The 57,347-nt window shown below is 71.0% G+C and carries 49 protein-coding genes and 2 pseudogenes (1 of these 51 running past the window's edge); 38 read left to right on the top strand and 13 right to left on the bottom strand.

Going from position 1 to position 57,347, the window contains the following annotated elements:
* Positions 1 to 74: 74 nt before the first annotated feature.
* Positions 75 to 1,109 (bottom strand): acyl-CoA dehydrogenase family protein, encoded by a 1,035-nt coding sequence (locus CRP39_RS09175; protein ID WP_097206068.1) that lies wholly within the window; start codon positions 1,107 to 1,109, stop codon positions 75 to 77.
* A gap of 6 nt (positions 1,110 to 1,115) precedes the next feature.
* Positions 1,116 to 2,339 carry an acyl-CoA dehydrogenase family protein gene (locus tag CRP39_RS09170; protein WP_097206067.1) on the bottom strand — a complete coding sequence of 408 codons (1,224 nt, stop codon included), beginning with the start codon at positions 2,337 to 2,339 and terminating at the stop codon, positions 1,116 to 1,118.
* A 237-nt stretch (positions 2,340 to 2,576) separates the two neighbouring features.
* On the opposite strand from CRP39_RS09170, the gene CRP39_RS09165 reads away from it, so the two are divergent.
* From CRP39_RS09165 to CRP39_RS09105, 13 genes are all read left to right on the top strand, one after another.
* Positions 2,577 to 3,980: an aldehyde dehydrogenase family protein gene (locus tag CRP39_RS09165; protein ID WP_097206066.1), complete on the top strand. Its 1,404-nt coding sequence runs from the start codon at positions 2,577 to 2,579 to the stop codon at positions 3,978 to 3,980.
* Positions 3,977 to 5,128, top strand: coding sequence for an acyl-CoA dehydrogenase family protein (locus CRP39_RS09160; RefSeq protein ID WP_097206065.1), 1,152 nt, complete (start codon positions 3,977 to 3,979; stop codon positions 5,126 to 5,128). Before CRP39_RS09165 ends, CRP39_RS09160 begins: the two co-directional genes overlap by 4 nt.
* Positions 5,125 to 5,928, top strand: coding sequence for an amidohydrolase family protein (locus CRP39_RS09155; RefSeq protein ID WP_097206064.1), 804 nt, complete (start codon positions 5,125 to 5,127; stop codon positions 5,926 to 5,928). Before CRP39_RS09160 ends, CRP39_RS09155 begins: the two co-directional genes overlap by 4 nt.
* Positions 5,929 to 6,049: 121 nt before the next feature.
* Positions 6,050 to 6,835, top strand: coding sequence for a crotonase/enoyl-CoA hydratase family protein (locus tag CRP39_RS09150; protein ID WP_097206063.1), 786 nt, complete (start codon positions 6,050 to 6,052; stop codon positions 6,833 to 6,835).
* 107 nt (positions 6,836 to 6,942) lie between these two features.
* A complete protein-coding gene (locus tag CRP39_RS09145; protein ID WP_097206062.1) occupies positions 6,943 to 7,698 on the top strand; it encodes an SDR family NAD(P)-dependent oxidoreductase in 756 nt (251 codons plus the stop codon).
* 120 nt (positions 7,699 to 7,818) lie between these two features.
* Positions 7,819 to 8,949, top strand: a complete 1,131-nt coding sequence (locus tag CRP39_RS09140) for a thiolase family protein (protein WP_097206061.1) — start codon at positions 7,819 to 7,821, stop codon at positions 8,947 to 8,949.
* Positions 8,950 to 8,998: 49 nt separating this feature from the next.
* Positions 8,999 to 9,763 (top strand): SDR family NAD(P)-dependent oxidoreductase, encoded by a 765-nt coding sequence (locus tag CRP39_RS09135; protein ID WP_097206060.1) that lies wholly within the window; start codon positions 8,999 to 9,001, stop codon positions 9,761 to 9,763.
* A 7-nt stretch (positions 9,764 to 9,770) separates the two neighbouring features.
* The gene (locus CRP39_RS09130; protein ID WP_097206059.1) at positions 9,771 to 10,553 is read left to right on the top strand and encodes an enoyl-CoA hydratase/isomerase family protein; all 783 of its coding nucleotides are present in this window, start codon (positions 9,771 to 9,773) and stop codon (positions 10,551 to 10,553) included.
* Between the two features lie 16 nt (positions 10,554 to 10,569).
* Positions 10,570 to 11,379 carry an enoyl-CoA hydratase/isomerase family protein gene (locus CRP39_RS09125; protein WP_097206058.1) on the top strand — a complete coding sequence of 270 codons (810 nt, stop codon included), beginning with the start codon at positions 10,570 to 10,572 and terminating at the stop codon, positions 11,377 to 11,379.
* Positions 11,380 to 11,389: 10 nt separating this feature from the next.
* Positions 11,390 to 12,541, top strand: coding sequence for an acyl-CoA dehydrogenase family protein (locus tag CRP39_RS09120; RefSeq protein WP_097206057.1), 1,152 nt, complete (start codon positions 11,390 to 11,392; stop codon positions 12,539 to 12,541).
* Positions 12,538 to 13,611 (top strand): acyl-CoA dehydrogenase family protein, encoded by a 1,074-nt coding sequence (locus CRP39_RS09115; protein WP_097206056.1) that lies wholly within the window; start codon positions 12,538 to 12,540, stop codon positions 13,609 to 13,611. Before CRP39_RS09120 ends, CRP39_RS09115 begins: the two co-directional genes overlap by 4 nt.
* Positions 13,515 to 14,423, top strand: a complete 909-nt coding sequence (locus tag CRP39_RS09110; RefSeq protein ID WP_342744232.1) for an NADPH-dependent F420 reductase — start codon at positions 13,515 to 13,517, stop codon at positions 14,421 to 14,423. Before CRP39_RS09115 ends, CRP39_RS09110 begins: the two co-directional genes overlap by 97 nt.
* 130 nt (positions 14,424 to 14,553) lie before the next feature.
* Positions 14,554 to 15,453: a DMT family transporter gene (locus CRP39_RS09105; RefSeq protein ID WP_097206054.1), complete on the top strand. Its 900-nt coding sequence runs from the start codon at positions 14,554 to 14,556 to the stop codon at positions 15,451 to 15,453.
* A gap of 60 nt (positions 15,454 to 15,513) precedes the next feature.
* On the opposite strand, the gene CRP39_RS09100 is transcribed toward CRP39_RS09105, so the two are convergent.
* From CRP39_RS09100 to CRP39_RS09090, 3 genes are all read right to left on the bottom strand, one after another.
* Positions 15,514 to 16,623, bottom strand: a complete 1,110-nt coding sequence (locus tag CRP39_RS09100) for a CaiB/BaiF CoA transferase family protein (protein WP_097206053.1) — start codon at positions 16,621 to 16,623, stop codon at positions 15,514 to 15,516.
* A gap of 80 nt (positions 16,624 to 16,703) precedes the next feature.
* Positions 16,704 to 17,405 carry a TetR/AcrR family transcriptional regulator gene (locus CRP39_RS09095; RefSeq protein ID WP_097206052.1) on the bottom strand — a complete coding sequence of 234 codons (702 nt, stop codon included), beginning with the start codon at positions 17,403 to 17,405 and terminating at the stop codon, positions 16,704 to 16,706.
* 22 nt (positions 17,406 to 17,427) lie between these two features.
* Positions 17,428 to 18,639, bottom strand: a complete 1,212-nt coding sequence (locus tag CRP39_RS09090; protein ID WP_097206051.1) for an acyl-CoA dehydrogenase family protein — start codon at positions 18,637 to 18,639, stop codon at positions 17,428 to 17,430.
* A 405-nt stretch (positions 18,640 to 19,044) separates the two neighbouring features.
* On the opposite strand from CRP39_RS09090, the gene CRP39_RS09085 reads away from it, so the two are divergent.
* The 7 genes from CRP39_RS09085 to CRP39_RS09055 all read left to right on the top strand — a co-directional run bounded on the left by CRP39_RS09085 (position 19,045) and on the right by CRP39_RS09055 (position 28,345).
* Positions 19,045 to 20,121 (top strand): LLM class flavin-dependent oxidoreductase, encoded by a 1,077-nt coding sequence (locus CRP39_RS09085; RefSeq protein WP_097206050.1) that lies wholly within the window; start codon positions 19,045 to 19,047, stop codon positions 20,119 to 20,121.
* A 397-nt stretch (positions 20,122 to 20,518) separates the two neighbouring features.
* Positions 20,519 to 21,607 carry a zinc-binding dehydrogenase gene (locus CRP39_RS09080; protein WP_216359666.1) on the top strand — a complete coding sequence of 363 codons (1,089 nt, stop codon included), beginning with the start codon at positions 20,519 to 20,521 and terminating at the stop codon, positions 21,605 to 21,607.
* 104 nt (positions 21,608 to 21,711) lie between these two features.
* The gene (locus CRP39_RS09075; protein ID WP_097206048.1) at positions 21,712 to 23,184 is read left to right on the top strand and encodes an aldehyde dehydrogenase family protein; all 1,473 of its coding nucleotides are present in this window, start codon (positions 21,712 to 21,714) and stop codon (positions 23,182 to 23,184) included.
* A gap of 30 nt (positions 23,185 to 23,214) precedes the next feature.
* Positions 23,215 to 24,729: a sugar ABC transporter ATP-binding protein gene (locus tag CRP39_RS09070; protein WP_097206047.1), complete on the top strand. Its 1,515-nt coding sequence runs from the start codon at positions 23,215 to 23,217 to the stop codon at positions 24,727 to 24,729.
* A 26-nt stretch (positions 24,730 to 24,755) separates the two neighbouring features.
* Positions 24,756 to 25,811, top strand: coding sequence for an ABC transporter permease (locus tag CRP39_RS09065; RefSeq protein ID WP_097206041.1), 1,056 nt, complete (start codon positions 24,756 to 24,758; stop codon positions 25,809 to 25,811).
* A gap of 67 nt (positions 25,812 to 25,878) precedes the next feature.
* On the top strand, positions 25,879 to 27,030 hold the full coding sequence (locus CRP39_RS09060) for a sugar ABC transporter substrate-binding protein (protein ID WP_097206045.1): 1,152 nt from the start codon (positions 25,879 to 25,881) through the stop codon (positions 27,028 to 27,030).
* Positions 27,031 to 27,220: 190 nt separating this feature from the next.
* On the top strand, positions 27,221 to 28,345 hold the full coding sequence (locus tag CRP39_RS09055) for an NDMA-dependent alcohol dehydrogenase (protein WP_097206044.1): 1,125 nt from the start codon (positions 27,221 to 27,223) through the stop codon (positions 28,343 to 28,345).
* Positions 28,346 to 29,121: 776 nt separating this feature from the next.
* Here the strand turns inward: CRP39_RS09055 and CRP39_RS09050 are convergent.
* Positions 29,122 to 30,579 carry an aldehyde dehydrogenase gene (locus CRP39_RS09050; protein WP_097206043.1) on the bottom strand — a complete coding sequence of 486 codons (1,458 nt, stop codon included), beginning with the start codon at positions 30,577 to 30,579 and terminating at the stop codon, positions 29,122 to 29,124.
* Between the two features lie 788 nt (positions 30,580 to 31,367).
* On the opposite strand from CRP39_RS09050, the gene CRP39_RS09040 reads away from it, so the two are divergent.
* The 9 genes from CRP39_RS09040 (at position 31,368) to CRP39_RS08995 (ending at position 41,443) form a co-directional block, all read left to right on the top strand.
* Positions 31,368 to 32,423, top strand: coding sequence for an ABC transporter permease (locus CRP39_RS09040; RefSeq protein WP_097206041.1), 1,056 nt, complete (start codon positions 31,368 to 31,370; stop codon positions 32,421 to 32,423).
* A gap of 340 nt (positions 32,424 to 32,763) precedes the next feature.
* Entirely contained in the window at positions 32,764 to 33,906 is a 1,143-nt protein-coding gene (locus CRP39_RS09035; protein WP_097206040.1) for a sugar ABC transporter substrate-binding protein, read from the top strand.
* Positions 33,907 to 33,979: 73 nt separating this feature from the next.
* The gene (locus CRP39_RS09030) at positions 33,980 to 34,537 is read left to right on the top strand and encodes a nuclear transport factor 2 family protein (protein WP_097206039.1); all 558 of its coding nucleotides are present in this window, start codon (positions 33,980 to 33,982) and stop codon (positions 34,535 to 34,537) included.
* A gap of 136 nt (positions 34,538 to 34,673) precedes the next feature.
* Positions 34,674 to 34,859, top strand: a complete 186-nt coding sequence (locus CRP39_RS09025) for a hypothetical protein (protein WP_097206038.1) — start codon at positions 34,674 to 34,676, stop codon at positions 34,857 to 34,859.
* Complete coding sequence (npdG, locus tag CRP39_RS09020) at positions 34,856 to 35,539, top strand: NADPH-dependent F420 reductase (RefSeq protein ID WP_097206037.1); 684 nt, start codon at positions 34,856 to 34,858, stop codon at positions 35,537 to 35,539. Before CRP39_RS09025 ends, npdG begins: the two co-directional genes overlap by 4 nt.
* 67 nt (positions 35,540 to 35,606) lie before the next feature.
* Positions 35,607 to 36,959 (top strand): helix-turn-helix domain-containing protein, encoded by a 1,353-nt coding sequence (locus CRP39_RS09015; protein WP_172442357.1) that lies wholly within the window; start codon positions 35,607 to 35,609, stop codon positions 36,957 to 36,959.
* The gene (locus CRP39_RS09010) at positions 36,959 to 38,497 is read left to right on the top strand and encodes a Re/Si-specific NAD(P)(+) transhydrogenase subunit alpha (RefSeq protein ID WP_221201372.1); all 1,539 of its coding nucleotides are present in this window, start codon (positions 36,959 to 36,961) and stop codon (positions 38,495 to 38,497) included. The genes CRP39_RS09015 and CRP39_RS09010 overlap by 1 nt, the downstream gene beginning before the upstream one ends.
* Entirely contained in the window at positions 38,494 to 39,942 is a 1,449-nt protein-coding gene (gene pntB / locus CRP39_RS09005; RefSeq protein ID WP_097206034.1) for a Re/Si-specific NAD(P)(+) transhydrogenase subunit beta, read from the top strand. The genes CRP39_RS09010 and pntB overlap by 4 nt, the downstream gene beginning before the upstream one ends.
* Before the next feature lie 550 nt (positions 39,943 to 40,492).
* On the top strand, positions 40,493 to 41,443 hold the full coding sequence (locus CRP39_RS08995) for an HpcH/HpaI aldolase/citrate lyase family protein (RefSeq protein WP_097206032.1): 951 nt from the start codon (positions 40,493 to 40,495) through the stop codon (positions 41,441 to 41,443).
* A 332-nt stretch (positions 41,444 to 41,775) separates the two neighbouring features.
* Here CRP39_RS08995 and CRP39_RS08990 read toward each other — a convergent pair whose 3' ends face one another.
* On the bottom strand, positions 41,776 to 41,973 hold the full coding sequence (locus CRP39_RS08990) for a hypothetical protein (protein ID WP_097206031.1): 198 nt from the start codon (positions 41,971 to 41,973) through the stop codon (positions 41,776 to 41,778).
* Between the two features lie 224 nt (positions 41,974 to 42,197).
* On the opposite strand from CRP39_RS08990, the pseudogene CRP39_RS08985 reads away from it, so the two are divergent.
* The 3 genes and pseudogenes from CRP39_RS08985 to CRP39_RS08975 all read left to right on the top strand — a co-directional run.
* Positions 42,198 to 42,556, top strand: a pseudogene (locus CRP39_RS08985) (hypothetical protein); the annotation flags it as partial.
* A gap of 439 nt (positions 42,557 to 42,995) precedes the next feature.
* On the top strand, positions 42,996 to 44,189 hold the full coding sequence (locus CRP39_RS26360) for an SMP-30/gluconolactonase/LRE family protein (RefSeq protein WP_172442355.1): 1,194 nt from the start codon (positions 42,996 to 42,998) through the stop codon (positions 44,187 to 44,189).
* 346 nt (positions 44,190 to 44,535) lie between these two features.
* Positions 44,536 to 45,324 carry a crotonase/enoyl-CoA hydratase family protein gene (locus CRP39_RS08975; protein WP_097206029.1) on the top strand — a complete coding sequence of 263 codons (789 nt, stop codon included), beginning with the start codon at positions 44,536 to 44,538 and terminating at the stop codon, positions 45,322 to 45,324.
* 97 nt (positions 45,325 to 45,421) lie between these two features.
* Here CRP39_RS08975 and CRP39_RS28455 read toward each other — a convergent pair.
* Positions 45,422 to 46,434 (bottom strand): annotated as a pseudogene (locus CRP39_RS28455) (PDR/VanB family oxidoreductase); the annotation flags it as partial.
* 58 nt (positions 46,435 to 46,492) lie between these two features.
* Here CRP39_RS28455 and CRP39_RS27990 point away from each other — a divergent pair.
* From CRP39_RS27990 to CRP39_RS08960, 3 genes are all read left to right on the top strand, one after another.
* Positions 46,493 to 46,621, top strand: coding sequence for a hypothetical protein (locus CRP39_RS27990; RefSeq protein ID WP_260180393.1), 129 nt, complete (start codon positions 46,493 to 46,495; stop codon positions 46,619 to 46,621).
* Between the two features lie 223 nt (positions 46,622 to 46,844).
* Entirely contained in the window at positions 46,845 to 47,030 is a 186-nt protein-coding gene (locus CRP39_RS08965) for a cytochrome P450 (protein ID WP_342744231.1), read from the top strand.
* A gap of 55 nt (positions 47,031 to 47,085) precedes the next feature.
* Positions 47,086 to 47,877: an IclR family transcriptional regulator gene (locus tag CRP39_RS08960; protein WP_245853715.1), complete on the top strand. Its 792-nt coding sequence runs from the start codon at positions 47,086 to 47,088 to the stop codon at positions 47,875 to 47,877.
* 169 nt (positions 47,878 to 48,046) lie between these two features.
* Here CRP39_RS08960 and ligD read toward each other — a convergent pair whose 3' ends face one another.
* From ligD to CRP39_RS08945, 3 genes are all read right to left on the bottom strand, one after another.
* Complete coding sequence (gene ligD / locus CRP39_RS08955) at positions 48,047 to 49,114, bottom strand: non-homologous end-joining DNA ligase (RefSeq protein ID WP_097206028.1); 1,068 nt, start codon at positions 49,112 to 49,114, stop codon at positions 48,047 to 48,049.
* Between the two features lie 55 nt (positions 49,115 to 49,169).
* On the bottom strand, positions 49,170 to 50,726 hold the full coding sequence (locus tag CRP39_RS08950; RefSeq protein ID WP_097206027.1) for an alpha/beta hydrolase: 1,557 nt from the start codon (positions 50,724 to 50,726) through the stop codon (positions 49,170 to 49,172).
* Positions 50,727 to 50,997: 271 nt separating this feature from the next.
* Positions 50,998 to 52,071, bottom strand: coding sequence for an ATP-dependent DNA ligase (locus CRP39_RS08945; protein ID WP_097206026.1), 1,074 nt, complete (start codon positions 52,069 to 52,071; stop codon positions 50,998 to 51,000).
* Between the two features lie 235 nt (positions 52,072 to 52,306).
* On the opposite strand from CRP39_RS08945, the gene CRP39_RS08940 reads away from it, so the two are divergent.
* Positions 52,307 to 52,543 (top strand): type II toxin-antitoxin system Phd/YefM family antitoxin, encoded by a 237-nt coding sequence (locus tag CRP39_RS08940; RefSeq protein ID WP_097206025.1) that lies wholly within the window; start codon positions 52,307 to 52,309, stop codon positions 52,541 to 52,543.
* The gene (locus CRP39_RS08935) at positions 52,540 to 52,941 is read left to right on the top strand and encodes a type II toxin-antitoxin system VapC family toxin (protein WP_097206024.1); all 402 of its coding nucleotides are present in this window, start codon (positions 52,540 to 52,542) and stop codon (positions 52,939 to 52,941) included. Before CRP39_RS08940 ends, CRP39_RS08935 begins: the two co-directional genes overlap by 4 nt.
* Here the strand turns inward: CRP39_RS08935 and CRP39_RS08930 are convergent.
* Both CRP39_RS08930 and treZ read right to left on the bottom strand, forming a co-directional pair.
* Positions 52,896 to 53,645 carry a dihydrofolate reductase family protein gene (locus tag CRP39_RS08930; RefSeq protein WP_097206023.1) on the bottom strand — a complete coding sequence of 250 codons (750 nt, stop codon included), beginning with the start codon at positions 53,643 to 53,645 and terminating at the stop codon, positions 52,896 to 52,898. The genes CRP39_RS08935 and CRP39_RS08930 overlap by 46 nt on opposite strands.
* A 1-nt stretch (position 53,646) precedes the next feature.
* On the bottom strand, positions 53,647 to 55,422 hold the full coding sequence (gene treZ, locus CRP39_RS08925; RefSeq protein WP_097206299.1) for a malto-oligosyltrehalose trehalohydrolase: 1,776 nt from the start codon (positions 55,420 to 55,422) through the stop codon (positions 53,647 to 53,649).
* Positions 55,423 to 55,572: 150 nt separating this feature from the next.
* Between treZ and CRP39_RS08920 the strand changes: the two genes are divergently transcribed.
* Positions 55,573 to 57,347, top strand: partial view of a hypothetical protein gene (locus CRP39_RS08920; RefSeq protein ID WP_097206022.1) — the 5' portion only. The gene runs 805 nt beyond the window's last position; 1,775 of the gene's 2,580 nt are visible here — the first part of the coding sequence; the start codon lies at positions 55,573 to 55,575; its stop codon lies beyond the right edge, outside the window.

Raw genomic sequence — 57,347 nt, 5'->3', positions numbered from 1 at the left:
AGGGGGACCTCGAGGTGGTGCATCGGCCGCGGGCGGCCTCGCCGGACCGCTCCGCGGCCGGTCCGGACCTCAGCTCACACAGGGACGACCTCGGTGGTCCCGGTCTCACCGCTGACCGCCCGGGTGGCGGCCGAGATGCTCTGCAGAGCCACGGCAGCAAGGTGCTCGCTCTCGTCACCCAGCAGGAGGCGGTCGACCTTCGCGCGGCGCCAGTACAGGTGCGCGTCGTGCTCCCAGGTGAACCCGATGCCGCCGAGCACGTGGATGAGCGTCTCGCACGCCGTCTCGAAGGTGGTGGCGCAGTAGGCCTTGGCCGCCGACGCCGCGAGGGGGAGCTGCTCGGGCGCGTGGTCGGCCGCCCACGCTGCCCACCACACGAGCGACCGCAGCTGGTTCACCGCCACCCAGTCGTCCACGAGCCGGTGCTTGACGGCCTGGTACGCGCCGATCGGTCGACCGAACGTCTCCCGGCTCCGTGCGTGCTCGATGCCGAGCTCGACGACGCGGTCCGCGGCCCCGAGGCCCTCCGCCGCGAGGACGACGCACGCCACCTGCCTGGCCCGCTCCCAGCGCTCCCGGGCGTCCCGGCAGACGACTTCCGACGAGGTCAGTTCGACGAAGCCGAGCCCGCGGGTTGCGTCGATGGGCTCGCCGGGGGAGACCCGCCCCTCGCCGAGAAGGAGGTCCTCGCCGTCGAGAGCGAGGAAGTGGGTCGCGCTGAGGGCGTCCATCGACGGGCTGGAGCCCGCGGGAGAGCCGTCCACGACCGCGATGACGGTGCGTCCCTCGCTGACGTCGCGCAACCGGCCCTCGTCGCCCTCGAGCAGCACCGCGACCCGGGCCGCGGTTGCGAGGGAGGGCCCGGCCAGCTGCCGTCCGGCCTGCTCTGCGACGAGCGCCATGTTCAGCAGCTCGGCACCGACGCCGCCGGCGATCTCCGGGATGGTCAAGGAGGAGAACCCGAGCTCGGCGAGCACGCGGGGACCCGGGGCAGGATCGCCTGCTTCGTCCAGGAGCCTGCGGGCCGTCCCGGGCCCGGCCTGCTCGGAGAAGAAGTCGCGCGCGTGCTCGGCGAAGTTCCGCTGCTCCTCGTCGATGTCGAAGTTCACGGTCGTCTACCTGCTCTCGGAAGGAGGCGTCGGGCGGGGGGCCACGCGAGCGGAGTCCGGCGGGAGGCCCAACACCCGCTCACCGAGGATGTTGCGGAGGATCTCGTCCGCGCCGCCGGCCAGCGCGATCCCTGGCGTGGAGGCCTGAGACGTCGCCCAGCGCCAGTCGCCCTCCACCGAGCGGGCCAGCACGGCTTCATCGCCGAGCAGTCGTTGGCCGAGGTCCGCGGTGGCGTGCGCGACCCGGACGGCCGTCAGCTTGCCGGCGCTGGCCTCCGGTCCGGGGCGACCGCCCCTCTCCACGCTGGTCTGGAGGCGGTACCCGGTGTACCGCGCGGCGAGCGACTCGACCAGGACGCGACCGAGAGCCTCGATGGTCAGCCTGCGCCGGTCGTCGCTCAGCTGGGGGAGCCGGCTCGCCGCGTGTGCGACGAGGGCGTCGCTGCGGACCCCGAGCTCGCCGCCGCCACCTCCGACGGCCATCCGTTCGCTCATCAGCGTCGTCAGGGCCACACGCCACCCGTCGTCGACGTCGCCCAGACGTTCGGAATCGTCGATCACGACGTCGTCGAGGAAGACCTCGTTGAAACTCTGGTGACCGTTCATCTGGCGCAGCGGTCGGACGGTGACCCCGGGGGATTCCATGTCGACGACGAACATCGTCAGGCCGCGGTGCTTCTGAGCCTCGGGGTTGGTGCGGGCCAGGAGGATGCCGTAGCGGGAGTGCTGGGCGAGGGTCGTCCACACCTTCTGCCCCTGGATGTGCCAGCCGTCGTCGTGGCGCACGGCCTTCGTCCGCAGGGCGGCCAGGTCGCTGCCGCTGCCGGGCTCGCTGAACAGCTGGCACCACAGGTCATCGGCGCGCAGCAGCCGGCGGATGTAGCGCTGCTTCTGGTCCTCGCTGCCGTGCCCGAGGACTGTGGGCCCGCACATGCCGAGTCCCACGTGGCCGATGGGGCCGGCGACGCGCGCTCGGTGCAGCTCCTCGTTGACGACGGCCTGCTGCGCGTTCGTGCCGCCGCCGCCGCCGTAGTCCTTGGGCCATGTGAGCCCGATCAGGCCGGCGTCGAACAGGATCGCCTGCGTGCGTCGGAGGCCCTCGACCCGGTCCGTCCCCGGCTCCTCCAGGTAGGCGCCGTCGCCGTGCGCGAGCTCGCTGTCGTGGTCGACGAGGAACTGGCGCACCGCGTCGCGTAGACGGGCCTGATCCGGGGTGTCGTCGAAGTCCATCCGTCATCTCTCTTCGGGGGACGCAGCCGGGGTGCGCCGCGGGGTCGTCGTGTCTGCCGCAGCCACCGCTGATCGGCGTCGCCTTGCGGACCCCGGCGAGTAGCTCCTGCAGACAGTCCTACCCGTCCGGACCGCCGGAGGGAAGAGGAAACTTGTTGGTTGACAAAAAACCTACGACGGGCATGCTGAGCCCATGCGGCGCGGTGCGTGGGACGCCGTCGGGTCGAAGGAGACTCTGTGAAGACGTATGGCCATTGGATCGACGGCGCGGAGCATGCTCCGGCGTCGGGCGAGCACATCCCGTCGACGTCTCCATGGACGGGTGCCACGGTCGCGGAGATCCCCTCGGGGGACTCCGCGGACGTCGCAGCCGCCGTCACGTCGGCCTCGGCCGCCCTCGCGGCGTGGCGGGCGCTCAAGCCGGGAGTACGTGGACGCTTGCTGGCCGATCTCGCCGACGGCATCCGTGCCGAGCGCCAGCTGCTGGCCGACCTCGAGGGCGCCGAGGCGGGCAAACCCGCAGCGCAGTCCCTTCGCGAGGTGGATGCCGCCGCGAGCTACTTCGACTTCTACGCCGGGCTCTCCAACATCCCGTCCGGCGAGGTGATCGATCTCGGCCCGGGCATGCACGGCTACACGACACACGAGCCGTATGGCGTGATCGGCGTGATCACGCCGTGGAACGCGCCGCTCAACCAGGCCGCCCGCGCCGTGGCTCCCGCCCTCCTGGCGGGGAACGTCGTGGTCGTCAAGCCGTCGGAGTTCACGTCGGCGACCACGCTCGAGCTGGCCCGCATCGCCACCGTCGCCGGTCTCCCGGCCGGCGTGCTGAACGTCGTGACGGGCACGGGCGTAGGAGCGGGACAGCCGCTCGTGGAGCACCGCGACGTGCGCAAGCTGGCCTTCACCGGCTCGCTGCGAGCCGGCCGGCAGATCGGCCGCGTCGCGGCGGACCGCGTGCTGCCGCTCACCCTCGAGCTCGGGGGCAAGTCGGCCAACATCGTCTTCGCCGACGCCGACCTGCCGGAGGCTGCGGCCGGGTCGGTGCGCGCCTTCACGGCCAATGCCGGCCAGGTCTGCAGCGCCGGCACCCGCCTGCTGGTCGCCGACGAGATCCACGACGAGTTCGTCCAGCTCCTGCTCGAACGGGTCAAGAGCGTCCAGCCCGGTGAGTCGTACGGCCAGCTGACCACCGAGGACCAGTTCACCAAGGTGCAGTCCTACTTCGAGGTCGCTCGCCAGGACGGCGCGACCCTGGCGGCCGGCGGAGCCGCGACGGGGGAGGGCTGGCTGGTCGAGCCCACCGTCTACACCGACGTCACGAACTCGATGACGATCGCCCGCGAGGAGATCTTCGGGCCGGTGCTCGCCGTGCTCCGGTTCAGCACCGAGGACGAGGCCATCGCCATCGCCAACGACTCCGAGTTCGGCCTCGCCGCCGGCATCTGGACAAGCGACGTCGCCCGTGCCCACCGGGTCGCGGCTCGACTCGAAGCAGGACAGGTCTACGTCAACGAGTGGCTGACGGGCTTGGTCGAGGGTCCCTTCGGCGGCAACAAGAACAGTGGTTACGGCCGCGAGAAGGGCATGGAGGCCCTGCGCCACTACACCCAGACGAAGTTCGTCGCGGTGAAGCTGTGAGCGGCCCGTTCCACGCGCTCGATGCCGAACACGTACTGCTGCGGGACCGCGCGCGGAACCTGGCCGAGCTGTGCCTGCCGCACGCGGAGCGCGCGGACGAGAGCGATTCCGTCGACTCCGACGTGCTGCAGCTCCTGAAGGAGAGCGGCCTGGCGGCGGTGCAGGTCCCGGCTGCGTACGGCGGCCACTTCGAGAACCCCGACTCGCTGGCCGTCACCGTGGTGCGCGAGCAGCTCGCGGCGTCCTCCAGCCACCTGGACTCCCTCTTCGCGATGCAGGGGATCGGCAGCTACGCGATCTCGGTCGGTGGCTCGGACGAGATCAAGGAGCACTGGCTCCCGCGCGTGGCCGCGATGGACGCGATCGCCGCACTGGCACTGACGGAGCCCGACGTCGGCTCCGATCTCAAGGCACTCACCACCACGATCGCGGCCGACGGTGACGAGGTGGTGGTGACCGGCACGAAGAGCTTCATCACCAACGGGGGCGACGCGAGCTACTACTGCGTGCTCGGCAAGGAGGAGGGCGACGGGGTGGGGTACTCCCTGGTCCTCGTGCCCGCTGACACCCCGGGGGTCACCACCAGCCGTCCCTACCAGATCATGGCTCCACACGTGCTCGGTGACATCGAGTTCGACGGAGTCCGGGTGCCGGTGTCACACCGCCTGGGAGCGCCCACCAAGGGCTTCGGTCTGGTGCTCGCCACGCTGGCCACGTTCCGGGTCTCCGTGGCCGGTGCCGCCATCGGTACGGCGCAGGCGGCGCTCGACGACGCTCTCGCGCACACCACCGGACGCGACCTGTTCGGCACCTCGTTGGCGCGGTTGGGCCCGGTTCCTCAGCTGCTGGCGATGTCGTGGACCGAGATCGAGATGGCCCGCAGCTTCGCCTACCAGGTCGCCCGCGCAGCCGCGGCCGACCCGCTGGGGAGCCTGCACCTGTCGTCGATGGCCAAGATCGGCGCGACCGAGATCGCCGGCCGCGTGGTCGACCGCAGCGTCCAGGTCATGGGCCGGTTCGGACTGGTCCGCGGTTCCCGGATCGAGCGGCTGTACCGGGCGGCACGCCCGATGCGCGTGTACGAGGGCGCGACCGAGGTGTTGCTCGATGGGCTGTCCAAGCAGCTGATCAAGGGGCACGGACGATGATCATCGACGCGCACTGCCACGTGTGGCCGGACGAGATCGCCCGCAAGGTGCTCGCCGACCGTCCCGTCGGACTCGACCCGGTCCACGACGGCACCCTGGACGGTCTGCGGCGCACGATGGACACCGCCGGCATCGACATGGCGATGACGCTCGCGGTGGCGAACGTCGGTCGGACCGTGCGGCGGACCAACGAGTTCATCGGCCGGGTCGACCGGTCGCGGTTCGTGCCGTTCGGCACCGTCCACCCCGACCTGTCGGTGGAGGACAACCTCGCGGCCCTGCGGGACAACGGCGTCGTCGGCGTGAAACTGCACCCGCTGTTCCAGTCGGTGGCCTTCGCGGACGCCCGGACGCGGGAGATCCTGGCCGCGCTGGCCGAGAACGACATCCCGGTCATCGCGCACGTCGGCTCCGGGGGCGACGCGGACCAGAACGAGCGGGGCGCGCCGAAGAGCCTCGCCGCGATGATCGCGGCGACCCCGGGCCTGCGGCTCATCGCGGCGCACTACGGCGGCTACCAGGTCCTCGACGAGGCCGAGCGGTGGTCGGTCGGGACCGACGTCCATCTCGAGACGTCGTGGCCACCCAGCATGGGGACCCTCCCTCCCGACCGGGTCATGAGCATCATCCGCCGCCACGGAGCCGACCGCGTCGTCTTCGGCTCGGACTGGCCGATGACCGACCCCGCCACCGAGATCGCGGCAGTGAAGGCCCTCGGTCTGACCTCCGAGGAGGAGCGCGGGGTGCTCGGCGACAACCTCGCGCGGCTGCTGCGCATCGAGCCGCCCGCGACCGCGTGAGGCCACCGCCGGGCTGCCCTTCGTCCCGTCGCCACGCCCTACGGAAGCCCGTGAAACGCCCCCATGTGAACGGCACGAGCATCGGCCTCGACGCCGCTCGACGACTCGCCAGGAGCTGACCGTGACCACCTCCGACGCCACCCACGAGCAGCCGCTGCTGGTCTCGGACCACGACGGCGTGCGCACCCTCACGCTCAACCGCCCGGCCGCGCGCAACGCGGTCAACCTGGCGCTCGCCACGGCGATCGACGCGGCGCTTACCGAGTTCGACGAGCGCCGCGACCTCAGCGTCGCGGTCCTGGCGGCGAACGGGACCACGTTCTGCGCCGGCATGGACCTCAAGGCGTTCCTGCGCGGGGAGCGACCGATCACGCCGCGACGCGGGTTCGCGGGCATCGTGCAGGAGCCCCCGCGCAAACCGATCATCGCGGCGGTCGACGGCCCCGCCGTGGCGGGGGGCTTCGAGATCGTCCTGGCCTGCGACATGATCGTCGCCGCGGAGAACGCGTTCTTCGCGCTCCCCGAGGTCAAGCGCGGTCTCGTCGCCGCCGGTGGCGGGTTGCTGCGACTGCCCGGGCGGCTGCCCTACCACCTGGCCATGGAACTGGCGCTGACCGGCAAGACGATCTCCGCGGTCGACGCCGAGCGCCTGGGCCTGGTCAACAAGCTGGTGGCGCCGGGCACCGCGGTGGCCGCGGCGACGGAGCTCGCCGCCGAGGTCGCTGCCTGTGGGCCGCTGGCCGTCGCGGCGACGAAGCAGATCCTGCAGGACAGCCCAGGCTGGCCCGCGGGGGAGGCGTTCGCGCGCCAGTCCGAGTTGACCGAGCCCGTGCGGTCGTCCGCGGACGCCGTCGAGGGCGCGCGTGCCTTCACCGAGAAGCGTCCGCCGGCGTGGACAGGCTCGTGAGTTGTGACAGGCGCCCGGCCCGTCCGGCGGGCGTCGACCGCATCCGAGCACGGTGACCGAGTGCCGACCCGGCGCCGACGGCGCTCTGGATCTGTGAGGGAGAGACCATGGACTTGGGCCTGACCGGCTGCGGGGTCATCGTGACCGGCGCGAGCAAGGGACTGGGACGAGCAGCAGCGCGCGCGTTGGCCGCCGAGGGTGCGAACGTGCTCGCCGTCGCCCGGACGGCTGCCAGTCTCGACGAGCTGGCCGCGGAGAACGCCGCCGGCACGATCCACCCCCACGTGTGCGACATGCGCGACCGTGAGCAGGTGCGAGCCCTCGCGGCCGTGGCGGTGGAGCGACTCGGGCGCCTCGACGTGGTGGTGAACAACGCAGGCATCGCACCTGCCGCCGACTTCCTCGAGATGGACATGTCCCTCTTCGACGAGGTCATGGAGGTCAACGTCGCGTCCATCGCGGTGCTCTCCCAGGCCGCCGCTCGTCACTTCGTCGCAACCGGCGAGGGTGGCCGCATCATCAACGTGGTGTCGATCTCGGGCATCCTCGGCAAGGCGACGCTGGCCGCCTACTCGGCTTCCAAGAGCGCCGCGATCCAGCTCACGAGAGCGCTCGCGGCCGAGTGGGCACGCCACGACATCCAGGTCAACGCCATCGCCCCGGGCGCCTTCGCCACCGAGGCCCAGTCCTACGTGACGAGCAACCCGGACGTCCTGGCCAAAAGGGTGCGGAAGATCCCTGCCCGACGGATGGCTCAGCCCGACGAGATCGGGCCGCTGGTCTGCTTCCTGTCGTCGACGAGTGCGAAGTTCGTGACGGGGGCCGTGTATGTGATCGACGGCGGCGAGACAGCCAAGATCTGACCGCCCACTCGGACGACACGGTCCGGTCGGATGGAGGCCTTGTGTCGGCGCCGGGCGTGTGGTGTCATCGAGCAGCAAAATAGTTGGTCAACCGACAACAGTTGCGTAGAGGAGCACCACATGCGGGATGCAGTCATCGTCGACGCGGTACGGACACCGATCGGCAAGCGGAACGGTGCTCTCGCGGACATCCACCCCGCGGACCTCTCGGCCGGCGTGCTGCGCGCCCTGGTGGAGCGCACCGGCGTCGCCCCGTCGATCGTCGACGACGTGATCTGGGGGTGCGTCAGCCAGGTCTCCGAGCAGGCCAGCAACATCGGTCGCAACGCTGTCCTGACGGCCGGGTGGCCCGAGAGCGTCCCTGCCACGTCGGTGAACCGGGCGTGCGGATCGAGCCAGCAGGCGGTGAGCTTCGCCGCCGCGGGGGTGATCGCCGGGCACTACGACTTCGCCGTGGCCGGCGGCGTCGAGTCGATGTCCCGCGTCCCGATGGGCAGCGCCGCGCAGGGGGCCCAGACCGTGCCCACGGCCGTGCTCGAGCACTACGGGGTCGACGGGTTCAACCAGGGCGTCGGCGCCGAGATGATCGCGGAGCGGTGGGGGTTCTCCCGCGCCGCGCTGGACGAGTACGCGCTGCGCTCCCACGAACTGGCGGCCGCCGCGGTCGACGCCGGCGCGTTCGCCTCTCAGCTGGTGCCGCTCGGCGGCCTGCAGTCCGACGAGGGCATCCGGCGGGGAGGCTCCCTGGAGAAGCTCGCCACCCTGCCGACTCCGTTCAAGGACGACGGCGTCATCTCGGCCGGCAACGCCTCCCAGATCTCCGACGGCGCAGGCGCCCTTCTGCTGACCACCTCGGACGTCGCCCGGGCCAACGGATTCACACCCCTGGCGCGGATCCACACCGCGGTGGTGGCCGGCGACGACCCGGTGATCATGCTGACGGCCCCGATCCGGGCCACCGAGCTGGCGCTGGAGAAGTCGGGGCTCTCGATCGACGAGATCGGCGCCTTCGAGGTCAACGAGGCGTTCGCGCCGGTTCCCCTGGCGTGGCTGGCCGAGACCGGTGCGAAGGCAGACCGGCTGAACCCGCTCGGCGGCGCCATCGCCGTCGGTCACCCCCTCGGCGGGTCGGGCGCCATCCTGATGACCCGGCTGGTGCACCACATGCGCGACAACGGGATCCGCTACGGACTCCAGACGATGTGCGAGGCCGGCGGCCTGGCCAACGCCACGATCCTCGAGCTGCTCTGACCGCCCCCACCGGGCGCCACGGACACTCCCCACTGACAGGAGAACGGCAATGCAGCTGAACGGATCCGTCATCGCGGTGACCGGCGGAGCGTCAGGTCTCGGTCTGGCCACGGCCCGGCGCCTGGTCGATGCCGGTGCGAAGGTCGCGTTGGTCGACCTCCCGGGCTCCGACGGTGAGGCGTCGGCCAAGGAGCTGGGTGAGAACGCCCGCTTCACGCCGGGTGACGTGACCGACGAGGCGTCCTTCGGGGCGGCCCTGGACGCGGCCGAGGGCCTCGGGCCGCTCCAGGGCCTCGTGCACTGCGCGGGGAGCGGCCGGAAGCTCCGCCTGCTCGACAGGGAGGGCAACCCGGGATCGCTCGAGGACTTCGAGTTCGTCATCAGGCTCAACCTGGTGGGCAGCTTCAACGCGCTCCGGCTCGGGGCGGCCCGGATGGCCCGGCACGAGCCCGTCGACGGCGAACGGGGCGCCATCATCATGACGGCGTCCGTGGCGGCGTTCGAGGGTCAGATCGGGCAGATCCCCTACACCGCCTCCAAGGCCGGCATCGTGGGCATGACCATCACCGCGGCTCGCGACCTGGCCAGCAAGGGCATCCGCGTGTGCACGATCGCCCCGGGCATCATGGACACGCCGCTGCTGGGCCGGCTCCGCGAGGACGTCCGGGAGAGCCTGGCCGTCAGCGTGCCGAACCCCCAGCGTCTCGGTACGCCCGACGAGTACGCCCAGCTCGCGCAGGCCATCCTGGAGAACGCCTACCTCAACGGCGAGACCATCCGCCTGGACGGCGCCCTCCGCATGGCGCCCCGCTAGGCCGCTGATGCCTGACCTGGAGTACACCGTCGACGGCGGCGTGGGGACGATCCTGCTGAACCGTCCGCATGCGAAGAACGCTTTCACGCTGGAGATGGTGGAGGCGTGGGCAGCCGCGCTGCGCTCCGCCCGCACCGATCCGGACGTCCGGGTCGTCGTGGTCACCGGCGCCGGCGACGCCTTCTGCGCCGGCATCGACCTGTCGGTGCTGGAGGCCGTCGGCGACGAGCCGCTGGCCCTGAAGTCGATGCTGACCGGCGGCGTGCACGAGGTCGCCCGAGCGGTCGACGAGCTGTCCAAGCCCGTCATCGCCGCCGTGAACGGCGCGGCCGTCGGCGCCGGCATGGACATGGCGCTCATGTGCGACATCCGGGTGCTCTCGCAGTCGGCCCGGCTGTCGGAGGGCTACATCCGCGTGGGTCTCGTGCCCGGCGACGGCGGGTGCTACTACCTGCCCCGCCTGGTCGGCATGTCGAAGGCCCTGGAGCTGCTCTGGACCGGGGACTTCGTCGACGCGGAGGAGGCCCTGAGGATCGGGTTGGCGACCAAGGTCTACGCCGACGCCGACTTCACGGACGCCTACCGGACCTTCGCGACCCGGCTCGCCGAACAACCGCCGATCAACGTCGCGATGATCAAGCGGGCCGCGCAGCAGTCGGTCCACTCCGACCTGCGCACGGCGCTCGACCTCATCTCCTCCCACCTGGCCGTCGTCCACGGGACGAGGGACTCCCGGGAAGCCCGCTCCGCCCTCCGCGAGCGACGCCGGCCGTCGTTCGAGGGGCGCTAGAGAACAGGAGCTGACCATGAACTCGACGGAGCCGGTGGCCCTCACCTCGGCCGAGGGCGTCACGACGATCACGTTGAACCGCCCGGAGCGCAAGAACGCGATCGATGAGTCGATGTGGCGCACGCTCAGCGACATGCTGCGGCACGTTCGCGACGACGCCGACACGCGCGCGGTCGTCCTCCAGGGTGCCGGAGGCGACTTCTGCGCTGGTGCGGACGTCGCCAAGAGCGCGCACGAGGAGCACCCTCTCCCGCGGCTGCGCCGCATCGGTGACGTCGCCCTGGCACTGTTCGAGCTGCCGGTGCCCGTGATCGCCAAGGTCGACGGCGTCGCGGCGGGGGCCGGGTGCAACATGGCCCTCGCCTGCGACCTCGTCGTCGCATCCAGCCGTGCCCGCTTCACCGAGATCTTCACCCGTCGTGGACTGTCGATCGACTTCGGTGGCTCCTGGCTGCTCCCGCGGATCGTCGGTCTGCAGCAGGCCAAGCGGCTGGCGCTGCTCGCGGAGGTCATCGACGCGGCCGAGGCCCACCGTCTCGGGATGGTGACCTGGGTCCAGCCCGAGGACCAGCTCGACGACTTCGTCGCCGGTGTCGCGCAGAAGCTGGCCGCACTGCCACCCATCGCGCTCGGGCAGACCAAGGCACTCCTCAACGAAGGCGTCGGTCTGGACCTGCCCGCGGCGATCCGCAACGAGGCCGCTGCGCAGGCGGTCAACTTCGCCACCGAGGATGCGCCGGCGGCGTTCCGGTCCTTCTTGGACAAGACCGACCCGCCTCACTACACCGGCCGGTGGGCCGTCCGACAAGGCGCGACCCGACCGTGAGAGGTTCCCGATGGACTTCCTGACACTGTCGCCCGTGGCGTTCCCGGAGCCGCTCGTCGAGCTCCGGCACCAGGTGCGGGCCTTCCTGCGCGACGAGATCACGGAAGGCCGGATCACCCCGCACTGCGACCAGTGGCTCGCCGGCTGGGATCCGGGCTTCAGCCGGCGGCTGGCCGAGCGGGGATGGCTCGGCATGGCCTTCCCGACGGAGTACGGCGGCTCAGCGGCGGGCGCGCTGGCGCGGTTCGTCGTCACCGAGGAGCTGTTGGCCGCCGGCGCGCCCGTCGCTGCGCACTGGATCGCCGATCGTCAGTCGGGACAGGCGCTGATGAAGTTCGGGACCGAGGAGCAGCGGAAGGCCTTCCTGCCGCGCATCGCCCGGGGAGAGTGCTTCTTCGCCATCGGGATGAGCGAGCCGGACACGGGCTCGGACCTCGCCTCCGTGCGCACCCGCGGCACCCGGGTGGACGGCGGCTGGGTGCTCAACGGCACGAAGCTGTGGACCAGCGGGGCCCACCACGCTCACGCCATGATCGCGCTCATCCGGACCGAGGAGCTCGGCGAGTCCAGGCACGCCGGCCTGACCCAGGTCATCGTCGAGCTCCCCGACCCGGCTGTCGAGGTTCGACCGATCCGGCTGCTGACCGGCGAGCACCACTTCAACGAGGTGGTCTTCCAGGACACCTTCGTGCCCGACTCGCGCGTGCTCGGGAAGCCCGGCGCCGGGTGGAAGCAGGTCACCAGCGAACTCGCCCTGGAACGCAGCGGCCCGGAGCGCATCCTGTCCACCTTCCCGCTGCTCGTGGTGGCGCTCCGGACGATCGCCGAGGACGGCGTGGACGTCGACCGGGCGCGACTGGGAGAGCTGGTCGCGCGCTTGTGGGCGCTGCGTCGGATGTCCATCGCGGTTGCCGGACGGCTCGAGCAGGGCGAGGACCCGGCCACTGCCGCGGCGATCGTCAAGGACCTCGGCACGCAGTTCGAGGGCGGCCTGATCGACGTCGTCCGGATGATGGTCGGGATCGAGCCGGACCTCGGGTCGTTGTACCGGCTCCCGCGGATGCTGGCCGAGGCCGTCCTGCACAGTCCCGGGTTCACCCTCCGGGGCGGCACGAACGAGATCCTGCGCGGGATCGTGGCGAAGGCAGTGGGAGCGTCATGAGCGACATCACCGAGGCACTCACCCAGGCAGTCGCCGACGCCTGCGGCCGACACCCGTCGTCCGCCGGTGCCTCGGGCACGGTGGAGTGGAACGTGCCTCTGTGGTCCGCACTCGACCAGATCGGGATCACGCTGCTTTCGGTGCCCGAGGATCGGGGTGGATCGGACGGCGACCTGGTTACCGCCGCCGCGGTGCTGGAGATCCTCGGGGAGCACTCTGCGACAGTGCCGTTCGCGGAGACCGCGATGCTGGCCGGCTGGCTGCTCGCCGAGTGCAGCGCGCCCATCCCGGCCGGCCCGATGACCGCCGCGGTCGCCGGCCCCGACGTCACCCTGGTCGAGGACGCGGGTGGGTGGGTGCTGAACGGTGAGCTCGCCCGCGTCCCGTGGGGCCGCCACGCCGACCACCTGGTGCTGCTCGTGGGGCGTCACGTCGTGACGGTCCACCGCGACGAGGTCGACCTGCGGCCCGGTGCCAACCTGGCCGGGGAGCCGCGCGACGACGTGGCCCTCCACCGCCTCGCCGTCCCCGCGGACCGGGTTCACCCCCTTCCCGCGGACTCCGCGGTCGACGCGCGGCTGTTCGCCGCCCGTGGCGTCGTGGGCCGCCTGGCCATGATGGCCGGCGCCGCGCGGCGGTCGCTGGAGATGTCCCTCGCCTATGCCTCCGAGCGCCATCAGTTCGGCCGCCCGATCGGGGGATTCCAGTCCGTCCAGCAGCAGGTCGCCGCGATGGCCGCGGAGGTCCTGCTGTGCAAGGTGGCGGCACAGTCGGCCGCGCAGGCCCTCGACTCAGGGGCCGACTGGGAACTGGCGGTCGCCGCGGCGAAGGTCTCGGCGGGCAGCGCGGCCGGCACGGTGGCCAGGATCGCCCATCAGGTCCACGGGGCGATCGGCTTCACCGACGAGCACGACCTGCGCCGGAGCACCACGAGGATCTGGAGCTGGCGTGACGAGTTCGGCAGCGTGGGGGAGTGGGCCCGGGAGCTCGGCACCCTCGCGGCGGCTGCTGGCGCCGACGGGCTGTGGCCGCTGCTGACCGAGGGCGGGGCACGGGCCGTCGCGGGTTGACGAGTGTTCGTGGCAGCCACGGTGAGATCTCACCGAAGCGTTCCCATCGACAGGAGGGCACCACCATGAGGATCGGCATCCTCGGCGTCGGGCACATCGGCAAGTCCCTGGCCCAGCAGTTGAGTGCGGCCGGACACGACGTGAAGGTGGCCAACTCGCGCGGCCCCGGGACGATCGAGTCCGACGTGCTGTCCTCGGGCGCGCGCGCCGTGACGTCGGCCGAGGCGGTGGTGGACGTCGACGTCGTCATCCTCTCCGTCCCCCTGGGCCGGATCCCGCAGGTGGCCCCGCTCCTCACCGACCTGCCCCCCGACACGGTCATCATCGACACGTCGAACTACTACCCGGCGCGCGACGGCGCGATCGAGGCCATCGAGGACGGCCAGGTCGAGAGCCTGTGGGTTGCCGAGCAGCTGGGCCGGCCGGTCGTCAAGGCCTGGAACGCCATCGGTTCCGGTTCCCTCGCCACGAAGCGAAAGCCGGCCGGGAGCCCTGACCGCATCGCGATCCCCGTGGCCGCCGACGACGACAGGGGGCGGGACGTGGCGATGGCGCTGGTCGAGGAGACCGGGCTGGACGCGTTCGATGCAGGGACACTGGCGGAGTCGTGGCGCCAGCAGCCCGGCACGCCTGGCTACTGCACGGACCTCAGCCGCGAGGAGCTGTCCGGCGCGTTGGCGGCAGCCGACGCGGCCCGCTCGCCGAGGCGGCGTGACCTCGCGGTCGAGGTCATCCTGGACAAGCTCGGGGACCCCAGGTCGAACCCGGATGCGGACTTCGGGGTCCGGCTGGCTCGCCTCATCTACATGTGAACCCCCGGCGCATCGGGGGGCGTCTTGGGGCGCCGTCGTCCTTCGCCCACCCGCGGCCACCGCGCGGCAGTAGCACCCCGCTCTTGTCGCACGGAGGCGATGGTCGGTCCGGCATCATCGGACCTCGCCCATGACGGGAAGCACCTCCCGCGTCCAGACGCTGGGTGGACCCGCTCTTTTCGTCCTGCTGTGGAGCACCGGTTTCGTCGGTGCCAGGTACGGGCTGCCCTACGCCGAGCCGTTCACCTTCCTGAGCTTGCGCCTGGGCGTCGCCGCGGCCCTGCTCGGCGTCCTCGCCGTCGCGCTGCGTTCGGCCGGCATGGCCTTCCGTCGGGAGTACGGCCGTGCCTCGGTCGCCGGTCTGCTGCTGCACGGCGGTTACCTGGGCGGCGTCTTCTACGCCATCTCGCTCGGCGTGCCCGCGGGGGTGTCGGCGGTGATCGTGAGCCTGCAACCGGTGCTCACCGCGGTCCTCGCCGCGAGAGTGCTCGGCGAGCGCCCCACGGCGCGCCAGTGGCTCGGGCTGGCGCTGGGCGTCGGAGGCGTCGTGCTGGTCGTCGGCCCGGGCATCGCCGTCGCCGGCCCCGCCGAGCCGCTTCCCGTGGCCGGTCTCGTCGCGTGCCTCGTGGCACTGGCCTCAGGGACGGTCGGCACCGTCTACCAGAAGCGGCACGGCGACCGCATCCCGCTGGTCTGGGGCACGGCGGTGCAGTACGCGGCGGCCGCGGCCGTGGTGCTGGCCGGCGCGGTGGCGACCGAGGACATGTCGATCCGGTGGACCGGTGAGTTCATCATCGCGTTCGTGTGGCTGGTGCTGTTCCTGTCGATCGGCGCCGTGCTGCTGCAGCTCCTGCTGCTGCGCCGGGGCACGGCCGCGGGTGTTTCCAGCCTTTACTACCTGGTGCCGGTGGCCACCTCGGTCGAGGCGTACCTGCTCTTCGGCGAGCGGCTCAGCGGGCCGTCGCTCGTGGGGATCGGGGTGTCCGCTCTGGGTGTCGCGCTGATGATGGCGCCGACCGGGGAGCGCTGATGCGCAGCGACCGGATCACCGCCTGCACCACGGGGGTCACGCGGGATTCCTCGGACCCCGTCAGGCCTGGCTCGCCTGCCCACTCCACTCCGCGATGACGACGCCGACGTCCGTGGGCTCGCTCGGCGGTGGCGCGGGGGTGCCGGGGTCCGTACGCGAGAACCGCGGTGCGGGGGAGGGCTGGACGATGCCGTTGAGTTCGGTGACGACGCCCCGGGCGACGACGTGCTCGTGCCGGCTGGCCTCGTCGAAGGAGAGCACGGGAGTCACGCACGCGTCGACCGCAGCGAAGACGTCCGTCCAGTGCTGGCGCGGTTCGCTCAGGAACGCGTCGGTCAACCGGGCACGCAGCGCCGGCCACCCGGACCGGTCGTGCTGGCCGGGCAGGTCCTCCCCGGCCAGACCCACTCCCTCCAGCAGCCGCTGGTAGAACTGCGGCTCGACGGCGCCGACCGCCATGTAGCCGCCGTCCGCGCACTCGTAGGTGTCGTAGAAGGGGGCGCCGCCGTCGAGGAAGTTCTCCCCACGCCTGGCGGTCCACGCCCCGCCGCCGTACATCGACCACAGCATGTGCCCGAGCACGCTCGTTCCGTCGAGCATGGCGGCATCGACGACCTGGCCGACGCCGGAGCGCTCGCGCTCCCACAGCGCCGCGAGGATCCCGGTGAGCAGGAACATCGAGCCACCGCCGTAGTCACCGATGAGGTTCAGCGGTGGGACGGGGCGCTGGCCGGCGCGTCCCACCGCGTTGAGGATGCCGGCGATCGCGAGGTAGTTGATGTCGTGCCCGGCGCGGTTCGCCAGCGGACCGTCCTGTCCCCACCCGGTCATCCGGCCGTACACGAGGCGGGGGTTCACCCGCTGGCAGTCCTGCGGCCCCAGCCCGAGTCGCTCGGCCACGCCGGGCCGGTACCCCTCGATGAGCACGTCCGCGCGTGCCAGGAGCTGGAGGACGGTCTCCCGATCAGCCGGGGACTTCAGATCGGCGGTCACCGTGCGCCGTCCGCGCAGCTGCTCGTTGCGACCCTGCGGCCCCAGGCCGAAGGGCGCGTCCGGACGCTCGACGCGGACGACGTCGGCGCCGAGATCGGCGAGGATCATCGCGGCGTGCGGGCCGGGCCCGATGCTGGCCAGCTCGACGACGCGCAGAGCCCTGAGCGGTCCTGTCATGACGTACCTCGATCCATGCGGAACTGGATGGACCGCGCACGTCGGATGGTGTGCCGGCCTGGCTTTCCGAACTCGCCGCCTCAAGCCGGCAGGCGGCCTTCCTCCGGGTCACCGTCGGACGCCACGGACCGGTCGCCGGCCAGGTGGCCGATCAGTTGATCGATGAACGACGAGAGCACGGCACCGGAATCGATGGAGTCCGGATCGAGCTTCCACAGGTAACCCACTCCGCGCAGCTGCGCGACGATGATCGCGGCCTGCAGCTCGGGATCGATGCCCGGGACGATGGAACCGTCCCGTACACCGCGCTCGATGAAGTTGCTGATGCGGGAACGGAGACCCCTGTTCAGGGCGACGAATCGATCCCGCAGCTCAGGGACGGGGCCGACGGCCTCGAAGATCAGGGCGTAGAGGACGCCGAGGGAATGTGGGTGCTTCTCGTACGAGTTCTTGATCTCGGTCAGCAGGACGCGCAGCGCCTCCCGCCCGTCCAGGCCGTGCAGCTCCGGCTCGAGGGTCTCGACATCCCAGCGACCGACGATCGAGTCGACGAGGGCCTCGAGCAACTTGGCCTTGGACCCGAAGCGAGCAGTCGCGAGGCTGCGGCTGTACCCGGCGCGCTCTCCGACCGTGGCGAGGGTCATCGACTGGTACCCGCCCTCGGCCACGAGCTCGCCTGCGGCATGGAGCAGGAGGCGGGTGGAGCGCTCAGAGCGGACCTGATGACCGTTGAGGCTCTGCTCGGTTCCCATGGCGAAATCATAGTTGATCGACCACCACATTCAAGGTGGCCGCTCGAGCGGCTCATCGGAAGGGGGTAGGCGGCAGGAGTCGGTCGGAGATCAGTCGCTGCATGATCTCCGAGGTGCCTTCGAAGATCTTGGTGAGGCGGGCGTCCCGCCAGTAGCGCTCGACGGGGAAGTCGGTGGTGTAGCCGGCGCCGCCATGGAGCTGGAGGGCCTCTGAGGTCACCCGCTCGGACATCTCCGCCGCTGCGTACTTGAGCATGGCCGCCCGGACGTCGGATGTCTCGCCCGCATCGACGTCGGCGGCGACCTCGTACATGAGCGCGCGGCACAGCTCGATCTCGGTGGCCATCGAGGCGATCTTGAAGCGGGTCGCCTGGAAGTCCCCGATGGCGTGGCCGAACTGCTCACGTTCCTGGACGTACTTGATGGCGTCCTCGAGCGCCCCCCGTGCCAGGCCGATGGAGCGTGCCGCGGTGTGGATCCGGGGCGTCAGCATGCCCTCCGCGACGCGTGCGAAGCCACGGTCCGCGGCGCCGGCGACCTGCTCGTAGCCCAGCAGCCCGTCGTCCGGCACGAAGGTGTTCTCGAAGGAGAGCTCGTACGTGCGCCACCCGTGGTAGCCGATCTTGCGGATCGGCGTGCCGGTGCAGCCCTCGGGGAACTCGCCGGGGTTCTTGTAGGCGATGAACCGTCGGATGCCCTCGTGCCGTCGGGAGGAGTCGTAGGGGGTCGTGCGAGCGACGATGAGGATGCCGTCGGCCTGGTCGGCGAAGGTGCACCACATCTTCTGCCCGTTGATCAGCCAACCGCCGTCCACCTTGTCGGCCCGGGTGCGGATGGCGGCGATGTCCGACCCCGCGCCGGGTTCGCTCATCGCGAAAGCGCCCAGCCACTCGCCGCGCGCCGCGCGGGGCAGGATGGCGGCCCGCTGGGTGGGGTCGAGGGCGGCGGCGACGCTCGAGCGCGTGATGATGCTGGCGACGCTCATCCACGCGCGAGCGAGCTCCTCGGTGATGAGCGCGTACTCGAAGACGCCGAGACCCAGGCCGTCGTGCTCCTCCGGGATGAGGATTCCGAAGAAGCCCAGCTCGGCCATCTTCTTCCGGAGCTGGTCGGGGATGAGACCGTGCTCGGGATCGAGCTGGTTCGCGACCGGGAGGACCTCCTGCATGGCGAAGTCGCGCGCCATCTGCTGGATGGCCTCGCGCTCCTCCGTCCGGTACGCAACGGGGATCCTCGGTCGGGGATCGACGAGTGGTCGTCGCATGAGGAGGCCTGCTTTCCTAGTTTGTCGACCAGCAAGTTATGGGAGCGTAGCCCTCGACGCCTCGCGATAGCAAGGTTCCTGCGCGACGGTCGACGTGCGCCAGGTGCCCGCGCCGATAGATTTGCTTGTTGACAAACTTTAGCCGGATCGGTCCTACTGAGGGAGTCCGGGGTGAAGGACCTACTGCCGCGGCCTGGGCGACGACCGAGGAAGGAGTGCGCCGGCGGAGCCATCGGCGCGGTCTTCCCGACATCGCCACCGGCGGCTTCGGAGCCCACGCGCACCTCGCCAGAGAGACCGGGTCTGCCCCAGTCGTACACCTACGCGGCGACACGGTACGAGCGGCGACTCCACTGCCGTCGCCGGACCCGGTGACCGCCACAGATCGAGACAGGGGACGACCAGATGGGCAATCGAACCGAGTTCTGGACCAGCCTCACGCCGAACGACCCTCGAGAGGCGCCCGCCGAGGCGGCACGGCTCGAAGCCGAGGGCTGGGACGGTGCGCTGATGGTGGACTCGCAGTGCATGTTCCCTGAGGTCTGGGCCTATCTCACCCTCGCTGCTCAGGGGACCAGTCGGATCAAGCTGGCCACCGGGGTCACCAACCCGATCACCCGGCATCCATCGGTGACGGCTGCTGCTGCCGCGTCCCTCCAGGTCGTCTCCGACGGCCGCGCCGTCCTGGGGATCGGGCGAGGTGACTCTGCGCTGGCCTACGTCGGGGCGTCTCCCATGGCGATCGGTGCATTCGAGCACTACCTCGAGGTGCTGCAGACCTACCTCCGCGGCGAGGAGGTCGACCTGGCGGACGCGGGTGCCATGGTGGTCAACGCCAAAGTGGGGTTCGACAACCTGGCCATCGGTTCCGGGCCGAAGGGCAGCAGCCTCAAGTGGCTGAAGGACTACGGCATGCCGAAGGTGCCGATCGAGTCCTACGCCACCGGCCCCAAGGCCATCGCCTCATCCGCGCGCGTGGCGGAGACCGTCATCCTCGGGCTCGCGGCAGAGATCAATCGAGTGGCCTGGGGTGTGGAGATCGCGCGTACTGCTGCCGCTGGGGTCGGGCAGGACGTGGGGGTGGGATGTGCCGTCGTCGTCATGCCGCACGAGGATGTCCGGCTCGCTCGTGACCTCGCGCGACCGACGGTCGCGTCGATGGCGCGCTTCTCGGCCATGAACAACAAGGTCATCGGACCGGCCACTCCCGCGCAGGCGGAGACGCTGCTCAAGCTCGCCGAGGTCTATGACATGAACAGGCACGGTGCCACGGCAGTGCAGACGGAGGTGCTGCCTGACGAGTTCGTCGACCAGTTCGGCATCGTGGGGAGCGTCGACACCTGCGTCGACAGGATCCGGGAGTTCGTCGACCTGGGCCTCCAGCGGATGACCTTCTGGACGCCCTATGTCAAGACGCCCGACCTGGCGCACTCGTACGACCTCTTGGTCAACGAGGTGCTGCCGAAGGTGCGCGCCGGCTGACCGCGGTCCGCCCGTCGCGCCGACGGCGCCATGCCCTCCGTGTGGCACATCCCGGCCGGTGAGGGTCGTGGGGGACGGGGTGGCGCTCTCGACGGCCGGCCCGAGCGGTGATCCCCACTGTGCCAGTTCCCCGGATCCGCGGCGGCGTCATCGGGGTGACTCGACCGCGAGCCGTCGACCGGCCATGGCGGGCGTCCGGGGTCGGAGGCTTCGCCGCACAGGGCCGCGCCGGACGGGAAGATTGATGGTTGACAAGTTATAGACGGCCAACCAGACTTTCGGTGACGCGCCTCACTGTGATCCACCTCGCGTCGATGGACCGCCGGGACCCGGCGGGTGACAGGTGCCCGGGATCAACGAAGAGAAGGAAGCCATGCGAGCTGCAGTGACCAGGGGCGTGGGCGAGAAGTTCGAGATCTCGGAAGTGACCATTGCCGAGCCGATGGACCACGAGGTGCTCGTCGATATTCGCGCGTCCGGTCTGTGTCACAGCGACATCACCGTCGCCGAGCAGGGGATGGGCGTTCCCATGCCAGTCGTCCTGGGGCACGAGATCGCCGGGGTCGTCACCGCCGTCGGATCAGCCGTCTCACGGATCCGCGTCGGCGACCACGTCGTGGCAGCCGCCCTGCAGCCGTGTGGCCAGTGCCGAGCGTGTCTGAAGGGCCGCCTCTGGGCCTGCTCGAAGCCGGGTGCCCTCGACCGGGACCCGGGCGCGGCACCTCGCCTGCGGGACGGCAAGGGGGCGCTCGGACAGCTCCAGGGTCTCGGTGGCTTCGCAGAGCAGGCGTTGATCCACGAGAACCAGCTGGTCGCGATCGATCCCGCGATGCCGTTCGAGCAGGCCTCGCTCATCGGTTGTGCCGTGGCGAGCGGCGCCGGCTCGGTGTTCAACGTCGCGCGGGTGCAGCCCGGTCAGTCGGTGGCCGTCTTCGGCTGCGGCGGCGTCGGCCTGAACGCGATCCAGGCGGCAGTGCTGGCCGGCGCGACGAGCGTCATCGGCGTGGACATCCAGCCCGAGAAGCTCGGCCTGGCCAAGAAGTTCGGCGCCACCGAGGTCGTCGACTCCAGCCAGGTCGACGTGGTCCAGGCGATCGGCGAGCTCACCGAGTCCGAAGGCGTGGACCACGCGTTCGTGATGGTGGGGGTGCCGGCCGTAGCGGAGTCGGCCCTCGGGGTTCTCGGTCACGACGGCACCGTGTACCTCATCGGCGGCATGTCGCCGGGCACCGAGCTGACTCTCCGCCCGTCTCCGGGCGACAGCCTGCTGCTGCCGTACCAGCAGGGAGTGCGGGGCTCCTGGCTCGGTTCCTCGAACTTCTACAACGACATCCCGCTGTACGTGGATCTCTACCTCAAGGGCCGCCTGAACCTCGACGACCTGGTGTCCAACACCATCGCGCTCGACGAGATCAACGAGGCCTACGAGGCGCTGGAGGGCGGCGGCGTCGCCCGCAGCGTGATCACTTTCCCCGCCCCGTCCTGACCGCACGCCGGTCGACCTCGACCGTCCGACCCCCTCCTCGCCCGCACTTCGGCCCAGGGTGCGGAACGGCGACTCCACGACCCACCGATCGCAAGGGAACCGCCATGAACGCGCTCCAGCTCCACCAGGCCGTCGCCGCGGAGGTCCTGCCCGAGCCGTCCCTCCACATCGCTGGGTCGGCGGTCACCACGACCGAGCGCGGGACTCTCGACCACATCGACCCCACCACGGGGCAGCTGCTCGCACCCTTCCCCGTCGCCGGCGAGCGGGAGGTCGACCAGGCGGTCCGGGCCGCTCGCAAGGCGTTCCCCGCCTGGCGACGCATGCCGGCGGACGAGCGTCGTCGGCTGCTCTGGAACATCGCCCGCGCCGTCGAGGCACACCAGGACGAGCTCAACAGGATCAGTGCCCTGGAGACGGGGGTCCCCCTCGCCGTCGGTGGCGTGGGGATGGTGATCGACCACTTCGAGTACTACGCCGGGTGGGTCGACAAGTTCGAGGGCGAACTGATCAGCACCTACCCGGGCAACGCCCTCGACTACGTCAAGTACGAGCCATACGGCGTCGTCGGTGTCTTCGTGCCGTTCAACGGGCCCGTCAACAACGCGGCGATGAAATTGGCCCCGGCGTTCGCGGCCGGCAACTGCGTGATTCTCAAGTCGCCTGAGCTCAGTCCGTTCGGGGTCATGCGACTGGCCGAGATCTGCCGGGAAGCCGGCCTGCCGGAGGGGGTGCTCAGCGTCCTCTCGGGTGACCGGGAGACCGGCCAGGCCATCATCCGCCACCCTGACGTCGCCAAGGTCGCGTTCACGGGCGGCGGCGCGGTCGCGCGCAGCATCATGGCGACCGCCTCCGAGTCGCTCACCCCGGTGGTCCTCGAGCTCGGCGGCAAGTCGGCCAACCTGATCTTCGAGGATGCGGATCTGGACGCCGCGGCGCAGATGGCCGCGATGATGAGCGCAGTGATGCTCTCGGGGCAGGGCTGCCTCTTCCCGACCCGCCTCATGGTCCAGGAGTCGGTGTACGACGAGGTGATCGATCGGGTCGCCGCCGTCACCACGAGCCCGACCATCGGCGACCCCCTCGACCCGAACGTGCTGATGGGACCGGTGATCAGCGAGCACGCTGCTGATCGGATCGTGGCGATGGTCGACGCGGCCCGGAAGGAGGCACGCGTCGTCACCGGTGGCGAGCGGCTCGAGACCCACCTCGGTGGCAACAGCTTCGTCCGACCGACGGTCCTCGCCGACGTCGACAACAACAGCACCATCGCCCAGCAGGAAGTCTTCGGCCCTGTCCTGGCGATGATGCCGTTCAGGGACGAGGCCCACGCACTCGAGATGGCCAACGGCACCGAGCACGGGCTGGCCGCCTACGTCCACACCAACGACCTGCGGCGCGCGCACCGGATCGCGGACGGTCTGGACGCCGGCTGGATCGGGGTGAACGGCTTTCCGCCCCTGGTGGCGACAGCGCCGTTCGGCGGGGTCAAGGCCTCGGGTTTCGGTCGGGAGGGCGGCCGCGCCGGCATCGAGGAATACGTCTACCAGAAGAACGTCTACATCCCGCTTTCCTGAAGACCGACGCGAAAGAGCAGGGACGTACTCGTGAATCCAGATCAACGAGCACCGCGGCTCGACCTCAGGGCGGTGTCGAAGACATTCGGGGGCACTCGTGTCCTGCACGATGTCTCGCTGGACATCGCACCGGGTGAGGTCCATGCGCTGGTGGGTCAGAACGGCTCGGGCAAATCCACCCTGATCAAGATCCTCGCGGGCTTCCACGAGGCGGATCCGGGGGCGAGCGCGCTCGTCGACGGGCGTCCTCGATCACTGGGGGACCCGGACGACATCCACGACGCCGGTGTGCGGTTCGTGCACCAGGACCTCGGTCTCGTCCCTGCCCTCTCCGTCGTCGACAACCTCGCCCTGGGGCACGGATACGCCAGAGGCATGGGAGGGCGGATCAACTGGCGCCGGCAGACAGCGGCAGCTGAGGCTGCGCTGCGGGCGATCGGCTACGAGGTGGACGTCCGCGCGTTGGTGGAGGACCTGCAGCCGGTCGAGCGGACCGCCGTGGCGATCGCCCGCGCGCTGCAGAGCGCCCAGGGCGAGATGTCGGTGCTGGTCCTGGACGAGCCGACGGCCACCATGCCCAAGGCGGAGGTCCAACGGCTTTTCGAGATCATCAACACCGTGCGCCAGCAGGGCGTCGGCATCCTGTACGTGTCGCACCACCTGGAGGAGGTGTTCGAGCTCGCGGATCGGGTGACCGTCCTGGTGGACGGGCACCGGGTGGCGACGAAGCGCTGTTCAGAGCTCGACCAGCGCGGGCTGGTCGACCTGATGACCGGTGGCGTCGTCGACGAGGCGCGACAGCGCTCGACGACCGTCCCCGGCGAGCCGCTCCTGGCGCTGCGGGGCGTCCGCGGGGCCGAGATCGTCGAGCTCGACCTGCAGGTGCTCGCCGGAGAGGTCGTGGGGGTCGCGGGCATCACCGGTTCAGGCCGCGAAGAACTCTGCTCCCTGATCTTCGGCGCCAAACCCCGCGAGGGACGCGTCACGGTCCGCGGCCGGGAGCTCCCCGCCCTGCGTCCGCACACCGCGTGCGCCCTCGGGATGGCCCTCGTGCCGGCCAACAGGCTCCGCGACGGGATCGTCTCCGGGCTCAACGTGCGCGAGAACGCCAACCTCACCACGGTGCGTCGACTGGCGCGGCACGTCCGGATCCGCCCCCGCGACGACCGTCGTCAGGCGGCGAGCATCAGCACCAAGATGTCGGTCAAGGCGCCCTCGCTGGAGTCCCCGATCGAGTCCCTGTCGGGGGGAAACCAACAGAAGGTCGTCCTGGGCAAGTGGTTGCAGACGGATCCCCACGTCCTGCTGCTCGACGAGCCCACCCAGGGCGTGGACATCAAGGCAAAGGCCGAGATCCACCACCTGATCGACGACGTGGCCAGCAAGGGCGTGGCGGTACTGGTCTGCTCGTCCGACGAGGCCGAGCTCGAGCGGCTCTGCGACCGCGTCCTCGTCCTGCGGCACGGGCGCGTGGTGAGCGAGTTCAACGGAGCCGAGGTCCAGACCCGGCGCCTGGTCCACACGAGCCTCGGGCTCACTTCATGAAGCGGACGATCAAGGAGCGGTCGGTCATGACCTCGCCCACTGACCTGCCGGCCGTCGGCACCACCGTGGTGGATCCGCCGGGGGTGACCGATCCCGGGAGCGGCCCGCGGGGGAGGCCGGCCTGGTCGGCCGGGGTCCTGCGACTGGACCGGTACTCCGGTCTCTACCTGGCCGTCATCCTGGCGGTGGTGTTCTCGGTGTTGCTGCCCGACACGTTTGGCACCCTGAGCAACGCGCGGGTGATCGCGGCCAGCTCGGCGATCGCCGGAATCCTCACCCTGGCCGTGGCCGTGTCGATGGCCGCGGGCACCTTCGACATCTCCCTCGCCGCCAACATGACGTTCTCGATCTGCCTGCTGGGAACGCTGCTGACCTCGGCCGACCTGCCCTGGGTACTGGCCGTGATCCTGACCCTGCTGGCGGGCGCGTCGATCGGCGCGGTGAACGCCTTGATCATCACCCGGCTGGGAGTCGAGCCGATCGTCGCGACGCTCGGCATGTCCTCGGTGCTCGCCGCGCTGTCGTTCTGGGTGGCCGACGGCCAGACGATCCTGCTCGATGGCGTCAGCCCGACCTTCACCGAGGCCGGCCAGGCGACGATCGCCACCGTTCCGATCACCGTCTTCTACCTCGCCGCGGTGGCCCTGGTGCTGTGGTTCCTGCTCGAGCACACCCCGCTGGGCCGCTACATCTACGCCATCGGGTCCAATCCGCAGGCGGCGAAACTCGCCGGCATCAAGGTGCTGCGGCTGCAGTCGCTGTCGTTGATGATGACCGGCGCGCTGGCCGCCCTGGCCGGGGTCGTGCTCACCATGCAGCTGGGCGCCTCCGCCTTCGGCGCCGGCGCGCCGTACCTGCTGCCGGCCTTCGCCGCGACCTTCCTGGGCGCCACCCAGATCCTGCCCGGCCGGTTCAACGTCCGCGGCACGATCATCGCCCTCTATCTGCTGGCGATCGCGGTCAAGGGACTCCAGCTGCAGTTCCCCGACCTGCCCTGGATCAAGGACCTGGTCGAAGGCACGGTCCTCATCGTCGCCGTGAGCATCACCGCGCGAGCCATTCGCCAGCGCCGAACCCGGTAACAGCACCCCATCCCGATTGCTCTGCGCCCGTGCGGGCGCGCTCGACACAAACGGAAGCAGGTCCGTCATGCCCTCTCCACGCACTCCACGCACCCGATCCCGCCAGCGACTCCTCGCCGGCATCGCCGCCGGGTCGCTGATCGTCGCGACCGGCTGTAGCACCAGCAGCGACAGCGATGCCGCCGCGGCCGGTGGCGGGGAGCTCTCCGCCGCCCAGCAGGAGTGCGTGGACAACGCCAACGCCTACCTCGACGACCGCGGCCTGCTGCCGGAGTCCATTCCCGAGGAGCTCACCCCGCTCAGCAAGCCCCCCACCGAGGGACTCACGATCACCTACGTCCACTTGCCGAGCCCGTCGGCTGTCGAGACGGCGCAGCACCTGGTGGACATCGCCCCGGAGATCGGCTGGACCGGCAAGGCCGTGACCTACGACGGGTCGGTGGAGGACGCGAACCGCAAGCTCCTGGCAGCCATCGACGACTCCGACGTCGTCCTGACCCTCGGGCTGCCTCCCGCCGCGGCCCAGGATGCCATCAGGGCGGCCGAGGAGAAGGGCGTCCTGCTGATGCTCGACGCCGTCGAACCGCCGCAGTCGGTCCCGGGATTCGGCGGCACGCCGCTCGGCGGCGACCTCTACAACAAGATGGGTGAACCGGGCGCCAACATGGTCATGCAGGCCACCAACTGCCAGGGCAACGTGGCCGTGTTCGGGCTCCCCTTCGATGCCATGCACAATCTGGCTGATGGGGTGCAGCAGGGTCTGGAGGCAAGCTGCGAGGATTGCACCTCCTCCTATACCGACATCCCGCTGAGCGCCCTCGGGTCGCCGGCGGCCACCAACGCTGTGGTCTCCAAGCTGCAGTCCGACCCGTCGATCGACTTCGCGTTCTTCACCACCGGCGACCTGGCGATCGGGATCGAACCGGCACTGAAGCAGGCGGGTCTCGACGCGCAGATCGGCGGCGCGATCCCGGTCTCGCAGAACCTCGCCGCGCTGCAGCGAGGCGACAATGCCTTCTGGCTGGGCGTTCCGCACGGGACGAGCCCCTGGCTGATCCTGGACACCGCCGTGCGCGCGCTGGACAGTGGCCAGCCCACCGTCGGCAATCACTACCCGGTTCCCGTGTTCACGCCCGACAACATCGAGTCCACCGACCCCATCCCGGTCTATCCGACCGACATCGGCGACCAGTTCAAGGAACTCTGGCAAGTCGGCTGACACCCCGGAACACCGTTCCCGAGGAGTCACGTCGAGGACTGGAGTTCACGGCTCGGCTCCATCGGTGCCAGGCGTAGAACAGGTTGACGCCGCCAGTCGGCTGAACCGCTGGTGATGGCCGATTCGAGCGGGTCAGACGGTTCGAGACACCGCCCAGTTCTGTGACCAAGACCGTTCAGACAGGAGAACCATGCGTACGCGCGCAGCAGTGCTGTACGAAGCACCGGGCAAGTGGAGCGTCGAGGAAGTGGAGCTCGACGATCCGAAGGAGGGCGAGGTCCTCGTCGAGATGGTGGCCTCGGGTCTGTGTCACAGCGATGACCACATCGCGACGGGCGACATGCCAGCGGGCCATCTGCCTTTTGTCGCCGGACACGAGGGTGCAGGCATCGTCGCCGAGGTCGGCCCGGGCGTGAAGGCACTCGAGGTCGGCGACCACGTGCTGACGTCCTTCATCCCGGCGTGTGGCGAGTGTCGTTGGTGCGCGATGGGCATGCAGAACCTGTGCGACCTCGGAGCGCTCATCATGCAGGGGCACCAGCTTGATGGCACGTTCCGGATGCACACCGCGGACGGCCGGGACATCGGCACGGCCGGCCTCCTCGGCACCTTCGCCGAGTTGCAGGTCTACGACCAGCGGTCCCTGGTCAAGATCGACAGGGACGTCCCGCTCGAGATCGCCTGCCTCGTGGCCTGTGGGGTCCAGACCGGTTTCGGATCCGCTACGACCGCGGGCAGCGTTCAGCCGGGCGACGTCGTTCTCATCGCCGGCGTCGGCGGCGTGGGGATGAACGCGGTCCAAGGCGCCCGCGAGAGCGGCGCTGCGCACGTCATCGTCGCTGACCCGGTCGCACAGAAGCAGAAGTGGGCCCTGGAGTTCGGCGCGACCGAGTCCTACGACTCCATCGCGTCCTCGATGGACCGCATTCAGCACCTGACCCACGGTCAGGGCGCTGACGTTGCGATCCTGTGCGCCGGCCTGGTGCACAACGATCTGATCGGCGAAGGCCTCCAGGCGATCCGCAAGGCCGGGACCCTGGTGTTGACGGGAATCTCTCCCGCCAGTGAGGAGGCCGTCGTCCCCGGGCTCAACGCGACGAGCATCGCGATCACGCAGAAGCGGATCCAGGGCGCCTTGTACGGCATGAAGTCGCCACGAGAGGCCATGCCGATGCTGCTGGGCATGTATCGCGCGGGCAAGCTCAAACTCGACGAGCTGGTGACCACGACGTACTCGCTCGACCAGATCAACGAGGGGTTCGACGACATGCGCAACGGCCGCAACATCCGTGGCGTCATCCACTTCGCCAAGTAACCGTGGAGGCTGCCGAGTCGGTTGAGACGGGTCTCGTCGACCGGGCTGTATGAGCGCCTCCCGCAGGGGCTGGTCGATCCGGGCAACGGGCACCTTCGACCGCTGGGCTGTGCAGGTAGCGGGCGGGCGGTGGAGGCGGCATGAGGGTCCGCTGCCACATCGCCCGCCCGTCGCCGGTCCCACCGTGGAGACCGGAAGCCCAGGATGACGCGGGCGATGGATCGGATCAGTTCAGCCGGGTGGTGCAACGGGCCCGGGTGAGCGAGTTCGGATCGAAAACGGGCATCCCCAGCGAGGAGCAACCGCCCAGGGACGAAGCCTCCGGAACGCCGCAGGGAGGCATCCGGCTCCGCCCCCGGCCGGCCAACGCGCTCAGCGTGCCGGACGAACCCGCCACCGCCATGGTCGGCGATGGGCGACGTCAGCGCACGGCCCCGCCGCCGCGGCAAGGGCAGGTGACCAGGGGGTCGGCGCTGTCCTCGCCGAGCCACAGCACGGATGGGCCGACGGCCGCCGCTGCCTCCGCCTCGACGTCCTTGCCCGATGCCACGTCCGGCCGGACACCGGCACCGGCACCACCGCTGAGAAGCCGACGGCACAGACCAGCGTTCCGGCGCGCACCGTGGTGTCGAGCTCAGAGTCGTCGCGTGCTGCGACGACCAGTGATCCGCGCGGACTCCACTGGTCCGGCCGCGAGCACAGCGGGCCGTTCAGGCGAATGGCACTGCGCCGGCCATCCGAGTGACGCCTGCGAGGGCGTGAGTCGACCGGGCAGATCAGGGCAGTTGGATCTGCTTGGACTCCAGCATGGCCTCGATGCCCTCGATTCCGCCCTCGCGCCCGAACCCGGACATCTTCATGCCGCCGAACGGAGCGGTGATGCAGGCGCCAGTGGTGTTGATCGAGACTGTCCCGCTGTCGAGCCTCGGTGCGAGCGCGAGGGCCCGGTCGACGTCGGGCGAATAGATTCCGTTACCGAGACCGAACTCCGTGTCGTTGACCGCGTCGATTCCGTCATCGAGGGTGTCGTACCCCTCGATGACGATCACCGGACCGAAGACCTCTTCCCGGTACACGCGCATTTCCGGACCAGTGTTCGTCAACAGTGTCGGAAGGAACCAGTATCCGGTGTCGAATCCCGGTCCACTGGGCCGGCCGCCGCCCGTGAGCACCGTTGCTCCGTCGTTCCGTGCACTCGTGACGTAGGACTCCACGCGGTCCACCTGTGCCTGAGAGACCAGTGGGCCGACCTCGGTCGACGGATCTGAGGGATCTCCCACGGCGAGCGTCTCGAATGCCGCGGTCAGGGCGTCGATCCACTCGGCCTCGCGCGAGTTGGGGACCAGGATGCGACTCTGCGTGGTGCACACCTGCCCGGTCTGCACCACGGATCCTCTCGTCAGGCTTGCGACGAAGTCGTGCGGCTCTGCGTCGTCGAGCACGAGCGCGGCTGACTTTCCGCCGAGCTCGAGGGTCAACCGGGTCATGCGCTCGGCAGCGGTCCGCATGACCTGCTGCCCGGCCGCTGTGCTGCCGGTGAAGGAGATGTGCGAGATGCCCGGGCGCGAGATCAGGTATTGGCCGACATCGCGTCCACCGGGCAGGAACGAGATGAGACCGTCCGGGAGGCCGGCCTCAGAGAACACCTCGGCAAGCACGAACAGAGTGAGCGGAGTCTCCGGGGAGATCTTCAGGACGACCGGGCATCCCGCGAGTAGCGCCGGCGCAATCTTCACGGCAGACAGGACCAGTGGTGCGTTCCAGGGAGCGATCGCTGCCACCGGCCCGGAAGGCTCGCGGCTGATGTACACGGACCCGCCAGGGGTGTCTCGCTTCGTGGGTCCGAGGTCGAGGGAAGATGCGAGCCGTGCTGTGTCACGGAAGATCATGGAGGCGGTCGCGGACGTGAAGCCCGCGAACGACGACAGTCCGCCCTGGTCGGTCACGTAGAGCGCCTGCAGATCAGCGGCGCGCTTGTCGATGCCCTCGGCGATCTCCGTCAGCACATCTGCCCGATCGGCGAGTGTCGTGTCCCGCCAAGCCCCCGACTTGTGCAGGGCCACGGCGGCATCCACCGCACGATCGACGTCGCGAGCGGTGGCCTCCGGGATTCGACCGATGACTTGTTCGGTTGCCGGGTTCTCGACCTCGATCCAGGCTCGCTCGGCGTCCGAGCTCCAGGCACCCGCGATGTAGAGCTCGGAGCGGCTGGTGAGAGTGGTGGTGTCGCTCATCGATTTCTCCTCTAGGCATGGCCGCCATGGTCGCCACCGTCGCCCGAACGGTTCCAGGGAGACCGGTTCAGCAGCCCTGCACGTTCCGGCACGGTCCGTGACGACGACGCGGGCGGAAGTCCGCCGCAGAGGCGAAAGTTAGACAGCCAACAATTCTGTGTCAAGGACGACCTTGACGCTGGGGCCGCGGCGGATCCGGGCGGTCGTCATTGCCCCGCTGTGGTCCAACCGGCCGCCACGGGCGGCGCTGCGGCGCTGCTCCGACGAGATCGTCGAGAACGCGCCCCAGTCAGCGAGCGGTCTCTCGCATCGGAGGCTCTCCGTCGTGGCTCCACCAACCTCGTGGTCGCCCTCCGCGCACACCTCCTGAGCGCGGGCCTCGACCGGGCAGTGGCACGTGTAGGACCGGCTCAGCGGCACGAGCGGTCCTGATGCCGCCCGACTCGGGGACCGGCGTTGATCTGGAAAGCGGAGCCGGCCCGGACGCCGCACTGACCGGCATCAGCCGACCGGGCGTCGTCCGATCGGACTCCCGGTGGATCTCCCGCGTGCTCGCCCTGTCCGCGCACGGGGACTGGCCTCCGCTCCATGCTGAGTAGATGGTTGACAAACTATAGATGCTCAACCACTCTTCCTGTGATGAGCCTCACCCGTTGGCCGGATCGCCTCGGAGCCTCGTCGGTCCGAGCAGCTGAAGGAGACGTCATGCGAGCCAGCTGGCCGACCTCACCAGGCCCTCTCCGTCCTCTCGGCGAAGGCGGTTGGCATCGAGCAAGGAGCGGTCGGTCATGACCTCGCCCACTGACCTGCCGGCCGTCGGCACCACCGTGGTGGATCCGCCGGGGGTGACCGATCCCGGGAGCGGCCCGCGGGGGAGGCCGGCCTGGTCGGCCGGGGTCCTGCGACTGGACCGGTACTCCGGTCTCTACCTGGCCGTCATCCTGGCGGTGGTGTTCTCGGTGTTGCTGCCCGACACGTTTGGCACCCTGAGCAACGCGCGGGTGATCGCGGCCAGCTCGGCGATCGCCGGAATCCTCACCCTGGCCGTGGCCGTGTCGATGGCCGCGGGCACCTTCGACATCTCCCTCGCCGCCAACATGACGTTCTCGATCTGCCTGCTGGGAACGCTGCTGACCTCGGCCGACCTGCCCTGGGTACTGGCCGTGATCCTGACCCTGCTGGCGGGCGCGTCGATCGGCGCGGTGAACGCCTTGATCATCACCCGGCTGGGAGTCGAGCCGATCGTCGCGACGCTCGGCATGTCCTCGGTGCTCGCCGCGCTGTCGTTCTGGGTGGCCGACGGCCAGACGATCCTGCTCGATGGCGTCAGCCCGACCTTCACCGAGGCCGGCCAGGCGACGATCGCCACCGTTCCGATCACCGTCTTCTACCTCGCCGCGGTGGCCCTGGTGCTGTGGTTCCTGCTCGAGCACACCCCGCTGGGCCGCTACATCTACGCCATCGGGTCCAATCCGCAGGCGGCGAAACTCGCCGGCATCAAGGTGCTGCGGCTGCAGTCGCTGTCGTTGATGATGACCGGCGCGCTGGCCGCCCTGGCCGGGGTCGTGCTCACCATGCAGCTGGGCGCCTCCGCCTTCGGCGCCGGCGCGCCGTACCTGCTGCCGGCCTTCGCCGCGACCTTCCTGGGCGCCACCCAGATCCTGCCCGGCCGGTTCAACGTCCGCGGCACGATCATCGCCCTCTATCTGCTGGCGATCGCGGTCAAGGGACTCCAGCTGCAGTTCCCCGACCTGCCCTGGATCAAGGACCTGGTCGAAGGCACGGTCCTCATCGTCGCCGTGAGCATCACCGCGCGAGCCATTCGCCAGCGCCGAACCCGGTAACAGCACCCCATCCCCATCGCTCTGCGCAGTTGAGGTCCCGCGCGCCTCGGACGCTGCGGACGCTGGACGTCCGCACTGCGCTGGCTCTGGGCGGGGCTGGACGCGGCGCCAGCCCTGACGGACGACTCGACGCAGCCGGCCGCCACCACGGGCACCGGTACGGGGAAGAAAATAACTAGTTGACAAACAAGTCAACTCTTTCCACACTGGTCGTGCAGCACGTCACATCGATGAGAACCGTCGGCCGGCGTGGCAGTACGGGCGAATCCATTCGAAGAACGCGCCCCCATGCGGGCGTGTTCGACCCAGCGGAAGCAGGTCTGTCATGCCCTCTCGTCAGTTGGCCCTCGCACGGCCTTGGAAGCGTCTCCTCGTCGGCGTCGCCGCGGGTTCGCTGGTACTCGCGGCGGCCGGCTGCGACTCCAGCGGCAGCGACACCGCCGCGGCCGGCGACGGCGAGCTGTCGGCCTCCCAGCAGGAGTGTGTGGACAAGGCGAACGAGTACCTCGACGACCGCGGGCTGCTGCCCGAGACGCTCCCCGAGGAGCTCACGCCCCTCAGCAAGCCCCCGGTCGAGGGGCTGACGATCACCCGGCTCTTCCCGGGATCGGTCCCGACGTCCGCCGCGCTGTCGCAGGAGATCGTCGACCTCGCTCCGGTGGTCGGGTGGACGGGCAGGGCCCTGTCGTACGACGGGTCCGTCGAAGACGTCAACCGCAAGGCCCTGGAGGCCATCGGTTACTCGGACATCGTCGTCATCGACGGGCTTCCCGCCGCCGCGCTCCAGGAGCCCATCAGGGCCGCGGAGCAGAACGGCGTCCTGTTGATGCTGGGGTCCATCACCGATCCGCCGGTGTCGGTCCCGGGCTTCGGTGGCACGCCGCTCGGTGGCGACACCGCCGAGCGGATCGCCGAGCTTGCCGCCTACACCTTCATGCAGGCCACCAACTGCCAAGGCAAGGCGGCGGCCTTCGGACTGCCGGTCGAGGCCCTGCAGTCCCAGGGCAACCACATGGCCGAGGTCCTGGAGGCGGAGTGCGAGGACTGCTCGCTGTCCTACACCGACATCCCCTTCAGCGACGTCGGTTCCCCTGCTGCCACCAACACCGTGGTCTCGAGGCTGCAGTCTGACCCGTCGCTCAACTTCGCGTACTTCACCATCGGCGACCTGGCGGTCGGGATCGAGCCGGCACTGAGGCAGGCGGGTCTCGACGTCCAGGTCGGCGGCGCGATCCCGGTCTCGCAGAACCTCGCTGCCCTGCAGCGCGATGAGAACGCCTTCTGGCTGGGCGTCCCCCAGGGGATGACCGCTGCGATCAACATCGACACGGCGGCGCGTGTCCTCGACACCGGCCAGCCCGTCGCCGGGGACTACTACCCGGTTCCGGTGTACACGCCCGACAACATCGAGTCCACCGACCCCATCCCGGTCTACCCGACGGACTACGAGGAGCAGTTCGAGGAGCTCTGGCAGGTCGGCTGACAGCTCACCTGAGGCCGGCTGTCACCAGGCGCCGGCCTCAGGTGCCCCACCGAGAACCCCGAAGGAGCGCAGAGTGACTGGTCCCTCAGGCGGCACCGCGCTGTCCGTGCCGGCCGTCGATGCTGCCGCGATCGCTGAGTTGATGGCGAAGCAGAAGCTCTACGAGAACCTGGCGCTCTACTGCCGTGGGCAGGACCGCAAGGACCTCGAGCTGGTGAAGTCCACGTTCTGGCCCGAGGCCACGGACGACCACGGGATGTTCGTCGGACCGGCACACGAGTTCTGCCAGTGGGCGTACGAGAACCAGAAGACCACCCGACACCGCTCGCACCACTACATCACCAACGTGCTGATCGAGCTCGACGGTGATCTGGCGCAGAGGGAGAGCGCCGTCGTCTACGTGATGGTCCGACCGGACGGCGGGCCGACCGACGTGATGGGCGGCCGCTACCGCGACCTCTGCGAACGTCGCGACGGCGAGTGGAAGGTGCTGCGCCGGGTCGTGATCTTCGACCACGTCGCTCAGTTCGCTTCCCAGGGGCAGCTCGGCGACGTCTTCGGTGGCATCCCGGCGACCGCGCGCGTCGGTGACGTCCACCCGAAGGACCCCATCTATGACGGCGCTTGGTGACCGGCTGACCGGATCGCCTCGCCGCCGACTCGGCGGAAGTCCCCGCCGTGCACACGGTGTGCGCCGCATTCGGGGTGACCGGCTCGAGTACCTACTGCGTTCGCACACGATCGACGACAAGGAGTGAGGTGCCGGCATGACGAGCACCGACCTGAGGCCGCACACCCCCGGTGGGCTGCACCTGGTACGCGTCACGCGGAACGTCCGGAGAGCCGGGTACGCGATCGCCGCACCGGACGACCAGCAGGCCCCGCCGCAGCGGGAGATCTGGGCCGTCCCCGGCGGCGGGCTGCGTCTGCCTGCGGCGGGGGCTGACCGATGAGCGACGTCGTCTCCGTGCTGGGCGGCACGGGCGCGCTGGGCAGGGCTCTGGCCCTCCGGCTGGCCCGGAGTGGCCGGACCGTCGTCCTCGGATCCAGGGACGGCGCCCGGGCCGAGGCCACAGCCGGGGAGCTACGCGAGGTCCTGGCCGGGCGAGGAGCCGAGGGGCAGGTCGACGGGGCGAGCAACGTCGAGGCGGCAGCGGCCGGCGAGATCGTGCTGCTGGCGACGCCGTGGGACGAGAGCGGTGCCTCGATCGCCGCGCTGGCGCCGGCGCTGGCCGGCCGGCTGGTCGTCTCGTGCATCAACCCGCTCGGCTTCGACGCTCGGGGCCCGCACGGGCTGCCGGTCGCGGAGGGCAGCGCCGCCGAGCAGGTCGCCGGGTTGCTTCCGGACAGCACGGTCACCGCCGCCTTCCACCATCTCTCGGCCCCCAGCCTGGCGAAGCTGGACAAGGACCTGTCGGGCGAGGACGTGCTGGTCTGCGGGGACGATGCCGCCGCCCGTACGCGGATCGTCGAGCTCGCCGCCGAGGTGACCGGCCGCCCAGGTGTGGACGTCGGCGCGCTGCGGCAGGCGCGGGTGCTCGAGCCGTTCACCGCGGTGCTGATCGCGGTGAACCGGCGGTACAAGACGCGGGCCGGCGTGCTGCTGACCCACGTGGACCTCACGCGGGGATGAACTCCCATCCGGGTGCCCCGCTCGTGCAACTGAGCCGGTCGGGGCACTGATGACGTCAGGAGTCGCGGTGCACGAGCAGCAACTCGTCGTCGCTGGGACCGCACCCGGTTCCGGGGCGTCGGTCGGCGTCCCGTTGAGCGTGCACGCCATGGAGGGCATCTCACCAACGGTGGCCGGTGAGGGGAAAGGGCTGAGCGGGGTTCTCCTGGCGTGGCGGGCGGGGGAGGGGCTCAGTCGGCTGGCGGCCGCACAGCGGCTTGGGATCGCCCACACGACCCTGCGCAGTTGGGAGGTGCTCGGCGTGTGCCCGCAGCCCGTCCACCTGCATCAGCTGGCTGCTGTCCTCCCACACGACGTCGAGCAGCTCAGGGCGCTCATCGGGCCGGACCGCGTCCGCACGGTGCGGACGTCGGGGGGAGAGGGCGCATCGGCCCTGTGCCGCGCCCGGTTGACGGCCGGCCTCACGATGACCCAGCTGGCGCTCAAGCTGGGGGTCGTTCCCTCGACCGTCTCCCGGTGGGAGAACGGTGTGCGCACGCCTGCGCCGGAGATCTGGCCGCGCCTGGTGACGGCCCTCCGGCTCGACCCGTCGCTGTGGGACGCGGTGCTGGCGGAGAACCCTGCCCGCCGCTCGGAGGGTGTCCACCTTCCCGGCCTCGGCCAGCTGCGTCGTGACCGTGGGCTGACCCAACGGGCGTTCCGCACCGCGCTCGGCATCGGGCCGACCTCCGCGGTCAGTTGGGAGCACGGCCGGGTGCGCGTGCCCGTCCATCGGCTCGACGACGTCGCCGGCGTACTGGGTGTCGACCGGACCACCCTCCTCGCAGCCGGTGTGCGCGCGCCTCGGGGGCGCACGGGCGAGCGACCGCTGGCCGATCTGCGCACAGCCGCCGGGCTGACACAACGGGAGCTGGCTCTGCACCTGGGGGTCAGCGTCCGGACGGTGGCGCACTGGGAGGCCGGCAGCCGACCGGTGCCGCTGGCCGCAGGGCGACCACTGGCCCGGCTGCTGCGACGGCCACTGCCGCGCATCGTCGCGGCCGCCGGCCTGGAGCCGGCGCGGGTGCCCAGCCCGCACACCTGGCGGCCCGCGGATCTCCCGCAGGTGGTGACGGTCCTCCGTCGGTCGTCCGGCTGGTCGGCCGTGGCGCTGGGGCGCCGGATCGGCGTGTCCGGATGGACGGTACGGAGCTGGGAGGCGGGGACCACGCTGCCCTCGCTGTCCGCGTGTCAGCGACTGGAATGGGCGCACGGCCTGCCGCGGGACTCGCTGACGCGCCTCCGCCGCAGCACACCCCGTCCTGCTGCCCAACGGTCGATGGTGCTCTCGCTCGATGCAGCGAACAGCCCGACGACCCGCTCCGCCCTGCTGCCCCTCGACGAACCGCCACACAACACCCCGCCTCGGAGGTCAGCGTGATGATCGGAGTTCCCGCGGAGTCGCGACCCCGTGAGACGCGGGTGGCGGCGACGCCCACGACGGTGACCCAGCTGGTCTCGCTCGGCCACGAGGTGGTGGTGGAGACCGGCGCGGGGGCGCGCAGCAGCTTCCCCGACGACGCCTACACGACGGCGGGGGCGCGCATCGCCGCTGCCCAGGACGCGTGGGCCTCGGACGTCGTCCTGAAGGTCAACGCGCCGTCGGCCGAGGAGATCGGGCTGCTGCGCGAGGGCACCACGCTGATCAGCCTGCTGAGCCCGGCGCTGGACCCGGACCTGGTCGACGAGCTCGCGCAGCGGCCGATCACCGCCCTGGCCATGGACGCCGTTCCGCGGATCAGCCGGGCGCAGTCACTGGACGTGCTCAGCTCGATGGCCAACATCGCCGGCTACCGCGCGGTGGTCGAGGCCGCGCACACGTTCGGCCGGTTCTTCACCGGCCAGGTGACGGCCGCGGGCAAGGTGCCACCGGCCAAGGTGCTGGTGGCCGGCGCGGGGGTCGCCGGGCTGGCCGCGATCGGCGCTGCCAGCAGCCTGGGGGCGATCGTGCGCGCCACCGACGTCCGCCCGGAGGTCGCCGAGCAGGTGCGCTCGCTGGGTGGGGAGTACGTGGCCGTGCCCGCGGCCGAGGCGCAGGTCAGCTCCGACGGCTACGCCCGGGAGATGGGCGACGACTTCAACCGCCGGGCGGCGGAGATGTACGCCGAGCAGGTCACCGACGTCGACATCGTCATCACGACCGCGCTGATCCCGGGCCGGCCCGCGCCGAGGCTGATCACCGAGGAGATGGTCGCCTCGATGAAGCCGGGCAGCGTGATCGTCGACATGGCCGCGGGGCAGGGCGGCAACGTGGCCGGGTCGGTGGCCGACGAACTGGTGGTGACCGCCAACGGGGTGTCGATCATCGGCTACACCGACCTGGCCGGACGGCTGCCGGCCCAGGCCTCCCAGCTGTACGGGACGAACCTGGTCAACCTGCTCAAGCTGCTGACGCCGGGCGAGGACGGCAAGCTCGTCCTCGACTTCGACGACGTGGTCCAGCGGGCCATGACCGTGGTGCGCGACGGCGAGAAGACCTGGCCGCCCCCGCCGGTGCAGGTCTCGGCCGCGCCGACCCCAGTCGCCGCCGCGGCCGTGGAACCCCCGCGGGAGAAGGTGCCACCACCACCGTCACGGAAGTTCGCGGTCGTGGGAATCGCTGCGGCCCTGCTGTTCCTGATCACCGCGTTCTCCCCGAACGAGCTGATCCAGCACTTCACCGTCTTCGCGCTGGCGGTCGTCGTGGGTTACTACGTGATCGGGCACGTGCACCACGCCCTCCACACGCCGCTGATGTCGGTGACCAACGCGATCTCCGGGATCATCGTGGTCGGGGCGTTGCTGCAGATCGGCCACGACGACCCAGTGGTCACCGCGCTGGCGTTCGTGGCGATCCTGGTGGCCAGCATCAACGTCTTCGGCGGTTTCGCCGTGACCCGCCGGATGCTGGCCATGTTCACCCGCGGGCCCGCACGATGACTGCCGTCGCCGCTGCGTCCGCGGCTTACATCGTCGCCGGGTTGCTGTTCATCCTGAGCCTGGCCGGACTGTCGAAGCACGAGACCGCCAAGGCGGGCAACGTCTTCGGCATGGCCGGTATGGCGATCGCCCTGGTCGCCACCATCGGGCTGGCGACCCGGAGCATCTCCGGGGTCGGCACCGTGCTGCTGGCCGCCGCCGTCGTCATCGGCGCCCTGGTCGGCCTGTGGCGGGCCCGCCGGGTCGAGATGACCGGCATGCCCGAGCTCATCGCGATCCTGCACAGTTTCGTCGGCCTGGCGGCCGTGCTCGTCGGCTGGAACGGCTACCTCTCGGTCGAGGCCGACGCCGCCGAGCAGACCGAGGTGGCCGGCAACCTGCTCGGGATCCACTCGGCCGAGGTGGTGATCGGCGTCTTCATCGGCGCGGTCACCTTCACCGGCTCCATCGTCGCCTTCCTCAAGCTCTCGGGCCGCATCAAGTCCAACCCGCTGATGCTGCCGGCCCACAACGCGCTCAATCTCGGCGCGCTCGTCACTTTCGTCGTCCTCACCGTCGTGTTCGTGATAGAGCCCAACCTGGTGGTGCTGTCGATCGTCACCCTGATCGCGCTGGCCCTGGGCTGGCACCTGGTCGCCTCGATCGGCGGCGGCGACATGCCCGTCGTGGTCTCGATGCTCAACAGCTACTCGGGCTGGGCGGCCGCCGCCTCAGGGTTCCTGCTCGGCAACGACCTGCTGATCATCACCGGCGCGCTGGTCGGGTCCTCCGGTGCCTACCTCTCCTACATCATGTGCAAGGCGATGAACCGGTCGTTCATCTCGGTCATCGCCGGCGGGTTCGGCAACGAGGGCGCCGCCGCCGTCGACAAGGACTACGGCGAGCACACCGAGATCGGCGCCGACGGCGTCGCCGAACTCCTCACCGACGCACGGTCGGTCGTCATCACCCCCGGCTACGGCATGGCCGTCGCCCAGGCGCAGAGCGCCGTCGCCGAGCTCACCCGCCACCTGCGCGACCGCGGCGTCGACGTGCGGTTCGGCATCCACCCGGTGGCCGGGCGCCTCCCCGGGCACATGAACGTGCTGCTCGCCGAGGCGAAGGTGCCCTACGACATCGTGCTGGAGATGGACGAGATCAACGACGACCTCGCCGACACCGACGTCGTCCTGGTCATCGGCGCCAACGACACGGTGAACCCGGCCGCCCTGGAGGATCCGGGCTCACCCATCGCCGGCATGCCCGTGCTCAAGGTGTGGGAGGCCGGGCACGTCGTGGTGTTCAAGCGGTCGATGAGCACCGGGTACGCCGGCGTGCAGAACCCGCTGTTCTTCCGGGACAACAGCCGGATGCTCTTCGGCGACGCCCGCGATCGCGTGGAGGACATCGTGGCAGCGCTCCCGAAGCCGGACCGGAAGACCGCTGACCCCGCTCTCCAGCACTGAGAACGGGGACGGCAGCGCGGAATGGAGACACAGGAATACCGGACGCTGACCGCGTCCGCGGCGTAGGAGGACTGACTGCATGTTCACAGCGACGCTGCGCTGCGGCACGGTGCTCAGTTACGAGGCCCGGACCTTCCGACCGGAGCCCGGTGACCTGGTGCCCTGCCGCCACCACGGCTACTGCATCGTCCAGCTGACGGGCGGCCCGGCGTCGGGCGGCGCCCTTTCGACACGGGCGCGCCCCCGGGCGCAGAGCGAACTCCGCGAGTGGATTCGCGGCCGGTCGGAGACGACCGTGCACGCCTTGCGGCGGCACGGGTTCACGCTGCGGATGGTCGCGGCCGCCGAACGGGACGGCCTCGTCGACGTCGATCTCCGTATGGGGCGAGTCGCGATACGTCCGGTGGTCGGGGCGGAGCCCACGGTCACGGACCGCGAAGCTCGCTCCTAGCCGCGCCATCCGCCCATTGATTCCGCTGCCTGCCCGCCTGGCCGGCCCAATTCTCACCACCGCTCACGTCCGCACGACCGTCGCATCCCTGGAGGCACTGTGGCCGAGCTCCGATCCCGCCGTTCCAACCTGGCCGTACCGGGCAGCAACCCCCGGTTCCTGGAGAAGGCCAAGGGCCTGCCCGCCGACCAGGTGTTCCTGGACCTGGAGGACGCCTGCGCGCCGCTGGCCAAGCCCGGCGCGCGGAAGAACATCGTCGCGGCGCTGAACGAGGGCGGCTGGGGGGAGAAGATCCGCACCGTCCGGGTCAACGACTGGACGACGGAGTGGACCTACTCCGACGTGATCGAGGTCGTCGGCGGCGCCGGGGCGAACCTGGACTGCCTGATGCTGCCCAAGGTGGTCGACGCCGCCCAGGTGCAGGCGCTGGACCTGCTGCTCACCCAGGTCGAGAAGGCCACCGGCCTGCCGGTGGGCCGGATCGGCATCGAGGCGCAGATCGAGAACGCCCAGGGCCTGATCAACGTCAACGCGATCGCGTTCGCCAGCCCGCGGATCGAGACGATCATCTTCGGCCCGGCCGACTTCATGGCCTCGATCAACATGAAGTCACTCGTGGTGGGCGCGCTGCACCCGGACTACGCCGGCGACCCGTTCCACTACATCCTCATGCAGATCCTCATGGCCGCCCGCGCCCGCGGGGTGCAGGCCATCGACGGCCCGTTCCTGCAGGTCCGCGACGTCGACGCGTTCCGCGAGGTGGCCCAGCGCTCGGCGGTGCTCGGCTTCGACGGCAAGTGGGTGCTGCACCCCGGCCAGATCGACGCGGCGAACGAGATCTACGCGCCGTCCCAGGCCGACTACGACCACGCCGAGCTGATCCTCGACGCCTACCAGTGGTCCACCTCGGAGGCCGGCGGCGCCAAGGGCTCGGCGATGCTCGGCGACGAGATGATCGACGAGGCCAGCGCCAAGATGGCGCTGGTCATCGCCGGCAAGGGCCGCGCCGCCGGTCTGCAGCGCACCTCCACCTTCACCCCGCCGGAGTAGAAGGACTCCGTCCTCTCCCCGAGCGCGGGCGCCGGGCGGCGCCCGGTCACACCGCCGGCAGGGACGCACCAGGCCGATGCGCCCGTTCGTGCCCTGACCGATCGTCGGAGGAGGGCAGCGGGACGTCTTGGAGCGGTCGGAGCTGCTCGGGTGCGACCCGACCAACGACGAGATCACGTCAGGTCAGTCCCCGAGGAGGACGCATGGTCTGCATTCGCTCCGCTGCACCCGAGGACGGTCCGCCCTTGCGTTCCCTGCTGGACGCGGTCGGACTCCTCGCCGGCGACGGGCCCCTGTCAGGTCACGACCCAGCTCAGGCGCCCCTCGACTGGTCAACGGCTCGGGTGGCAGAGGATGGACACCGTCTTGTCGGCGCCTATCAACTGCACGTCCGAAATGCCGGACCGCCAGCTCCTGCTGAACTCCTGTTCATGGCTGTTGAAGCAGCTGCACGACGACGTGGAGTCGATCTGCTCCTCGTCGAGGATGTCCTCCGTCGAGCCGCAGTCGGCGGCGTGCGGGTCGTTCACATCTTGGTGAGGCCACCTTTCGACGGGTTCTTTCGAATTCTCGGTGCGGACGCTGTCGGCATCGAGCCCGCATGCGACGGATGCTCTGGACCACTCATTCATCTCCAGATGAAGCCCGAGCGCGTGCAGCGATTCGACCTGCCATGACGGCAGTCATCTTCGATGCCATTGAGTCGCACGCCAAGAGATCGTTTCAGGATGAGCTCGGCGCGCCCGCCCCATCGTCGGCGGTGACCTGCGGGCAGCGGCTGCGGGACCGGACTGACGCCGGTGTCTGGGCGGCCCTGCACGTGCATCTGCCGGCCGAGCCGCGCGGCGCCGATGCGCTGGACCTGGACCGCTGCGCGGTCGACGGTTCACCACGGGAATCGCCCGCCGCGGCGTCCTCCACGGCTCCTGCCTGGGCCGCCGCTGCTGGGTCGTCGAACGCGGCTTCGCCTGGCGGCACGCCTTCAAGCGACTCCGCATCCGCTACGAGCTCCGTGCTGACATCCACCTCGGCCTTCTACCACTGGCCCGCGCCCTGATCTGCCACCGCCACCTGCCGTCGTTCCGAAGCACGTTCGGGAGCGCCTGCCAGTAGGTCAGCGGATGCGTAGTGAGCGTGGTCGGGTGTCCCGGCGGTCGAGGTACCAGGCGGCCCGGCGGAGGCACGGATGGTGACGATCAGCCACGCCGAGCGCCGTGATCACGCCTGTCGGCGGACGCACTTGACCGATCGGACCGGGGGCGAAGGAGGCCAAGCAGCCAGCTCTGATTGCGTCGCAGTCACCGCACCGCCGACCAGCACGATGATGACTACTCCACCACTCAGCGGGACGTCACCCTGGCGACACGAACCTTCGACAAGTCTTTTCTTCCCAGCTCAGAGAGGCATCCTCGCATTCCCGCGCCGATACACCGCGCCCGCCGTCGGTGAATCGAGGCTGCGGCATGGACAGGCCACTGGCCCGCCGACGCCCGAGCCGGTCCCTGCGTCCAAATACCGTTTCCCCGTTATTTCCCCGACTGACGGAGGAACCGTGACGAAACGTACAGCCGACCGACACCTGCCCAGCGGCGCGGCCGCACGGAAGCGGCTGCGCCCCGTGGTCGCCGCATGCGTCGCCCTTCCCGCTCTGCTGGCGACCACGGGCTTCGGCAGCGGCGGGGCGCCAGGGAGCCAGGGCGGCGGAAGCGGTCCCTCCCACGGGCCGGAACTGTCGTTCATCGACACGCACCAGCCTCCGGAGGACATCATCGCGCTCCCGGGGACCAGTTGGGTGGTCATCAGCGCGGTCACCGGCGCCGACCACCCCGGTGGGATGAACCTGGTCAACACCCGGAACGAGGAGGTGACGCCGCTCTGGCCCGCCGAGGAGGACATTGCGTACACCCCCGACCTGGAGGCTTTCCCGGGATGCACCGCCCCGCCGGATGAGGCGCTTCCTGCGACGCACGGCATCAACACAGTGCAGACCGGCGAACGGACCTTCGACCTGTACGTCGTGTACCACGGTGGCCGCGAGTCCATCGAGGTCTTCAGCCTGGACGTGCGTGGGAAGCAGCCGACGATCTCCTGGCGCGGCTGCGTCGTGGCTCCCGAAGGTGCCATCCCAAACAGCGTGGTGGCGCTGCCCGACGGCGGCATCGCGATGACCAAGTTCTGGGACTCCAGGTCGCCACTGTTCCCTCAGCTGTTCTCCGGGGAGCCGAGCGGCTCGCTCTGGACCTGGCACCGTGAGTCCGGCTGGGCGGAGGTGCCGGGCAGTCAACTGTTCGGGCCGAACGGCATCGAGGTGTCCGAGGACGGTGCCACGCTCTACACGGCGGAGACGATGAAGCAGCGCGTCGTGTCGATCCCGACGGCCGGCGGTGATCCGACTGAGCTGGCTCAGATGGACTTCCTACCCGACAACCTGCGCTGGACCGAAGCCGGAACGCTGCTGACGACCGGTCAGGAGTACGTGCCGGTGACTCCGGAGCAGGTCCAGGCATGCGCTGTCACGGGGTTCGATGTCCCCGACTCCTGCATCCCCGGCTTCGACATCGTCGAGATCGACCCCGTCGCCGGTACCTCTGAGACGGTGTTCAGCACGCGCACCACGGAGTACCGATACACCACGGTGGCCGCTCCCGTCGGCCGCGAGATCTGGGTGGGCGGCAATGCGATCAACAGCATCGCGGTCGTGTCGGGCCTGCACCGCGGCCACTCCGCGCAAGGCGGCCATCGCTGACGGCCCACCCGCCCGCGTGAGTGGGCCCACGCACCGATGCCTCGCCAGCTGCTCGGCTGGCGAGGCACCGCATGGTCGATGCGTCGCCGATGACCCGGGCGTCGGCTGCGAGCCAAGCTGGAACCGGCACGTGCGATCCCTGAAAGTGTCCTGTTCGCACCACGACGGCCGTCGGTCAGCCCAGGGCCCGGGCCGCCGGCTCGCCCCCGGCGGAACCGGGTCCCCGCTACGGTCAGCGCAGACAAACGGCCCAGTGCCGCCCGCGGACCGCGGACCGCACCTTTCCTGTTGCATGCCGTGCTGCGGGGGAATCGCCTGTGCCGCCACGACGGGCAGAGGAGCAGCCATGGACGACGGACCCCGGCGAGTGAGCTGGGACGTGACCGACGGGGTCGCCCACGTCAGGCTGGACCGCCCGGAGAAGCTCAACGCGCTGGATTCGGCAATGTTCGAGGCCCTGGTCGCCACGGGGTCGGAACTGGTGGACCACGAGGATGTCGGTGCCGTCGTCCTCAGTGGCGAGGGGCGGGCCTTCTGCGCCGGCCTCGATTTCGGCGAGTTCGCCGCCATGCGCGACCGGCCAGGATCGCGCGTCGACGCCCCGCGCTCCCGGCTGGGAGCGGCGCGGACCCGTGGGCAGCAGGCCGCGCACGTGTGGTCGCTCGTCCCGGCGCCGGTCGTTGCAGCGGTGCACGGGGTCGCGTTCGGTGGTGGCCTGCAGATCGCCCTCGGTGCCGACATCCGGATCGTCGCCCCGGACGCACGGCTGTCGGTCATGGAGATCCGGTGGGGCATCGTTCCGGACATGACCGGGACGCAGGTCTTACCCGAGCTGGTGGGCCGTGACGTGGCGAAGGAGTTGGCGCTCACCGGCCGAGAGGTGACCGGCGAGGAGGCCGTGGCGCTCGGGCTGGCCACCCGCCAGGCCGCCGATCCGCTTGCGGCGGCACTCGCGCTGGCACACGAGATCGCCGGCCACAGCCGTCGGGCGACGCGCCACGTCAAGCGGCTGATGGACCTCGCCGGACGGGTCGGCCTCGCGGAGGGACTCCAGGCCGAGCAGGACGCCATCGGAGAGCTGATCGGCTCCCCGGAGCAGGTCGCGGTGGTCGAGCGGAGGCTCGCCGGCCGCTGACTGTCCCAGGGCCGCCCCTGAACGTAGGTCTCGACGAGTGGCGGTGCGGGGAATGTGGCGGGCGGGGTAGCCATGCCAGGTGGGTCAGGGGCGGGCTTCAGAGCTGCAGGACGAGTCGAGGGCAGGCGGCTCGGGAGACGCAGATGAACATGGTGTCGTTGGTGGCCTGCTCGGCCGGCGTGAGCAGGGAGTCGCGGTGGTCGACGTCGCCCTCGAGCACCGGTCTCTCGCAGGTGCCGCAGGTGCCCTCCTGGCAGGAGGAGAGGACGGCGATCCCGGCCTCCTCGACGACATCGAGGATGGACCGGTCGGGCGGGACGGTGAGAGTGAGCCCGCTGGTGGCCAGTTCGATCTCGAACGAGTCGGTGCGCGGGGGCGCGCCGAGCTCCTTGGGGCTGAACCGCTCCATGTGGAGGCTGGGCTCGGGCCACGCCGCACAGCTCTGCTCGACGGCCTTCAGGAGCGGCTCCGGTCCGCAGCAGTAGACCAGCGTCTCCGGCCTGGGGGTTCCGAGGATCTTCTCCAGGTCGATGAGGCCGACCTCGTCCTGCGGGTGCAGGTTGACCCGGTTTCCGGCGGTCTCCTCGAGGTGCTCCAGGAACGCCATGGACCGGCGGCTGCGGCCGCCGTAGTGGAGTTCCCAGTCGGCACCTGCGGACTCTGCGGCGAAGAGCATGGGCAGGATCGGGGTTATCCCGATGCCGCCGGCGACGAACAGGTAGCGCGGCGACGGCTCCAGCGGGAAGTTGTTCCGGGGCCGCGGACGTCGACCTCCCCGCCCTCGTGCAACTTCTCGTGGACGTGCTCGGAGCCGCCCCGGCTCTCTGGCTCGCGCAGTACGGCGATCCGCCAGACGGAGCGGTCGCCAGGGACGCCGCACAGCGAGTACTGGCGGATCAGCCCATCTGCCAGCACGAGATCGATGTGCGCGCCCGGCGACCATGCCGGCAGGTCGGCGCCGGAGGGGTCGCGCAGGTCGAGGACCACGATCCCCTCGGCACCGGTGGTGCGGGCATCGACCCGCAGGCGCATGGACCTCTCCTCGGATGTGCTGGGCACGGCCGTCTCCGTTCTGGCTTCGGTGCTCCGGTCGCGCGGCAAGCGCCTACCGGGTGGGCGGGATGGTCACCACCGACCACGAGGGTGACCGCAGCCACGGGCTTCGTGGATGCTCCTTCCGGTTTTCGGAAGGTGCGGCGGACTGAGCGCCGCGTGGATCGACGAGACGGTCGTCAGCGGCGTCGTCGGTCACTGCGATGACACGACGGTCGCCGCCGAGATGAGCAACGTCGGCTGACGATCGATGCGCCCACCGCCGGACCGGCCGTCCGCGGCTCGCGTGCTCAGCGGGGCGGCGTCCGCAGTTCCTGGACGAGCGCCTGCTGCGCGCGCGTGCTCAGGACCCGGCTGTGGCGCCGGTACGCGTCGACCGAGCGGTCCGCGGGCCAGTCCGCCGGCAGGTGTTCCCGCGGTAGTCCCGGATCGGTGCGCTCGACGTCCGCCGCCGCGCGGCCGGGCACGTGGCGTTCGGGATGGGGATCCACCAGTGCGTCGGCCAGCCGGTCGCGCGGCTGGAGGCCGAGCTCGTGCTCACCGCGCTGGCCCGCCGGGTCCGGCGGATGGAGCTGGCTGGTCCGCCGGTGCCCAGGTTGAACAACACGCTGAAGGGCTGGGCCAGTGTGCCCGTCCGTGTCGAGCCCGCGTAGCGCTGCGCGGCGCGTGGGAGCCGGCCCGGCCGTCACCTGTGCCCCGGATGGCACCGTGACCGACGGCGAGACGACCGGGAGCCGCGGACGGGGCGAGACAGGTCCGGTGATCCGGCGGGCCGTGCAGCTGCTCGCCGCCTTCACCCCCGAGCGCCCCTCACTGACGCTCACCCAGCTGGCCCGACGGACAGGCCTGCCGTTGACGACGACGCACCGCCTGGTCGGAGACCTCGTCGAGTGCGGCCTGCTGGAGCGGGATGCGGGAGGCGCCTTCCACGTCGGGCTGCGGCTGTGGGAGATCGCCTCGCTGGCTCCCCGCGGCCTCGGGCTACGCGAGCTGGCCCTGCCGTTCATGGAGGACCTCTACGCCGTCACGCAGGAGAACGTGCAGCTGGCCGTCCGCGAGGGACTCGAGTCCGTCTGGGTCGAACGCATCGCCGGCCGCAGCGCGGTCCCGGTGTTCACCCGGGTCGGCGGGAGGTTCGCGCTGCATGCGACGGGGGTCGGCCGGGTCCTGCTGGCCCACGCGCCTCCCGAGGTACAGGAGGCCGTGCTCGCCGGTCCGCTGGACGAGTACACGGCGCTCACCATCACGTCCCCGGAGGCCCTGCGCCGGCTGTTGGGCGACGTGCGGGCGCACGGGTTCGCGGTCAACGACCGGCAGGTGTCGATGGAGACGTTGTCGGTCGCCGCGCCGGTCCGTGGCGCCGAGGGCAGCGTCGTGGCAGCAGTGTCGATCGTCGTGCAGGCCGGGTCAGCTCTGCCGGCCGCCCTGTCCCCGGCCGTCCAGGCCACGGCGCGGGGCATCTCTCGGGCGCTTCGCGACGCCGCCGTCGAGGGCGACTAGACCAGGCCTGGGACGCCAGGTACGCGGCGCCGCGGAGTGCGCCAGTTCCTGGTCGACCAGTCGTCGGTCCCTGAGCCGTGGTGAGGACGGTCGTGTCACCAGCCGGATCGCCACGGCGGCAGGTTATCGGGCGAGTGAGCGCTGTGCTAGCACTAGAAAAGCGTGCCGATCACTCGTTTTCGCTGGTAGAACGCTTGGCGCGGCTCGGCTGGACCCGCATCGGCTCACCCGGCATCTTCGGGTAGTCCGGCGGATAGGGCAGGTCGCCCAATCCGTCGTCCTTGGCCTGGCGTTCAGCAAGCTCCAGCAGCGGCTCGATGCCGAACGCGTGGTCGGCCAGACCGGCGTGCTTGTCACCGACGTCCTTGAACCGGGCCGGCATGGTGCGCACGTCGAAGTCGAACGGGGAGACGTCGGGCAGCTCGTCCCAGTCCACGGGGGCCGAGACCGGGGCGTGCGGCCTGGCGCGGATGGAGTAGGCGGAGGCGATCGTGCGGTCTCGGGCCATCTGGTTGTAGTCGATGAAGATCTTCTCGCCGCGCTCCTCCTTCCACCACGACATCGTCACGCGATCGGGGAGGCGCCGTTCGAGCTCGCGGCCGAAGGCGATGACCGCCCGGCGCACCTCCGGGAAGGTCCACCGCGGCTGGATGGGCACGTAGACGTGTACCCCGCGCCCGCCGGAAGTCTTCGGCCAGCCCTGCATGCCGAACTCGGCCAGCAGCTCCCGCACGTGCGGGGCCACCCACGCCGCGTCGGCGAAGTCGGTGCCCGGCTGCGGGTCCAGGTCGATGCGGATCTGGTCGGGCTGCTCGACGTCGGACTTCGACACCGGCCACGGGTGGAAGGTGAGCGTGCCCAGGTTGGCGCACCACGCGACGACGGCGACGGAGTCCGGCGCGATCTCGTCGGCGGTGCGCCCGCTGGGGAAGGTGATGTGCGCGGTCGGCACCCAGTCGGGGGCGTTCTTCGGTACCCGCTTCTGGTAGAACGCGTCGCCGGTGTTGTCGACGCGGGTGGACAGGCGCGCGCCCTCGAACACCCCGCCCGGCCAGCGCTCCAGCGTCGTCGGCCGGTCCCGCAGCGCGTTCAGGATCCCGTCGCCGACGCTGATGAAGTACTCGACGACGTCGATCTTGCGGATGCCGCGGTCGGCGAAGTACGGCTTCTCCGGGCTGGAGACCCGCACCTCGTGCCCGTCCACCTGGAGGACGACGGCGTCCTTGGCCGACGCCATCACCGACCGGACCCGGATTGCGCGTTCATCCGGCGCACCATAGGGCCCCGCCGGCTCACAGCGGGCACGTCGCGCCGTCGGCGGGCACGACCAGGTCGACCAGGTAGGCGTTGACCACGTCGTTGACGCAGCCGGTCTTGGGGTACGAGGTGTGCCCGAGGCCCTGCCAGACCAGCAGGACCGCCGACGTCAGGTCCGCCGCCATGTCCTCCGCGCCCGGCAGTGGGGTGACCGGGTCACCGGTGTTGCCGACGACGAGGATCGGCGCGGCGCCCGCGGCGTCCCGCGCCGGCAACGGCGTGCGCTCGGCCTCCCACCCCGAGCACGTGTACAGGCTCGCCGCCGAGCCGGCGCCGAAGAGCGGGTACCGCTGGCCCCAGTCGGCCGCGAGCGCCCGGATCTCGTCCTCGGCCAGCTGGGTGTCCGGATCGCGGTCAGCGCAGGTGACGGCCAGGTTGGCGTCGATGAGGTTGGAGTAGGTGCCGTCCTGCAGCCGGCCGTTGTACGCGTCGGCCAGGGAGAACAGCCCCTGGGCGTCACCGTTGCGCGCCGCCGCGAGGCCCTGGGCCAGCTGCGGCCAGGCGCTGGTGTTGTACAGCCCGGCCTGCACGGCGGTGAGGACCACCCCGGGGGTCGCCTGCCTCGTCTCGCCCGCCCGCGCGCTCGGGATCGGCGCCTGCGCGGCCTGGGCGAGCAGCTCGTCGACGAACCGGCGCGGCTCCGCGCCGATCGGGCAGCCGGCGACCAGGCTGGTGCAGTTGGCGGCGAAGGCGTCGAAACCGGCCTCCAGCCCCGCCGCGCTCGCCTCGGCGTCGGCCTGCGGGTCGTTGTCGGGGTCGACGGCGGCGTCGAGCGCCAGCGCCCGCACCCGGTCGGGGAACAGCTCCGCGTAGGTGGAGCCGAGCGTCGTGCCGTAGGACCAGCCGAGGAAGGTCAGCTGCTCGTCACCCAGCCCCTCGCGCAGGAGGTCCAGGTCGCGCGCGGTGTCGGTGGTGTTGAAGGTGCCGAGCGCGTCCCCGTACTCGTCGGTGCACCCGTCGACGACCTCCTGGGCGAGCGCGAACGAGTCGTCGAGCTGCTCGTCGCTGACCGGGCGCGGTTCGGCGGCGAGGACGCGGTCCTTCAGCTCGTCGGGGACGCACTCCACCGCCGGCGTGGACAGCCCCACCCCGCGCGGGTCGAAGCCGACCAGGTCGAAGCGGTTCAACACGTTCTCCGGCATCGTCAGCGCGCGCTGGATCGCCGCGTCGGCGCCGGAGCCACCGGGCCCGCCGGGGTTGATCACCAGCGAGCCGATCCGGTCGGTCTGCGTGGCCAGCCGGGCGCGCACCAGGAAGATCGTCAGCTTCTCGCCCTGCGGCTCGGCGTAGGTGATCGGCACCTGGGTGCTGCCGCACTCGAAGAGGATGTCGCGCTCACTGCCGGGGGTGCCGGCGATCACCGACTGGATCTGCTCGTCGCAGTCGCTCCAGGCGATCTCCTCGGCCTCCGGCGCCGCCGGCGTCGTCGACGCGGCGGAGGAGTCCGGCGACCCCGGGTCCGAGGAGGTGCACCCGGACACCGCCAACAGCAGTCCGGAGACGACGGCGACGAGGCCGCGGGACAGGCGCATGATCGCGAGCCTAGGAGCACGGGGCCGGGACCGCAGGCGCCTGTCCCGCGGTCCGCCTCAGGTCACCCGCCGACGGTCACTCTGCTCGCCGCGCCACTCCAGTCACTCCCGGGATGGTCAGCCGGCGAACACCTCGGCCGGCTTCCGCTCCTCGCTCGCTGGCGCTCGCTGCGATGCTCCCGCGGCTGTCAGCCGGCAAACACCTCGGCCGGCTTCCGCGCCGCGGTCCGCTCCTCGCTCGCTGGCGCTCGCTCCGATGCTCCCGCGGCTGTCAGCCGGCGAACACCTCGGCCAGGTCGTAGCGCACCGGCACCTCCAGCTGGTCGTACGTGCAGCTGCGCGGCTCCCGGTCGGTCCGCCAGCGCAGGAACTGCCCGGTGTGCCGCAGTCGGCGCCCCTCCAGCTGGTCGTACTTGATCTCGACCACCAGCTCCGGCCGCAGCGGAACCCACGAGAGGTCCTTGCCGGCGTTCCAGCGGCTCTGCGCCCCGGGCATCCGGTGCTCGCCCTCGCCATTGGTCTCGGCGTTCGCCCAGTCCTGCCACGGGTGGCCGTCCAGCGCCTGGGCGCGGTAGGGAGCCAGCTCCTCGACCAGCTCGGCCCGGCGGGCCATCGGGAAGGACGCCGCGACGCCGATGTGCTGGAGGTCGCCGGCGTCGTTGTAGAGCCCGAGCAGCAGGGAGCCCACGATCGGCCCGCTCTTGTGCCAGCGGAACCCGGCGACCACGCAGTCGGCCGTGCGCACGTGCTTGACCTTCGTCATGAGCCGCTGGTCCGGGCCGTAGGGCAGGTCGGCGGGCTTGGCGACGACGCCGTCCAGCCCGGCGCCCTCGAACTCCTGGAACCAGCGCTGCGCGACCTCCGCGTCCTGGGTGATGGCGGTGACGTGCACCGATTCCGTGCCCTTCCCGATCACCTCGCGCAGCCGGGCCTGCCGCTCGCCGAACGGCACCTCCATCAGCGACTCGTCGCCGATCGCCAGCAGGTCGAAGGCGACGAAGGACGCCGGCGTCTGCTCGGCCAGCAGGTCCACCCGCGACTGGGCGGGGTGGATGCGCTGCAGCAGCGCCTCGAAGTGCAGCCGGTCGCCCTGCGGCACGACGATCTCGCCGTCGATCACGCAGCGCTCCGGCAGCGCGGCCTTGACCGCCTCGACGACCTCGGGGAAGTAGCGGGTCAGCGGGCGCTCGTTGCGGCTGCCCAGCTCCACCTCGTCGCCGTCGCGGAAGACGATGCAGCGGAAGCCGTCCCACTTGGGCTCGTAGTAGAGACCCTCGGTGGTGGGCAGCTTGGTCGCGGCCTTGGCCAGCATCGGCTTCACCGGCGGCAGCACGGGCAGGTCCATGCCCGCAGTCAAGCAGCCGAGGCCGACGCCCGGCAGCTCAGTACAGCCCGCGGCCTCCGGTCGGCGGTGGTGTGGGTGCGGTGTGGGTGCCGCCGTCCCGAGCGCCCGGACAGGCTCGTCGCCATGACCGAGACCTCCTCCGCCCCCTCGCCGGCGTCCACGACATGGTCCTGGTGCACCGCGGCTTCCGCCGCGACAGCGAGTTCGCTGGTTCGCCATGAGTAGACTAAGTGATGTGACTACATCCGTCGGGGTGCACGAGGCGAAGACGCACCTGTCCCGGCTTCTCGAGAGGGTCGCCGCCGGGGAAGAGGTGGAGATCACCAACAGGGGTCGGGTGGTGGCCCGGCTCGTCGGGCCGGTTCGCCGGAGGCCGAACTTCGGCTTCGACCGTGGCCGGGTCTGGATCGCAGACGACTTCGACGACCCGCTGCCGGCGGACCTGCAGCGCGCCATCGAGGGCGAGGAGTGAGGGTTCTCCTCGACACCCACGTGCTGGTGTGGGCCGCGGCCACACCGGAACGGCTCGGCGCAGCGGAGGAGCTCCTGGCCGACGCCGACCTGCGGATGGCGTCGGCGGCCAGCATCTGGGAGCTGGCCATCAAGCAGCGGCTCGGCAAGTTGTCCCTCGGCTCAGACGTCCGGACCTGGTCGCGTCGGGTGGCCCGCGAGCTGGTGCTCGACCACCTGCCGGTGACGGCGGACCACGCCGCTGCTGTCGAACACCTCCCCGACGTGCACCGTGACCCGTTCGACCGTCTCCTCGTCGCCCAGGCCGTGGCGGAGGACGCCGTCCTGCTGACCGCGGACGCCCGCCTCACCGGCTACGGCGACGTCGTCCGGTTCATCGGCGGTCCGCCGACCGCGTAGCGGGTGAACAGGACGCCGTCCTCCTCGAGCACGTGCCGCAGCTCGAGCGGGACGAGGTCGGCGAGCGGCTCGCCGAGCAGGTGCGGCTGACCGGCGCCGACCAGCGCGGGGGACAGCGTGAGGGCGAGGTCGTCGACGACCCCGGCCCGCAGCGCGGCGCGGAACAGCTGCGGACCGCCCTCGCACAGCACCTGCTCGTGGCCGAGGTCGGCCAGCCGGTCCAGGGCGAGCGGCAGGTCGACGTCGTCCTCGCCGCAGACCAGCACGGTCACCCCCGCATCGGCTAGCGCGGCCCGCCGGTCGGGATCGGAGGACGCGCCGGTGACCAGGATCGTGGAGTCGACGGCGAGCCGGTCGCCGGGCGACAGCGACGCCCGGCGGGACACCACCGCGATCGGTGCCGCCGCCGGCCGGCCGAGCGCGGCGCGCAGGGTCGCGACGCGGGTGTCGGCGGTCACCGGCCGGTAGCCCTCGGCCGCGGCCGTGCCGTGGCCGACGAGGACGACGTCGGCCAGCGCGCGCAGCAGCGCGAACACGCGCCGGTCGCCGGGGGACCCGAGCTCTCCGCTGCGGCCGTCGACGGTGACGGCTCCGTCCAGGGACGCGACGAAGTTGCTGCGCAGGAATCGGCCCGGGGGGACCCGGTAGGCCGCGGCGAGCGCGTCGTCGTCGAGTTCGGCCGGCTCGGGGAGCAGGCGCCGCACGTCAGCGGGTGCTGATCACGGCGGCGCTCTGCGCCGGCAGGGTCACCGTCGCGCCGTCCAGGCCGGGGAGCTCGCCGGTGGCGAAGAGGACGTCGACGGCGGGGCCGTCCAGGTCGATCTCGCGGGGCTGGTCGGCCAGGTTCACCGTGACCCGCAGCGAGCCGCGGTGCACGACCAGCCAGCGGTCGGCGTCGTCCCAGGTGACCTGGACCCGCGACAGGTCCGGGTCCACGAGGTCCGGGTGCGCGCGGCGCAGCGCCAGCAGCGCCCGGTGCACGCCCAGCAGCCGGGAGTGCGGCTCCCGCTCCGGCTCGCTCCAGTCCAGCTTGGACCGGGTGAAGGTCTCCGGGTCCTGCGGGTCGGGCACGACGTCGGCGTCCCAGCCGTGCTCGGCGAACTCGCCGATCCGCCCCTCGGCGGTGGCCTTGCCCAGCTCCGGCTCGGGGTGGCTGGTGAAGAACTGCCACGGCGTCGAGGCGCCCCACTCCTCGCCCATGAACAGCATCGGGGTGAACGGGCTGGTGAGCACGAGGGTCGCGCCGACGGCGAGCAGGTCGGGGGTGAGGGAGGCGGAGATCCGGTCGCCGACGGCCCGGTTGCCGATCTGGTCGTGGTCCTGCAGGTAGGCGAGGAACTTCCAGCCGGGCAGCACGTTCGCGTCGACCGGCCGGCCGTGGTGGCGGCGGCGGAAGCTCGACCACGCGCCGTCGTGGAAGAACGCCCCGGTGAGCGTCTTGGCCAGGCCGGCGACGCCGGCGGCGGCGAAGTCGGCGTAGTAGCCCTGCCCCTCGCCGGTCAGCGTGCTGTGCAGGGCGTGGTGGAAGTCGTCGCTCCACTGCGCGGTGAGCCCCATGCCGCCGGCCACCCGCGGGGTGACCAGGCGCGGGTCGTTGAGGTCGCTCTCGGCGATGAGCGTCAGCGGCCGGCCCTCGGCGACCGAGAGGCGGTCCACCTCCTGGGCCATCTCCTCCAGCACGTGGGTGGCCCGCTCGTCGACCAGCGCGTGGACGGCGTCCAGCCGCAGCCCGTCGACGTGCATGTCGCGCAGCCACATGAGGGCGTTGTCGATGATGTAGCGGCGCACCTCGTCGGAGTCCGGCCCGGACAGGTTGACCGAGTTGCCCCAGGTGTTGGCGCCGCTCTCGGCGAAGACCGGGAAGAACAGCGGCAGGTAGTTCCCCGACGGGCCGAGGTGGTTGTAGACGACGTCCTGGATGACGCCCAGTCCGCGCGCGTGGGCGGCGTCGACGAAGCGCTGGTAGGCCGCCGGTCCGCCGTACTCCTCCTGCACCGCGTACCAGAGGACGCCGTCGTAACCCCAGTTGTGCGTGCCGTTGAAGCCGTTGACCGGGAGCAGTTCGACGAAGTCGACGCCCAGCTCCACCAGGTGGTCCAGCTTCCGGGCGGCCGCGTCGAGGGTGCCCTCCGGCGTGAACGTGCCCACGTGCATCTCGTAGACGACACCACCGGCCAGCGGGCGCCCGGTCCAGGCGTCGTCGCCCCAGCCGTGGGCGGCCGGGTCGAAGCGCCGGGACAGCCCGTGCACACCCGCGGGCTGGCGGCGCGAGCGTGGATCCGGGTAGACCTTCGCCCCGGCCTCCTCCCCGTCCCCGTCGTCGTCCAGCAGGAACCCGTAGTCCGCCTCCGGCGCGGCCTCGACCTCCGTTCGCCACCAGCCGCCGTCGTCCCGGCGCATGTCGTGCACCGCGCCGTCGACCTGGAGCCGGACGCGCTTCGGCAGCGGGGCCCAGACGGAGAACTCGACGGGTGCGGACATGCGGGACGCCTCCATGCGGGGACTGCTCGGCGGGGGACTGCGCAGCGGGGCCGGGGGTCTGGCCCGGGCCGGGGAACGGGGCAGATCATGCCCGCACACCCGACGGTCAACCGTGACGTGCGCAGCGGTCGGCCAGGGGAGGGGAAGGCGATGGCCGACTGGGTCGAGCTCCGCGTCCACGGCGTGAGCGGGACGCCGCCGGACTACATGCTGGGCAGTGCGCACACCGTCCAGGTCGCCGGCGACGACCGCAGCCGCACCTTCCGTCCCGCCGACGCACTGGGCCGCGAGGTGCGTGCCCTGGACGGCCACGTGCTCGAGGCCTTCCACTGGGGCCGCTGGACGTCGGGCTCGTGGATGCAGGCGCTGTGGCTGCTGCTCATCCCGTTCGGCATCGTCAACGCCGCGCAGTTCATGCTGCCGCCGCCCAGCACCGCAGCGCAGCGCCACCTGCACGCGCTGTGCGGAGCGCTGCTGCGCACCGTCGGCCTGGTGCTCACCGCGCTGTTCGCCCTCGCCGACGCCCTCGTGGTGGCCGACCTGGTCGCCTGGCAGTGGCTGGCCGAGCGTGGCCTGCCGGTGCCCGACCGGGTCGTCGTCGTGGCCGGCCTGGTGCTGGCCGCCGCCCTCGTCACCGCCCTGTCGCGGATCGGCGCGGTCGACACCGGCCGCCGGTACCGGTTCGCCCACGCCGGGTCGCGCGACCTCGGCCACGGCGCCGACGGGCTGGCCGGCCTCGGGGACGCCGCGTTCTTCGACGGCGACCCCGACAGCCCCGCCCTGCGCCGGCTGCACCACGCCGCCGGGCTGCTCGTCGTCGCCTGGCTCGGGTTGTCGGTGGCCGCGGACGGCGGCACCGGCTGGGCGGCGGGCTGGCGGTGGGCGCCGGCCGTCGTGCTCGGGCTGGTGGTGCTCGTCGTGCTGCTGGTCGGCGACCCGGAGCGGCGGACGACGGCGCGCGGGGCCGGCGCGGCCGAGCGGGCCCGGACGGTGCGCTGGACGACGGCCGCCGCGCGCGTCGTCCAACTGCTCACCGGGGCCGCGCTGCTGCTGGCGCTGGTCGGCGTCGCGGTCACCGACGTCGCGGCGGTCGGCCGGCTGCCGGGGACCGAGCCGGCGGTCGCCGCCCTCGTGCTGGCCGGCACCGTCGTGGTCACCCTGCTGGTGCTGGCCGTCGCCGCCCTCGCGGCCGGGACGCGGGCCGCCGCGCGGCGCGTGCTGTCCCCGTTCCGCAGGTTCGCCGGGGGGATGTCCGCGGCAGCGGCGACGGCGGTCGGCTGCTTCCTCGCCGTGGGCTCGACGGCCGGGCTCACGCTCGGCGTCGAGGAGCTGCTCGACGGGCTGACGGCGACCGACGTCGACGTGCCGGAGCTGCTGCAGCGGTTCTCCTACGCCTGGGGATTGACGGCGCTGGTCTTCGCCGGGCTCGCCCTCGCCGGCCGCCTGCGGGCGGGCCGCCGTCGGCGGGCGTTCCGGGACCGCGCACAGGCGGCGATGACCTTCGGGGACCCGCCGTCGCTGCGGCTGCCGCCGCCGTGGGTCGGCCGGACCGGCGCTGCGATGCAGCGGGCGCGGGCGAAGAACGCCGTCCCCGGGGTGCTGGCCGCCTGGACCGCCCTCGGCATCGTGCTGGCCGCGGCGATCCTGGCGGCGTCCTGGTCGGGCCGCGGTGCGGGGGAGGACCCGGCGTTCCCGGTCAGCCTGCTCACCGGGGTCTCCTCGCCGCCGGGCGGTGCGGTGACCGGGGACGACGTGGTGATCGCGCTGGGCCAGGCCACCCTGCTCGGCATCGGCCTGGTCACGGTGCTGCTCGCCCGCGGCGCGCTGCGCTCGGAGGGGGCCCGGCGCGGGCTGAACGTGGTGTGGGACGTGGTGGCGTTCTGGCCGCGGTCCGCGCACCCGTTCGTCCCGCCGCCGTACGCCTC

This window comes from Geodermatophilus sabuli (assembly GCF_900215145.1).
GTDB classification, from domain to species: Bacteria; Actinomycetota; Actinomycetes; order Mycobacteriales; family Geodermatophilaceae; genus Geodermatophilus; species Geodermatophilus sabuli.
This window is presented reverse-complemented; position numbering and strand designations above follow the sequence as displayed.

What these genes read in the sequence shown, in the direction of transcription:
- CRP39_RS09105 (WP_097206054.1), top strand. Translation starts at nt 14,554, where the DNA reads ATGACGGGAAGCACCTCCCGCGTCCAGACGCTGGGTGGACCCGCTCTT.
- CRP39_RS09075 (WP_097206048.1), top strand. Translation starts at nt 21,712, where the DNA reads ATGAACGCGCTCCAGCTCCACCAGGCCGTCGCCGCGGAGGTCCTGCCC.
- CRP39_RS09010 (WP_221201372.1), top strand. Translation starts at nt 36,959, where the DNA reads ATGATCGGAGTTCCCGCGGAGTCGCGACCCCGTGAGACGCGGGTGGCG.
- CRP39_RS09025 (WP_097206038.1), top strand. Translation starts at nt 34,674, where the DNA reads ATGACGAGCACCGACCTGAGGCCGCACACCCCCGGTGGGCTGCACCTG.
- CRP39_RS09125 (WP_097206058.1), top strand. Translation starts at nt 10,570, where the DNA reads ATGAACTCGACGGAGCCGGTGGCCCTCACCTCGGCCGAGGGCGTCACG.
- CRP39_RS09145 (WP_097206062.1), top strand. Translation starts at nt 6,943, where the DNA reads ATGGACTTGGGCCTGACCGGCTGCGGGGTCATCGTGACCGGCGCGAGC.
- CRP39_RS09130 (WP_097206059.1), top strand. Translation starts at nt 9,771, where the DNA reads ATGCCTGACCTGGAGTACACCGTCGACGGCGGCGTGGGGACGATCCTG.
- CRP39_RS09100 (WP_097206053.1), bottom strand. Translation starts at nt 16,623, where the DNA reads ATGACAGGACCGCTCAGGGCTCTGCGCGTCGTCGAGCTGGCCAGCATC.
- CRP39_RS27990 (WP_260180393.1), top strand. Translation starts at nt 46,493, where the DNA reads ATGCTCCTTCCGGTTTTCGGAAGGTGCGGCGGACTGAGCGCCGCGTGG.
- CRP39_RS09085 (WP_097206050.1), top strand. Translation starts at nt 19,045, where the DNA reads ATGGGCAATCGAACCGAGTTCTGGACCAGCCTCACGCCGAACGACCCT.
- CRP39_RS08945 (WP_097206026.1), bottom strand. Translation starts at nt 52,071, where the DNA reads ATGGACCTGCCCGTGCTGCCGCCGGTGAAGCCGATGCTGGCCAAGGCC.
- CRP39_RS09060 (WP_097206045.1), top strand. Translation starts at nt 25,879, where the DNA reads ATGCCCTCTCCACGCACTCCACGCACCCGATCCCGCCAGCGACTCCTC.
- CRP39_RS09050 (WP_097206043.1), bottom strand. Translation starts at nt 30,579, where the DNA reads ATGAGCGACACCACCACTCTCACCAGCCGCTCCGAGCTCTACATCGCG.
- npdG (WP_097206037.1), top strand. Translation starts at nt 34,856, where the DNA reads ATGAGCGACGTCGTCTCCGTGCTGGGCGGCACGGGCGCGCTGGGCAGG.
- CRP39_RS09140 (WP_097206061.1), top strand. Translation starts at nt 7,819, where the DNA reads ATGCGGGATGCAGTCATCGTCGACGCGGTACGGACACCGATCGGCAAG.
- CRP39_RS09090 (WP_097206051.1), bottom strand. Translation starts at nt 18,639, where the DNA reads ATGCGACGACCACTCGTCGATCCCCGACCGAGGATCCCCGTTGCGTAC.
- CRP39_RS09135 (WP_097206060.1), top strand. Translation starts at nt 8,999, where the DNA reads ATGCAGCTGAACGGATCCGTCATCGCGGTGACCGGCGGAGCGTCAGGT.
- CRP39_RS09155 (WP_097206064.1), top strand. Translation starts at nt 5,125, where the DNA reads ATGATCATCGACGCGCACTGCCACGTGTGGCCGGACGAGATCGCCCGC.
- CRP39_RS09040 (WP_097206041.1), top strand. Translation starts at nt 31,368, where the DNA reads ATGACCTCGCCCACTGACCTGCCGGCCGTCGGCACCACCGTGGTGGAT.
- CRP39_RS09095 (WP_097206052.1), bottom strand. Translation starts at nt 17,405, where the DNA reads ATGTGGTGGTCGATCAACTATGATTTCGCCATGGGAACCGAGCAGAGC.
- CRP39_RS08950 (WP_097206027.1), bottom strand. Translation starts at nt 50,726, where the DNA reads ATGCGCCTGTCCCGCGGCCTCGTCGCCGTCGTCTCCGGACTGCTGTTG.
- ligD (WP_097206028.1), bottom strand. Translation starts at nt 49,114, where the DNA reads ATGGCGTCGGCCAAGGACGCCGTCGTCCTCCAGGTGGACGGGCACGAG.
- CRP39_RS09115 (WP_097206056.1), top strand. Translation starts at nt 12,538, where the DNA reads ATGAGCGACATCACCGAGGCACTCACCCAGGCAGTCGCCGACGCCTGC.
- CRP39_RS09065 (WP_097206041.1), top strand. Translation starts at nt 24,756, where the DNA reads ATGACCTCGCCCACTGACCTGCCGGCCGTCGGCACCACCGTGGTGGAT.
- treZ (WP_097206299.1), bottom strand. Translation starts at nt 55,422, where the DNA reads ATGTCCGCACCCGTCGAGTTCTCCGTCTGGGCCCCGCTGCCGAAGCGC.
- pntB (WP_097206034.1), top strand. Translation starts at nt 38,494, where the DNA reads ATGACTGCCGTCGCCGCTGCGTCCGCGGCTTACATCGTCGCCGGGTTG.
- CRP39_RS09055 (WP_097206044.1), top strand. Translation starts at nt 27,221, where the DNA reads ATGCGTACGCGCGCAGCAGTGCTGTACGAAGCACCGGGCAAGTGGAGC.
- CRP39_RS09120 (WP_097206057.1), top strand. Translation starts at nt 11,390, where the DNA reads ATGGACTTCCTGACACTGTCGCCCGTGGCGTTCCCGGAGCCGCTCGTC.
- CRP39_RS08975 (WP_097206029.1), top strand. Translation starts at nt 44,536, where the DNA reads ATGGACGACGGACCCCGGCGAGTGAGCTGGGACGTGACCGACGGGGTC.
- CRP39_RS09170 (WP_097206067.1), bottom strand. Translation starts at nt 2,339, where the DNA reads ATGGACTTCGACGACACCCCGGATCAGGCCCGTCTACGCGACGCGGTG.